This is a genomic window from Streptomyces polygonati (assembly GCF_042650325.1).
Taxonomy (GTDB): domain Bacteria; phylum Actinomycetota; class Actinomycetes; order Streptomycetales; family Streptomycetaceae; genus Actinacidiphila; species Actinacidiphila polygonati.
In genome coordinates, this window is the sequence record NZ_JBHSBB010000005.1 from 1 (window position 1) to 57,671 (window position 57,671).

Consider the following 57,671-nt stretch of genomic DNA (forward strand, 5'->3'; position numbering starts at 1 on the left):
GCCGGTACGTGTCGGAGACCCATTTGCCGACGGCACGTCGGATGATCTGCTGGATCTGCCGGGTCTCCATCACCCCGTCCGAGGCCGAACGGGACAGCCCCTCTTCGATCTTGGGGATCACCGCGGCCAGCGCCTCGTCCTCGATACCCGATCCGCGGGCGTGGATGTTCGGGCCGCCGACCAGCTTGCCGGTGGTGCTGTCGACCACGATGAAGACGGAGACGATGCCTTCCTCGCCGAGAATGCGGCGGTCCTTGAGCGACGACTCGGTGATGTCCCCGACCGAGAGACCGTCCACGTAGACATAGCCGGCCTGGACCTTGCCGGCGATTTTGGCCACGCCGTCCACCAGGTCGACGACCACGCCGTCCTCGGCGATGACGCAGCGGTTCTTGGGGATGCCGGTGAGCTGACCGAGTTCGGCGTTGGCTCGCAGGTGCCGCCATTCGCCGTGGATCGGCATCAGGTTGCGCGGCTTGCAGATGTTGTAGAAGTACAGGAGTTCACCGGCCGAGGCGTGGCCGGAGACGTGCACCTTGGCGTTGCCCTTGTGGACGACGTTGGCACCCCACCGGGTCAGGCCGTTGATGACGCGGTAGACCGCGTTCTCGTTGCCCGGGATGAGCGAGGAGGCGAGGATGACGGTGTCGCCCTCGACGATGCGGATCTGGTGGTCCCTGGCGGCCATCCGGGACAGGGCGGCCATCGGTTCGCCCTGGGAGCCGGTGCAGACCAGCACGACCTTCTCGTCCGGCAGGTCGTCCAGGACCTTGATGTCCACCACCAGATTGCCCGGGACCTTGAGGTAGCCGAGCTCGCGGGCGATGCCCATGTTCCTGACCATGGAGCGGCCCACGAAGGCGACCTTGCGGCCGTGCTGGTGGGCGGCGTCGAGCACCTGCTGGATGCGGTGCACATGGCTGGCGAAGCTGGCGACGATGATCCGCTTGTCGGCCTTCGCGAAGGTGTGCAGCAGGACTTGCGAGATGTCGCGCTCGGGCGGGACGAAGCCGGGGACTTCGGCGTTGGTGGAGTCCGCGAGCAGCAGGTCGATGCCCTCCTCGCCGAGCCGCGCGAAGGCGCGCAGGTCGGTGAGGCGACCGTCGAGCGGCAGTTGGTCCATCTTGAAGTCGCCGGTGACGACGACCATGCCGGCCGGGGTGCGGATGGAGACGGCCAGCGCGTCCGGGATGGAGTGGTTGACCGCGACGAATTCGCAGTCGAAGGGGCCGATGCGCTCCCGCTCGCCTTCCTTGACTTCCAAGGCGTAGGGCCGGATGCGGTGTTCCTGGAGCTTGGCCTCGATCAGCGCGAGGGTCAGCTTGGAGCCGATCAGCGGGATGTCGTCCTTCTCCCGCAGGAGGAAGGGAACCGCGCCGATGTGGTCCTCGTGGCCGTGCGTGAGGATGACGCCGACGATGTCGTCCAGGCGGTCCCGGATGGAGGTGAAGTCCGGCAGGATCAGGTCGACGCCGGGCTGCTCCTCTTCGGGGAAGAGGACACCGCAGTCCACGATCAGCAGTTTCCCGCCGAATTCGAAGACGGTCATGTTGCGGCCGATTTCGCCGAGCCCGCCCAGCGGGGTGATGCGCAGGCCGCCATCGGGCAGATTCCGCGGTGGGCCGAGTTCAGGATGCGGATGGCTCAAAAGTTTCTCCCTACCGCGCACACACCAAGGTGCCCCCATGGGGCCGCGGTGGTGTGCGTGACGATATTGCGTTCGTGTATGTGTTCGGATATATGCGTTCGGTTATTCGGCTGTGTTCAGTTGCATTCGGTCGTATTCAGTTGTGAAGTCTCGTCAGAGCTTGTCAGAGCTGGACCCCGCCCGCGGCGAGATCCTTTCTGAGCTGCTCGGTCTCGGCCTCGCCGAGGGAAACCAGGGGGAGCCGGAGCGGGCCGGCGGGCAGTCCGCGCAGCGCGAGGGCGGTCTTGACGCTGATGACGCCCTGGGCGCGGAAGATTCCGGTGTAGACGGGGAGCAGGCGCTGGTGGATCTCGGTGGCCTTGGCGACGTCGCCGCTGGTGTAGGCGTGCACCAGTGCGCACAGCTCGTCGGCCACCAGGTGGGCGACGACGGAGACGAAGCCGATGGCGCCGATGGACAGCAGCGGCAGGTTGAGCATGTCGTCGCCGGAGTACCAGGCGAGTCCGCTGCGGCTGAGCGCCCAGCTCGCGGCGGCCAGGTCGCCCTTGGCGTCCTTGTTGGCGACGATCCGGGGGTGCTCGGCCAGCCGGACGATGGTCTCGGTCTCGATCGGGACGCCGCTGCGGCCGGGGATGTCGTACAGCATGACCGGCAGGCCGGTGGCGTCGGCGATGGCGGTGAAGTGCTGGTACAGGCCGTCCTGCGGGGGCTTGCTGTAGTACGGGGTGACGGTGAGCAGGCCGTGGGCGCCGCTGGTCTCGGCCTGGCGGGCCAGCGAGACGCTGTGGGCGGTGTCGTAGGTGCCGACGCCGGCGATGACGTGGGCACGGTCGCCGACGGCCTGGACGACGGCCCGGACCAGGTCGTTCTTCTCCGTGTCGCTGGTGGTCGGCGACTCCCCGGTCGTGCCGTTGACGACCAGGCCGTCGTTACCCGCTTCCACGAGGTGGTCGGCGAGCCGCTGGGCGCCGTCGAGGTCGAGGGCGCCGTCGGCGGTGAAGGGCGTGACCATCGCGGTCAGCACCCGGCCGAAGGGGGCCTTGGGGGTGGATGTCGCAACCATGGAACCCACGCTACTCGGTGTGTGTACAGGGGTGCAGCCCTGGGACCTGCGGGGGAGGACTCCGGCGTTGCCTGCTCGGGGGTTCAGGCGACGCCGAAGTCCGTTTCCGCAGCCTAGATGAACTTCACGAATGCCTGCAATCCGAACACTTCGGACATTTTTCAAGGGGCGACTCGGCCGTTCGCGTTGAAAGCGGCATGCGTCAGCGGCATCAGCTCCGCCCAGGCCGCTTCCATCTTCTCGCCGACCATCTCGATCTCCCGCTGCGGGAAGGACGGCACCCTGGCCAGCTCGTGCTGGGTCCGCAGGCCGAGGAAGTGCATCAGCGAGCGTGCATTGCAAGTCGCGTACATCGAGGAGAACAGTCCCACCGGCAGCGTGGCCCGGGCCACCTCACGGGCCACCCCGGCCGCCAGCATCTCCTGGTAGGCCGCGTAGGACTGCGCGTAGGACTCCTCCATCGCGGCGGTCACCGCCTTGTGCTGCTCGGGTGTGCCGTGCACGAACACGTACTTGCCCGGCCGTCCCTGCTGGACCAGTTTGCGGTCCTGTCCGGGGACGTAGAAGACGGGCTGCAACTCGCGGTAGCGACCCGATTCCTCGTTGTACGAGTTGTGGACGACGATTCCGTCGGCCAGGAAGTTGTGCCAGGGGCCGGCCACCGACAGGTCGTACGTCATCTCCTCGCCGTCGTCGGCCACCGCGGCGATCGGGTCGGGCACGGCCGCCGCGGCACCGCTCGCGGTGTCCGCGGCCAGCACCGCGTCACCGGGCGACAGCTCACCGGCCTTGCGCCAGCCGCCCGGGGTGAGCAGGGCGTGGTCGGCCGAGCAGCGCAGGGTCCGGCCACCGGCGGTGGTGATCCGCAGCAGCGGCTTGACCCCGGATTCCATGACGTCGACGATCCGGGTCCGCCGGGCCAGCAGGGTGTCCTCGTCGAAGCAGCGCACCTGATCACCGGGCAGCCGGCCGCTCCGGACCGCCGCCGCCCTACCGCCTGCGGCGCCCTGGTGCCACTCCTGGTGGAGGTCCTCGATCCTGCGGAGGCGCGGGACGCCTTCCTCGCTCTCCAGGGTGACCTGGGTGTCCCCGGCCAGGCACCAGCCCACCCGGTGGCGCATGAACTCGCGGAAGACGAAGATCGGGGCGCTGATGAGGAAGGTCATGGAGTTGTGCTCGAAGGGACTGCCGTGGCGGTCCCGCATCAGGTAATTGAGCAGGCCCTTGGATCGCTCGGGGTCCTTGGTGAGCTCTTCGAGGGACTGCTCGCCCGCGGTGGAGACCCGCGCCGCCCACAGCACATCGGTGTCCGAGGCGCTGTGCTTGACGAGATCGACGGTCACATCGTCACGGAACTGGACGGGAACGTCGGGCTCGGTGGGCAGATCGGTCGACACCGGAGGTCCTTCCTGTTGGCTGGGTCAAGCGTAGGGGGTGGGTCGGACAGCGGACGTCTCGGGACAAGGCAGACCCGGAGGTTGGCCGTTGTGCCCGTGGCGGATAGCCTCACCGGTCAGAGCCAATCCCGTCCGCCCATCCGGAAGCCGGAAGAGGACTGTCCGCGTGTCCCTGCCCCACAGCCCCGCCACCGTGAACGACCAGTACGCCACCGGGCGAGCGCTGCCGCACGCCGCTCAGGACCGCTGGATGCGCCCCTACCGCCCCGGCCCGTGGCGGGTGGCGACCGCCGCGCTGGCCTTGATGCTGGCCGCGTATCTGCTGCTCGCCGCGCTGATCATGGCGCTGGCCGGCGGCGCCTCGGGGGCGGTGGCGGTCCTGCTGGCGGCCCTGGTGGTCATCGCGGCCACCCTGCGGCTGCTGCGCATGGGGGTGTGGCTCAGTGGCAAGGGGGTACGGCAGGTCGGCTACTTCGGGACGATCACGGTGCCGTGGGCGCGGGTCGCCTCGGTGCGGACCGCCCAGCAGCCGGTGAAGGTGCTGGGGCTGCCGCGTACCGTCCAGGGGCAGGCGCTGCTGGTCACCCGGCGTGGCGGGCAGTCGCTGCGCGCCCTGCTCACCGACCACAACGCCGACTTCCTGGGGCGGATCGAGGCGTTCGACATCGCGGCCGACGCCATCGAGAGCTGGGCCACGGAACTGCGCTGACCGCGCCCGCGCCCGCGCCCGCCCGGCGGGGCCGCCCCCGTGTCACCCGGTTGGCCGGTGGCACGAGGGCGTCGGCTACTTGCCGTCGTGCAGGGCGATGGCCCGCTGCATGGCCTTGCGGGCCCGCGGGGTGTCCCGGGCGTCGAAGTAGGCGATGGCCAGCCGGAACCAGTTGCGCCAGTCGTCCGGCGCGGCCTCGGTCTCGGCCCGGCGCTTGACGAACACCGCGTCGGCCGAGTCGCGGACGATCCGGCCGCTCGGGGTGCGTTCCAGCTCGTCGACCGGCAGGCCGCCCTCGGCCTCCAGCTCTCGGCCCAGCCGCCCGGCGTGCCGGGCGAACTGGGTGGTGTGCCAGAGGAACCAGGCACCGATCAGCGGCAGCACCAGCACCGCCACGCCGAAGGCCACGGTGACCGGGCGGCCGTCGGCGATCAGCAGCACGCCCCGGTCGCCGGCCAGCAGGAAGTAGAAGATCAGGGCCACCGCCGAGGCGGCGTAGCTGAGTTTGGCGCGCATCGCTGGTCAGTCCTCGTCCGGCCGGAAGTCCTCGGAAAGGAAGTGTTCCAGGCCGTAGGTCAGCCCCGGCACGCCGGGTACGGTCCGGACGGCGAGCAGGATGCCCGGCATGAAGCTGCTGTGGTGCAGCGAGTCGTGCCGGATGGTGAGGGTCTCGCCGGTGCCGCCGAAGAGCACTTCCTGGTGGGCCAGCAGGCCGCGCAGCCGCACCGAGTGCACCGGGACGCCGTCCACGTCGGCGCCGCGGGCGCCGGGCAGGCCGTGGGTGGTCGGGTCGTGCTGGGGGGCTCGGCCGTGCTCGGCGCGGGCGGCGGCGATCAGCTGGGCGGTGCGGCCGGCCGTGCCGCTGGGCGCGTCGGGCTTGTTGTCGTGGTGCAGCTCGATGACCTCGACCGACTCGAACCAGCGGGCCGCCTGCTGGGCGAACCGCATGGTGAGCACGGCGCCGATGGAGAAGTTCGGCGCCACCAGCGCGCCGATGCCGGGTGCGGCGGCCAGCCTCTCCTCCAGGGCGGCGAGCCGTACCGGGGTCCATCCGGTGGTGCCGACGACGGCGTGGATGCCGTGCCCGATGACGTACTCCAGGTTGTCCATCACGGCGTCAGGGTGCGTGAGGTCCACCGCGACCTGGGTGTCGGCCTCGGTCAGCGTCTCCAGCCGGTCGTCGCGGTCGATGGCGGCGACCAGGTCCAGGTCGTCGGCCGCCTCGACGGCGCGGGCCGCCTCGGCGCCGATCCGGCCCTTGGCGCCGATGACGGCCACACGGAGCTTGCTCATCGTTCTACGGTCCTCCGGTCACAGGGGGTTGCTGGTCGGTGCGGGTCAGGCGAGGGCTTCGTGCAGTCGGGCTGCCTGCTTGTCCTTGACCGGGCCGATGACGGCCAGCGAGGGGCGCTGCCCCAGGACGTCGCGGGCCACCGCGCTGACGTCGTCGAGGGTCACCGCTGCGATCTTGGCCAGCAGGTCGTCGACGGACAGCTGGTCGCCCCAGCACAGCTCGCTCTTGCCGAGCCGGTTCATGAGCGCGCCGGTGTCCTCCAGGCCCAGCACGGTGGAACCGGACAGCTGCCCGATCGCGCGCCCGAGTTCCTCCTCGGTCAGGCCGTGCTCGGCGACCTGGGCCAGCTCGTCGCGGCAGATCTTGAGCACTTCCGGCGCCCGGCGCGGCTGGCAGCCGGCGTACACGCCGAACAGGCCGCAGTCGGCGAAGGACGAGGTGTAGGAGTACACCGAGTAGGCCAGGCCGCGCTTCTCGCGGATCTCCTGGAAGAGCCGGGAGCTCATGCCGCCGCCGAGCGCGGTGTTGAGCACGCCGAGCGCCCAGCGGCGTTCGTCGGTACGGGACATGCCGGGCATGCCCAGCACGATGTGGGCCTGTTCGGTGCGGCGGTCCAGGATCTCCGCCTTGCCCGCGGTGCGGATGGTCCTGGCTCCGCCGCGGGGCTCCCGGGGCGGCGCGTCGGCGTCGCGCAGGGCGCCGGCCCGCTCGAAGGCCTGCCGGACCTGCCGGACGACGGTGGCGTGGTCCACATTGCCCGCGGCGGCGACCACCAGGTGGGTGGGGTCGTAGTGCTTGCGGTAGAAGCGGGCCACCTGGTCGCGGGTCAGGGCGTTGACGGTGTCGACGGTGCCGAGCACCGGGCGGCCGAGCGGGGAGTCGCCGAGCAGGACCGAAGTGAACAGGTCGTGGACCTGGTCGCCGGGGTCGTCCTCGGTCATGGCGATCTCTTCGAGGACGACACCGCGCTCGGCGTCGAGATCCTCCTGCCGGATGACGGAGGAGGTGAGCATGTCGCTGACCACGTCGATGGCCAGCGGCAGATCGGTGTCGAGCACCCGCGCGTAGTAGCAGGTGTACTCCTTGGCGGTGAAGGCGTTCATCTCACCGCCGACCGCGTCGATGGCCGAGGAGATGTCGAGCGCGCTGCGCCGCTCGGTGCCCTTGAAGAGCAGGTGTTCGAGGTAGTGGGTGGCGCCGCCCAGCACCGGGGTCTCGTCGCGGGAGCCGACGCCCGCCCAGATGCCGAAGGTGGCCGAGCGCACCGTCGGCAGGGTCTCGGTGACGACCCGCAGGCCGCCGGGCAGGACGCTGCGGCGCACGGTGCCGATGCCGTCGGCGCCCGGCAGGAGGGTCCGCGTGCGGACGGCCCGCCCCTTGGTGGAGGGGCGGGCCGTCCGGGCGGTGGAGCGGGTCGTCACTGGGCCGACTCGTCCTTCGCCGCGTCCTCGTCGGCGCCTTCGCCGTCGATGACCGGGATCAGCGAGAGCTTGCCGCGGGCGTCGATCTCGGCGATCTCGACCTGCACCTTGGCGCCGACGCCGAGGACGTCCTCGACGTTCTCGACGCGCTTGCCGCCGGCCAGCTTGCGGATCTGCGAGATGTGCAGAAGTCCGTCCTTGCCCGGCATCAGCGACACGAAGGCGCCGAAGGTGGTGGTCTTGACGACCGTGCCCAGGTACCGCTCGCCGACCTCGGGCATGGTCGGGTTGGCGATCTGGTTGATCATGGTGCGCGCGGCCTCGGCCTGGGAGCCCTCGGTCGCGCCGATCAGCACCGTGCCGTCGTCCTCGATGGAGATGTCGGCGCCGGTGTCCTCCTGGATCTGGTTGATCATCTTGCCCTTGGGGCCGATGACCTCGCCGATCTTGTCCACCGGGATCTTGATGCTGATGATCCGCGGCGCGTTGGGGGACATCTCGTCCGGGGAGTCGATGGCCTCCATCATCACGTCGAGGATGTGCAGGCGGGCGTCGCGGGCCTGCTTGAGGGCCGCGGCCAGCACCGACGCCGGGATGCCGTCCAGCTTGGTGTCGAGTTGCAGGGCGGTGACGAAGTTCTTGGTGCCGGCGACCTTGAAGTCCATGTCGCCGAACGCGTCCTCGGCGCCGAGGATGTCGGTCAGCGCCACGTAGTGCGTCTCGCCCTCGATCTCCTGGGAGATCAGGCCCATGGCGATACCGGCGACGGGGGCCTTGAGCGGCACACCGGCGTTCAGCAGCGACATGGTGGAGGCGCAGACCGAGCCCATCGAGGTGGAGCCGTTGGAGCCCAGCGCCTCGGAGACCTGCCGGATCGCGTAGGGGAACTCCTCGCGGCTCGGCAGCACCGGCAGCAGGGCGCGCTCGGCGAGGGCGCCGTGCCCGATCTCGCGGCGCTTGGGGGAGCCGACGCGGCCGGTCTCGCCGACGGAGTACGGCGGGAAGTTGTAGTTGTGCATGTAGCGCTTGCGCGTCTCGGGCGCCAGCGTGTCCAGCTGCTGCTCCATACGGAGCATGTTGAGGGTGGTGACACCCAGGATCTGGGTCTCGCCGCGCTCGAACAGCGCCGAGCCGTGCACCCGCGGGATCGCCTCGACCTCGGCGGCCAGCGTACGGATGTCGGTGACACCGCGGCCGTCGATCCGGACCTTGTCGCGGATGACGCGCTGGCGGACCAGCTTCTTGGTCAGCGAGCGGTAGGCCGCGGAGATCTCCTTCTCACGGCCCTCGAACTGCGGCAGCAGCTTCTCGGCGGCCAGACCCTTCACCCGGTCCAGCTCGGCCTCGCGGGCCTGCTTGCCGGCGATGGTCAGCGCCTGCGCCAGCTCGTCGGTGACCGCGGACTCCAGCGCCTGGAACACGTCCTCCTGGTAGTCCAGGAAGATCGGGAAGTCGGCGGTGGGCTTGGCGGCCTTGACGGCCAGCTCGGACTGGGCCTTGCAGAGCACCTTGATGAACGGCTTGGCGGCCTCCAGGCCGTAGGCCACGACCTCTTCGGTCGGCGCCTCGGCGCCGCCCTCGACCAGCGCGATGGTCTTGGTCGTGGCCTCGGCCTCGACCATCATGATCGCGACATCGCCGTCGTCGAGCACCCGGCCGGCGACGACCATGTCGAAGACCGCGTCCTCCAGCTCGGTGTGGGTCGGGAAGGCGACCCACTGGCCCTTGACCAGGGCGACGCGGACGCCGCCGATGGGGCCGGAGAAGGGCAGGCCGGCCAGCTGCGTGGAGCAGGAGGCGGCGTTGATGGCGACCACGTCGTAGAGGTGGTCGGGGTTGAGCGCCATGATCGTGCAGACGACCTGGATCTCGTTGCGCAGGCCCTTGACGAAGGACGGGCGCAGCGGGCGGTCGATCAGCCGGCAGGTCAGGATGGCGTCCTCGGACGGACGGCCCTCGCGGCGGAAGAAGGAGCCGGGGATCCGGCCGGCCGCGTACATGCGCTCCTCGACGTCCACCGTGAGGGGGAAGAAGTCGAAGTGCTCCTTGGGCTGCTTCGAGGCGCTGGTGGCCGACAGCACCATGGTGTCGTCGTCCAGGTAGGCCACGGCGGAGCCGGCGGCCTGACGGGCCAGGCGGCCCGTCTCGAAACGGATGGTGCGGGTGCCGAAGACGCCGTTGTCGATCACGGCTTCGGCGTAGTGGGTCTCGTTCTCCACTATGGGGATTCTCCTCGTCCTCGCCCGCGGGGCGTGTCCTCGCGGGCCATCGGTGGAGGGGCGTCCTGCCGAGGGCCGGTCTTCGATCGAAGCCTCCGGGGGTGGAACCACCCGGCGGCCACTACCGAGGACCGGCGTGTGCGGCGGATAGGAGGACGCTCCTCCTCATTCGTTGTCAACGGCACCATTGCACCAGACGAGGCCCGGATCGTGCACGTCATGTGCGCGTTCCGTGGCCGGGGGCACACGGGGCCGTTACGTTTCCTGCGGTGGTGCGGTGCCGTACGTCGTACTCGTACGGCGTGCTGTGGGGCGTGCCGTAGGCGTGCTGATACGGCGAAGGGAGCGGCCCCGTCCGACGGGAACCGCTCCCCTCATCGGCGTCTTAGCGAACACCCGCCGCGCCGGCACGGATGCCGAGGCGCTCGCGGAGCTCACGGAAGCGCGTGATGTCCTTCTTGGCCAGGTACTGCAGCAGACGGCGGCGCTGACCGACCAGGATCAGCAGACCACGACGCGAGTGGTGGTCGTGCTTGTGGGTCTTGAGGTGCTCGGTCAGGTCCGAGATCCGGCGCGACAGCAGCGCGACCTGGACCTCGGGGGAGCCGGTGTCGCCCTCCTTGGTGCCGAACTCGGCGATGATCTGCTTCTTCGTCTCGACGTCGAGCGACATACGGACTCCTTGGGTGTCAGTGGCCTCCGAGCGCCCCCGGTCTTCATCGCGGGGTGTCTCAGGTGACTCGCGAGGCGCGGTCGCACGGCGTTAACACACGTGTGACCGTCACCCAGAGTACCAGCCTGGACCGACGTGCTTACCCGCGGGTCATCTGGACCGGACCGGTGGGGATACGGGGATACGTTCGGTGCGCGTGCCGGGTGCGGCGGCCGGTGCGGGGCGACCCTGACACCGAGCGGGTTCTGACGATTAGTCTTGCCCTGGACGGGCAGGGGGAGTCGGCCATGGGGTGCGTGGGCGAAAGCGCCGCGGGACGATTGAGAACCGCAGACCAGGAGGCATTGTGAGCAGCGATCGGGACGAGAACCGCGCGGGCGGGGCCGGCCCTGTCGAGGAGCCGTCGCGGGCCGACAACCCGCTTGACGCCACTGGTGAGTTCAGCCTCGGGCCGAGGCTCCCCGCCTGGTACATGCAGGACGCCGCGGGAAACGGTGCCGCCGCGGGTGGTGCGGGGGCCGGGGCCGCCGGGGAAGAGGACTCCGGTTCCGGGTCGCGGCCGGCCGCCGAATCGGGTCCGGAGGGTGCGGAGCCGGAGAGAGCGGAGCCGGAGGCGGACGCCGTGGAGGCCGGCGTCACAGCCGACCTGAAGGAGCCGGAGGTGCCGGCCGGTACGGATGCGGCGGAAGAGGTCCAGCCGGAGCCGGAGCCGCTTCCCGCGCCGGAGCGGGAAGCCGGGTCCGGGCCCGAGCCCGAACCGGTCGAGCGGGAGCTCGTGTGGACACCGCTGCCCGCGCCGCCCGACACCAAGCCGTGGGGCCCCGGTGCGCCGCAGGGCCCGGTGCCGCCGTTGCCGCCCCAGTTCGAGCGGGCGGAGGCGCCGCACCCGGACCCCGACGCCCCGGACATCGCGACGCCGTACGACCCGCCGCCGGCCGCGCCTCCTTCCGGCGGCCGTCCCTTCCTTCCCCCGCTTCCGCCGCAGGCCCCGCAGCCCCCGCTGCACCCCGGCGGCCCCAACCCGCCCGCGCCGCGGCGGGGCCTCGACTTCCCGCCGCCGACCGGCCGGCCGCTCGTCCCGCTGCACCCCGGCGGCCCCAACCCGCCCGCGCCCGAGCGCGGGGTGGACTTCCCGCCGCCGGTCGGACGGCCGGTGGCGCCCGGGGGTCACGGCTCCCCCGACCGGGCCGGTCCGCCGGCGCGGCCCGCCGGGACCCCGGCCGCGCCCGCTCCCGAGCCCTCCCCCGGCTTCGGCGACCCGCGGCAGGGGCCCGGGCCGGACGCCGACGCTCCCATCGAGGCGGCGCCCGGTCGGCCCCAGCTCGAAGCCGCGCCCGAACCCCCGGCCGTACAACCACCGGCCGTACGACCAGCAGCCGTACAACCACCGGTGCCGATGCCCACACCCGCGCCCGAGACCCCGCGACCGCCGGCCGGATACGAGCCGCCCGTGCCCGTCCCGCCGCCCGCCGCGCAGCCGCCGCCCGAGGCGCCGCCGCTCCCGTACGCACCGCCGTACGGCCAGAGTCCGGCCTTCATCCCCGGCCAGCCGCAAGGACCGCACAGCCAGCACAGCCCGCTGGGACCGGACGCCGGCGGCTACGGATTCCCGCCGCCCGGCCAGGGCGGCACTCCGGGGCACGCGGAGACCGGGCCGCTGCCGCCGCTGCCCGCGCAGGGCGGCTACGGATTCCCCCCGTCGGACCTGCCCGCGGAGCCCGGTCAGTACGGTGATCCGCACGCCGCGGTGCCTCAGGAGGCCCACCCGGCGCAGGCCCCCGCGCCGGTGGACCCGCAGGCGGGCGGCTGGCAGCCGGTCGCGCCGGACCATCGGCGGCCCGCCGCGCAGGGCGGGGCGCCGCTCGGCTACACCGCGGCCGTCGAGCTGTCCTCGGACCGTCTGCTGCGCAACCGGCCGAAGCCGAAGCGGGGAGGCGGCAACAGCCAGCCGTCACGCTTCAAGCTCGGTGGCAAGAAGGAGGAGGCGGAGCGGCAGCGCAAATTGCAGCTGATCCGTACCCCGGTGCTGGCCTGCTACCGGATCGCGGTGATCAGCCTCAAGGGCGGGGTCGGCAAAACGACCACGACCACCGCGCTGGGCGCGACCCTGGCCAGCGAGCGGCAGGACAAGATCCTGGCCATCGACGCCAATCCGGACGCGGGCACGCTGGGCCGCCGGGTGCGCCGGGAGACCGGGGCGACCATCCGGGACCTGGTGCAGGCGATCCCGTATCTGCACAGCTACATGGACATCCGCCGCTTCACCTCGCAGGCGCCGTCCGGTCTGGAGATCATCGCCAACGACGTGGACCCGGCGGTGTCGACCGCGTTCAACGACGAGGACTACCGGCGGGCGATAGAGGTGCTGGGCCGCCAGTACCCGGTGATCCTCACCGACTCGGGTACCGGTCTGCTCTACAGCGCGATGCGCGGGGTGCTGGACCTGGCCGACCAGCTGATCATCGTTTCGACGCCCTCGGTGGACGGCGCCTCCAGCGCCAGCACCACCTTGGACTGGCTGTCCGCGCACGGCTACGCGGAGCTGGTCTCGCGCAGCATCACCGTGATCTCCGGGGTCCGCGAGACCGGCAAGATGATCAAGGTCGAGGACATCGTGTCGCACTTCCGGACGCGGTGCCGCGGGGTGCAGGTGGTGCCGTTCGACGAGCATCTGGCGGCCGGCGCCGAAGTGGACCTCGACATGATGCGGCCGAAGACGCGGGAGGCGTACTTCAACTTGTCCGCGATGGTCGCCGAGGACTTCATCCGGGCCCAGCGGGCCCAGGGCCTGTGGATGGCCGACGGGGTGAACCCGCCGCCGGTGCAGGCCCCGCCGCTGCCGGGCATGACGCCCGCTCAGCCGCCGTACGGGGGCGCGCCCGCCGGCCCTCCCCCGCAGGCTCCTCCCGGGCCGCAGGGCTACCCCGGTCAGCAGGGATACCCCGTCAGGCCGGGTCCGTACGGCCCGCCCGGGCAGCCGGACCAGGCGGGGCAGGTCCCGCCCGGGCAGTACGGCGTGCCCCCGCAGGGTGCGCAGTCGTATCCGCCGCAGACCTTCCAGCCCCAGTCGCCCCAGCCGCAGGCCCCGCAGCCGCAGCAGGGGTGGCCCCAGCAGCCGCCTGCGCCTCCTCAGGAGGAGCAGGGGTACGGCTACCCGCCGCCTCCTCCCCCGCAGCGGTAGGCGGCGGACCTCCCCGGTCGGGCAGAGCCGCGAGTGTACGTCCCCGGTCGTACCCGCCGTACCCCTGCGGGAGCACCGGACCGCCGGGGGAAATCCCCCTGTGGGCGCTGTCCGTGGGGGGCGGCGGAAACGACGATGGTGGCCTGGCGGCTGTCGGCGCGGGGCCGGGTCGAATCGGACCGGGTCGGCGCATCCGGCGCCTGGCGGGGATCGGAAGGCGGGGCGGCATGAGTACGGCTGGGCGCACGGCCGCGCCGCGGCGGCATGATGCGTAGCGCCGGGCTCATGACCGGCGCCGGGGTGGGCAGGGCCGGGCGGTCGGCGCGGCGGGCCTTCCCGCCCTGGGTGGTGGACGCGGGCCTGGCCGCCGGGCTGTTCGCGGTGTTCTGGGCCGCGGCCTGGGCGCCGGTGCGGGCCGAGCCGGGGAAGATGCTGCTGATCCAGGGGGCGCTGGTGCTGCCGCTGGCGGCGCGGCGGCGGCAGCCGGGCGCGGCCTTCGCCGGGGTGGCGGCGGTGGCGTTCGCGCAGTGGCTGGCCGGGGTGCGCACCCCGGCCGACGCGGCGCTGCTGGTGGCGTTGTACACGGTGGCGGCCTACCGCGGCCGGCGGCTGACGGTGGCCGCCTTCCTGGTGCTGGAGGTGGGCATCGCGCTGGCCACCCTGCGATGGTCGTTGCACGAGCGCGGCGCGGCGACCTTCGTCTCGCTGTCCGGGATGGCGGTCGCCGCCGCGGTGATCGGCACCAGCATGCGGGCCCGGCGGGAGCAGATGGCCTTCCTGGAGGACCGGGCGGTGCGTCTTGAGCGGGAGCGGGACCAGCAGGCGCAGCTCGCCGTCGCGGGGGAACGGACCAGGATCGCCCGGGAGATGCACGACATAGTGACGCACAACCTGTCGGTGATGGTCGCCCTCGCGGACGGCGCGGCCTTCGCGCAGGAGCGCAGCCCGGAGCGGGCGACGGTCGCGATGCGGCAGGTGTCGGCCACCGGACGGCAGGCGATCACGGACATGCGGCGCTTCCTGGGGGTGCTCCGGGCGGACGAGCCGGACGCGCTGCGGCATCCGATGCCGGGGATAGCCCAGCTCGAAGGGCTCGCCGAGCAGGTCCGGGCGGCCGGGCTGCCGACCCGGCTGGAGATCGCGGGCGAGCCGGCCACCGCGTCGGCCGCGGCGCAGCTCACCGTCTACCGGCTGGTGCAGGAGGCGCTGACGAACACCCTCAAGCACGCCCCGGCCGGTACCCGGGCGCAGGTCAGCATCGCCTGCGGCGGCGACGCCGTACGGATCACGGTCACCGACGACGGAGCGGGCACCGTGCCGCCGGACCCCGGGTCCGCCACCGGGCACGGGCTGCCCGGCATGCGGGAGCGGGCCGCGGCCTACGCCGGCCGGCTGAGCGCGGGCCCGCTTCCCGGCGGCGGCTGGCAGGTGGCCGCGCTGCTCGACCTCACCACCCCGGAGACCCCGTGACCGCCGTGACCCCTTCGCCGCCCGGCCTCGTCGAACACGCGGTGCGGCCCATCCGTGTCCTGCTGGTGGACGACGAGCCGCTGCTGCGGATGGCGTTCACGATGGTGCTGGACGCGCAGTCCGACATCGAGCCGGTGGGTGAGGCCGGGGACGGCGCCGAGGCGGTGCGGATGGCCCGCGAGCTGCGGCCGGACGTGGTGCTGATGGATGTGCGGATGCCGGGCACCGACGGCATCGAGGCGACCGCCCGGATCATCGGGAGCGTTCCGGAGTCGAGGGTGCTGATCCTGACCACCTTCGATCTGGACGAGTACGCCTTCGCCGGGCTGAAGGCGGGTGCCTCGGGATTCCTGCTGAAGAACGCGCTGCCGGAGGAGCTGCTCGGCGCGATCCGGGCGGTCGCGGCGGGGGACGCGGTGGTGGCGCCGCGGATCACCCGCCGGCTGCTGGAGCACTTCGCGCATCAGCTGCCCTCGCCCGGCGGCGGCGGGCCGCCGGGCGGCGACGCGCGGCTGGCCCGGCTGACGGCCCGTGAGCGGGAGGTGCTGGTGGCGGTGGGCCGGGGGCTGTCCAACGCGGAGATCGCCGCCGGGCTGCACCTGGCCGAGGCGACGGTGAAGACGCACCTGGGCCGCGTCCTGGTCAAGCTCGAACTGCGGGACCGGGTGCAGGCGGTGGTCTTCGCCTACGAGAACCGTCTCGTCCGCCCCGCCTGACCGGACCCGCCCGCACGTCGGACGGCACGCGTCCGATGCGGTCCCGTCACAGCCCCGTCGCCCCGTCGATCCGCTCCCGCAGCAGATCGGCGTGGCCGTTGTGCCGGGCGTACTCCGCGATGAGATCGACCAGCAGATAGCGCAGCGACAACTCCTCGCCGGTGACCAGGGAGCGGCAGGTGGCGTCCAGCGAGGGTGCCTCGGCGACGATGGTCCTGGCCCGGTCGCATTCGGCGCGCCACACCGCGAAGTCCTCCTCGACGTCGCCGTCGAGCCGGTCGAAGTCCTGGTCGGGGTCGTCGTCCGAGTAGTTCAGCATCGGGACGTCCTCGCCGGCGAAGTGGATCCGTATCCACCAGCGCTCGACCCCGGCCAGATGGCGGACCAGGCCGTGCAGGCTCAGGCCCGACGGCGGGATCGCCCGGTCGGAGAGCCGCTCGGCGGCCACGCCCCGGCACTTCAGCTCGAAGGTGTGACGGTGCCAGTCGAGGAAGGCGGTGAGGATCTCCCGCTCGCCACCGGTCCTGGGCAGCACGGCCCGGTCGTCGCCGGCCCACCTCGGCGAGAGCTGGGTGTCCGGCCCCGGCCGGCCGGACGCCTCGGACGGGACATGCGTCGGTGCGTTCATGTCCCGAGTCTCGCAGCCACCACTGACAACGCCCCGGGACGCGGCAGCAGGGCGGCGGCGCCCCGGGGCAGGGCCGGGCGGCGCCGGGTGGGGCCAGCGGGGCCGGGCCTACCGCTGATCCGCCGCGTCCACCAGCTCGCGGGCCCGCTTCACATCGTCGGCCATCCGCACCAGCAGCGCGTCGATGGTGTCGAACTTCTCCATCCCCCGCAGATACGCGAGGAAGTCCACGCCCACGTGCAGCCCGTACAGATCGAGGTCCACCCGGTCGATGGCATAGGCCTCCACCGTGCGCTCGGTGCCGTCGAAGGTCGGATTGCTGCCGACCGAGATCGCCGCAGGCATCGCCTCGCCGGAGACCTGGAGCCAGCCCGCGTACACCCCGTCGGCCGGGATCGCGGTGTGGGGCAGCGTCTCGACGTTGGCCGTCGGGTAACCGAGCTCGCGGCCTCGCTGGGCGCCGCGGACCACCACGCCCTCGACGCGGTGCGGGCGCCCCAGGATCTCGGCGGCGCCCTCGATGTCGCCCTCGGCGACGAGCCGCCGGGTCAGGGTGGACGAGAAGGGTTCGCCGCCGCCGGCCTCGCCGCGGACGAAGAGGTCGACGACCTCCAGGTCGTAGTCGTACTTCGGCCCGAGGGAGGCGAGGAAGTCCACATCGCCCGCGGCCTTGTGGCCGAACCGGAAGTTGGGGCCCTCGACCACCAGCTTGGCGTGCAGCCCGTCCACCAGCACCGTACGGACGAAGTCGCTCGGCGAGAGGGTGGAGAACTCGCGGGTGAAGGGCAGGATGAGCAGCGCGTCGACGCCGAGGTCCTCGATGAGTTCGGCGCGCCGGTGGTGGGCGGCGAGCATCGGCGGATGGGTCCCGGGCCGCACCACCTCGCTGGGGTGCGGATCGAAGGTGACGACGACCGACCGCAGGCCCAGTTCATGGGCCCGCCGCACCGTCCGGCCCATGATCAGCTGATGGCCGCGGTGCACACCGTCGTACGACCCGATGGTGACGACGCTGCGCCCCCAGTCACCGGGAACGTCCTCCAAGCCCCGCCAGCGCTGCACCTTGACGCTCCGCTTCTTCTCTACTGCCGTATCTGCCGAAATCCATGACGCCGTCCTGCAGGGTCAAGCCTGCCATGCCGGGGTGCCCTGCCGCCCATCGGCACGGGATGCGGGCCGCCGGGGCGCGTCCGGCGCACGTCGCGCGGCCCGCGCGGGCGCCGCGGTCCGGGCGACGCGGCAGGCGAGGGGCAGGCGAGGCGGCACGGGTGCCCTGGGCGGCTCAGGCCACGGTGTCGATACGGCGCCGCGCGCACGGGCCGACCACCGCGTCCCAGCTGCCGCCGTCGGTCAGCCACTGGCGCAGCAGCCGGGCGAAGTCGGGCTCGGTGGCGGCGAGTTCCACCACCCGGCGGTCGAAGTGGGCGGCTCCCTCGGGCGTACGGCCCAGCAGCAGGCCGAGGCGGTGCACCAGTTCGCGGGTCTGCTGGGGGCGCCGCTCCCGGCAGCCGTCGGCGGCCGCGGTGAGCAGGGCGTCCAGCACGACCGGGTCGCGTTCGGCGTCGAGGGCATGGTCCAGCAGTTCCTGGCGCAGCGGGCGGGACAGCGGCGTGCCGGCCGCGGCGAACACCGGTACCAGCGCGCTGCGGACCTCGGCGGAGTGGTCGCGCAGCAGCGCGGTGACCAGGGGCAGCAGTACGGCGCGGGCGCCCGGGCCCTGCTCCAGCCGCGCGTCGAGGAAGCGGGCCACCTCGGGAGCGGCGGCCGGGCGGTGCCGCAGGTCTTCCTCCACCAGGGTCGCGGCGCGGCGGGCCAGCGCCGGGCTGGCGACCGCCGACAGTGCGTGCAGGATGCCGGCCGTGATGCCGGCGGCGGCCTCCGGCGGGCTGTGGGCCGCGTCCCGCAGCCGGGTCCCGAAGGCCGTCAGGACGGCTTCGGGGTGGGTGCCGAGCGCGGCCCCGACCACGCTGGGGGTCAGGTGGGCGTCGCCTCCGGTGAACCGCCGCAGCGCGGCGGGCAGATGACCCTCCCGGGCCGACGGGTCCAGCACCAGCATCCCGAGCGCGGCTCCGTGCAGCGCGCTGTCCGCCGGCCGGGCGAGGATCGCCAGTGCCGCGCGGCGCAGCAGCTCCCGGTCGGCCGCGGACCGTACGTGCGGCGCGGCGCGCAGCCCGTAGGTCGCCGCCGCCACCCGGCGGTCGGGGCGCTCGTCGCCCGCCCAGCGGTCCGCGGCCCGGCACACGGCCGGTGCTTCGTCCTCGGCGAGCGCGGCCAGCAGTTCGTCGGCCGCCGGATGCCCGACGGCCACCAGCGCTTCGGTGAGGTCGTCCACGGCCAGCCGCCGGTGGGTGTGCAGCAGCGCCTGCGCCGCGCAGGCGACGGTGAGCGGCGGGGCGGCGGCGGTCAAGGGGGCGGTCGCGGCGCCGGGCCGGGCCGGCTCCTGCTCGGCGGGGCGCCTTCCGGGGGCTTCGGTCGCCGCGCCGGTCCGCAGCGGACGGTCGTCGCCGAACCAGCCGCACAGCGCCGGGACCGCCTCGGCGGGGCGGGCACGCAGCAGACCGGCCGCGGCGATCAGGAAGCGGTCCGCGGCGGGTACGGCGGCCGGTGGGCCGTCCGCGGGAACGAGGAGGCGGAGGAGTTCCAGCCGCTCGGTGACGGGCAGCGGGAGCGAGCACCAGAAGGCCGGCCCGAAGTGTCCGAGGGCTCCCATCGCGGTGGGGGTGAAGCCGCCGCGCTCCACCGCCCGGACGACGATCCGCCCGGCGAGCTCCCTGAGCACGTCCGTGTCGGGGGCGGCGCTGAGGGTCCGCACGACGAGGTGCGTGGCCCACCAGACGGCGTCCGCCCGCCGCTCGGCCAGGCCGGGCGACTCGACCGGCTGCCGCGACTCGACCGCCCCCGCCGACCACCGGCCGCCGCGTCCCCCGCCGCGGGCCGGGTACGCGGTAGGGACCGCATCGGCCCGCCCTTCGGGCAAGCTGGTCGACTCGACCGGCATCCGCGCTTCGGCCACCCTCGCGGTCTCCGTCCGCCCGGCACCGCGCCGCCACATGCGGGCCGGCTGCGGGACGGGAACGACATCCGCCCGTTGCTCGGCCGGACCGGGCGACTCGGCCACCCCCGCCCCGGCCGTCCGCCCGCCGCCGCGCCTCCCGCTACGGGCCGGGTGCGGGATGGGGAGGGTGTCGGCCTCCGGGTCGGTTGCTTCCGGGGAAGGTGTCGGGGGGAGCAGCCGGGTCGGGGGCGGGGTGTGGTGGTCGAGGGTGTGGAGGAGGGCGAGCAGGCGGGCGGTGCGGGCGGCCGGTGGGGCGGCCAGCAAGGCCTGGCGGACCGGGCCCGCCCGGTGGCGGGGGACGGGAAGGCCGCGCGGGTAGGCGGCCGGGGCGATCGGAGGCGCGGCGGGTACGGGGGGCGGCTGTCCGGCGCGGGTGGCGGCGCATGACGGGCGGGTGGCGGCCCGCGAGGGCAGCCGTACCGGCGCTTCCGGCAGCGCGCCCGAGGGCGTGAACCAGCGGTGGACCAGGGCGTGCAGCGCCATGTCCAGGTCGAGGTGCAGCGACTGGAGCCAGTCGGCGAACTCCTCGTGCGCGAAGCGGTAGCCCGCCCCGGCCGGCACCAGCAGCCCTTCGGCGAGCACCGCGGCCGCCCACCCCGTACGCCACGGGAACAGTTCCTCGAAGGCGTCGCGGTCCAGCTGCCCCTGTCCCGGTCCCAGGCATCGCCGGGCCGCTTCGTGCGCCTGCCCGGCCACCCGGGCCGCCAGTCGGCGCAGCCCCGTCCCCCGGATCTGCGGCTGCGACAGCGCCGCCAGCCGCTCGGCGACCCGCAGGCAGATCAGGTCCAGGTGCGCGGCGAAGATCTCCGCCCGCGAGGGTGCCGCTCCCGGGTCCGCGCCGTCCGGCAGCGCCGCCCGCACGTCGGCCAGCAGCCGGAGCGCCAAGGGGTGCGCCGCGTCGGCGGCCGTCAGCGAATCGTCGGGCAGCCCGAAGCGTGCCCGGGCCCGTAACGCCTGCTCGCCGGTCAACTCGCCGATCGGCAGCCGCCGCGCCGCCTCGTCCGGCAGCCGGACCTCGACCTGCTCCCAGAACTCGGGCCGGCAGGCGACGATCAGCCGGGCGCCGCAGGTGCGCAGCCAGTCGGCCGTGGCGGCGGTCCAGTCGCCCAGCCCGTGGGCCAGCACGGGCGGCATCTCCTCGGGCCCGTCGAGGATGACGAGCAGCGGCCGGCCGGCGCTCCGCGTCACCTCGGCCAGGGCGTGCGGGGAGGTGTGCGGCGGCTCGGCGGCCGCGCCGCCGGACGCGGCGCCGGACGCGGCGCGGACGGTGCGGGCCGCGGCGCGCAGTGAGCGGTCCACCGCGTCCTCGATGCCGCCGTCGCCGGGGCGCAGTTCGGCCCCCCGCAGCCATACGGTGGGCGCGGGCCGCTCGCCGCGGGCGCGGCGGGCCGCTAGCCGGGCGAGTTCGGTGCTGCGGCCGGTGCCCGGGTCGCCGACCAGGCCGAGCACGAGCGGCGCCGACTCCCCCGGGGCCGCCGGGAACTCCGCCAGGGCGTGGGCGAGTTCGGGCCGGGCGACGGGTACGTCGCTGGGCCCGGCGGCCGGCCCCGGCGTCGTGTCGGTCAGACGGAGCGCGCCGGCCAGATTGAGGTGCGGGCCGTAGGCGGGCACGGTCGCCGCGTTGCGCGCCAGCAGTGCGGACAGCGGCGCCGAGCCGCCTCCGGCGCGCAGCGGTGCGGCGAAGCCGCTCGCCCGGTGGCCGGCGTGCAGGGCGGTCACCACGACGGCCAGCACCGCTCCGGTGGCGGCGTCGATCAGCGGCGCCCCGGAGGCGTGGGCCGCCGCCCGGTTCAGATCGGCGCCGTCCAGGTCGAGTTCGTACACCTCGTCGAGGAGGTGGAAGCGGTCGGTGGCGACGTAGGTGACAGCCGTGGTGCCGAGCACGGTGCCCTCGGCGCGGTGCGGCAGCCGGAGCCGTATCCGCCGGTCCGGGTGGGCCGGGCCGCCGGTGGCGACGGGCAGGGCCGGCAGGCTGAGCCCTTCGGTGGCGACCAGCGCGAGGCCGTACTCGGGCAGCGGGGTGATCGCGCCGGCCTCGACCAGGCACACCTGGTCGCCGGGGGCGTGCAGGACGAGCCGGGCGAGGCCGTCGACCGCCTCGTGGCTGGTGATCATCGTGCCGTCGGCGTCGGCGAGGAAGCCGGTGCCGCGCGGTCGTCCCGCCAGGTCGCAGACCCTGATCAGGGCGCCGTCCCGTTCACTCGCACGTGCCGGCATCGGGCACCTCCCCACCGCCGCGGCCACCACCGCGGTGGCCCGTTTCGTCCCGCTTCGACGGTAGGTGCCCGGTGATTCTCCGCCAAGATCACCAGGCGAAAGCGCCCCCTTGCGCCCCCTCGCTTCACTCCGAGCGCCTGGCCATTGGGGTGATTTCCGTGTTCCGGCTGGATAGGGACTGCCAGGGGGGTGGAGGGGACCGTGGAGCGGGGTCGTTCAGGGGACAGGCGGCTCCGCTGCACGGGTGCACGGCGGTCCGCCGCCGCGCCGCGCGGCCCGGACGTCCGAGCGGCGGTGGCGGGCTCTCCCACCGGCCCCCCGTCGCCGCGGTGGGGACCGGCGGAGGCGGGGGGCCGGCGGCCGGCCGGGAGTCGGCCGGGAGTCGGCTACTGGGCGAAGCCCGCGACGATCTTCGCCTGCCCCTTGCTTTCCTCCACCAGCGCGAGGAACCGGCCGTCGGGCCCGAAGACCGCGTTCGGCCCGGCCGTGAGCGCGGGTACCTCGATGCGCACGCCGTTGCCCAGCAGCCGGGCCTGGTCGGCGTCCACGTCCCAGCGGGGGAAGGCGGCGGCCGCCGCCTGCTCGATCGGCAGGACGGCGAAGCTCTCCGCCAACTGCTCCAGGGTGCGGGCGCCGGCCAGGCCGTACGGTCCGACCCGGGTGCGGCGCAGCGCGGTCAGATGGCCGCCGACTCCGAGACCGGCGCCGAGATCCCGGGCGAGCGCCCGGATGTAGGTGCCGGAGGAGCACACCACCGTCACGTCCAGGTCGAGTGCGTCCGGGGCGTCCACGGGCACGCGAAGGTCGTGGACGGCGAAGGAGGAGACCGTCACCGGACGCGCGGGCAGTTCGAAGTCCTCGCCCTCCCTGACCCGGGTGTAGGACCTGACGCCGTTCACCTTGATCGCGCTGACCTTGGAGGGGACCTGCTGGATCGGCCCGGTGAGGGCGGCGACCCCGGCGTCGACCGCTTCCCGGGTGATGCCGCCGGCCGGCGCCGATCCGGTGACCTCGCCCTCGGCGTCGTCCGTCACGGTGCTCTGCCCGAGCCGGATGGTGGCGGCGTATTCCTTCTCGGTGAGCGCGAGGTGCCCGAGCAGCCGGGTGGCCTTCTCCACGCCGATGACGAGTACACCGGTCGCCATCGGGTCCAGGGTGCCCGCGTGCCCGACCCGCCGGGTCCCGGCGAGCCGCCGCATCCGTGACACCACCCCGTGCGAGGTGAGTCCCCCGGGCTTGTCCACGATGACCAGACCCGAGGGACCCTCTTGCTGACGTGTCATGTGGGCGACGAACCGTCCTCGTCGTGGCGGGCGGCCCCGGGCTCGGCGCTGTCTTCGGCGTCGTCGGCGTCTTCGTCGTCGGCCGGCTTGCGGTACGGGTCCGCGTCTCCCGCGTACTGGGCGTCGGTGGCGGTCTTGCGGACCTCCTCGTCCGCGGCGCGGGCCCTGGACAGCAGGTCCTCGATGGCGCGGGCGTTGTCCGGGAGGGCGTCGGCGACGAAGGCCAGACTCGGGGTGAAGCGCACCCCGGTCTGCCGGCCGACCTCGGAGCGGAGCACGCCCTTGGCGCTCTCCAGCGCGGCGGCCGAGGCGGCGCGCTCCTCGTCGTCGCCGTAGACCGTGTAGAAGACCGTCGCCTCCCGCAGGTCACCGGTGACCCGGGTGTCGGTGATCGTCACGTACCCCAGCCGCGGGTCCTTGATCCGCCGCTGGAGGGTCTCCGCGACCACGACCCGGATGCGGTCCGCCAGCTTTCGCGCCCGCGCGGTGTCGGTCATCGTCTTCTTCTCTCTGTGTCTGCTCTGGTTCTCTGGCTTCGGGGTCCGGTCCGCCGGACCGTCGGGGTCAGTCGTCCCCGCCGTGGATGCGCTGCCGTACCGACAGCAGCTCCACCTCGGGCCGGGCGGCCATCCAGCGTTCGCACCGGTCGAGCACGTCCTTGATATGACCCAGGTCCCCGGAGACCACCGCGATTCCGATTTCGGCCCTGCGATAGAGGTCCAGCTCCCCCGTCTCCGCCACGCTGACCCCGAATTTTCGGTGCAGCTCGGCGACGATCGGGCGGATGACGGACCTCTTCTCCTTCAGCGACCGTACGTCACCGAGCAGCAGGTCGAAGCACAGAGTGCCTACATACATATAAGGGACGGTACAGGCGAAGGCCGGGGCCGATCGACGGATTTTCTCCCGTCGACCGGCCCCGGACCGGTGTCACCTCAGTGGAGGCGCCGGATCAGCCGCGCGGCTTCTCCCGCATCTCGTAGGTGGCGATGACGTCGTCGATCCTGATGTCGTTGTAGTTGCCGAGGTTGATACCGCCCTCGTAACCCTCACGAATGTCGGTGACGTCGTCCTTGAAGCGGCGCAGACCCTCGATGTTGAGGTTCTCCGCGATGACCTTGCCGTCGCGCAGCAGCCGCGCCTTGGTGTTGCGGCGCACCTCGCCGGAGCGGACCAGCACACCGGCGATGTTGCCGAGCTTGGAGGAGCGGAACACCTCGCGGATCTCGGCGGTGCCGAGCTCCACCTCCTCGTACTCGGGCTTGAGCATGCCCTTGAGCGCGGCTTCGATCTCCTCGATGGCCTGGTAGATCACCGAGTAGTACCGGACGTCGACGCCCTCGCGCTCCGCCATCTGGGCGGCGCGACCGGCCGCACGGACGTTGAAGCCGATGACGATGGCGTCGGAACCCGTCGCCAGGTCGATGTCCGACTCGGTGACCGCACCCACACCGCGGTGCAGCACCCGGATGTCGACCTCTTCGCCGACGTCGAGCTGGAGCAGCGAGGACTCGAGAGCCTCCACCGAACCGGACGCGTCGCCCTTGATGATGAGGTTGAGTTCCTGCACCAGACCGGCCTTGAGCGCCTCGTCCAGGTTCTCCAGGGAGAACCGGACGCCCTTGCGGGCGAAGCGGACGTTGCGCTCTCGCGCGGCACGCTTCTCGGCGATCTGGCGGGCGGTGCGGTCCTCGTCGACGACGATGAAGTTGTCGCCGGCGCCCGGGACGTTGGTCAGACCCAGGACCTGGACCGGAGTGGACGGACCCGCCGCGTCGAGCGTGTTGCCCTGGTCGTCGAGCATGGCCCGGACCCGGCCGTAGGCGTCGCCCACGACCATGGTGTCGCCGACCCGCAGGGTGCCGCGCTGCACCAGGACGGTCGCGGTGGCGCCGCGGCCCTTGTCCAGGTGCGCTTCGATCGCGATGCCCTGTGCGTCCTGCTCCGGGTTGGCCCGCAGGTCGAGCGAGGCGTCGGCGGTCAGGATGACCGCTTCCAGCAGGGAGTCGATGTTGAGACCCTGCTTGGCGGAGATGTCGACGAACATGGTGTCGCCGCCGTACTCCTCGGCCACCAGCCCGAATTCGGTGAGCTGGCCGCGCACCTTGGTCGGGTCGGCGCCCTCGACGTCGATCTTGTTGACCGCGACCACGATCGGCACGTCGGCCGCCTTGGCGTGGTTGAGCGCCTCGATCGTCTGCGGCATCACACCGTCGTTGGCCGCGACCACCAGGATCGCGATGTCGGTGGACTTGGCACCGCGGGCACGCATGGCGGTGAACGCCTCGTGGCCCGGGGTGTCGATGAAGGTGATCGCGCGCTCTTCGCCGTTGACCTCGGTGGCGACCTGGTAGGCACCGATGTGCTGGGTGATGCCGCCGGCCTCGCCCGCGACCACGTTGGTCTTGCGGATCGCGTCGAGCAGCCGGGTCTTTCCGTGGTCGACGTGACCCATGACGGTCACGACCGGCGGACGGGAGACCAGCGACTCCTCGCCGCCCTCGTCCTCACCGAACTCGATGGAGAACGACTCGAGCAGCTCGCGGTCCTCCTCCTCCGGGCTGACGATCTCCAGCACGTAGTTCATCTCGCCGGCGAGCAGCTCCAGGGTGGAGTCGGACACCGACTGGGTGGCGGTGACCATCTCACCGAGGTTGAGCATCACCTGGACGAGCGACGCCGGGTTGGCGTTGATCTTCTCGGCGAAGTCGGTGAGCGAGGCACCGCGGGACAGGCGTACGACCTGGCCGTTGCCGCGGGGCAGCAGCACGCCGCCCACGGACGGGGCCTGCATGGCCTCGTACTCCTGGCGCCGCTGACGCTTGCTCTTACGGCCGCGCGCCGGACGGCCGCCGGGGCCGCGACCGAACGCGCCCTGCGTGCCGCCACGGCCACCCGGACCACCGGGACGCCCGCCGAAACCGCCGGGACGGGGACCGAAGCCGCCGCCACCGCCGGGAGCGCCACCGCCGCCACCGGGACGGGGGCCGCCGAAGCCGCCACCGCCACCGCCGGGACGACCGCCGCCGCCGGGACCGGCCGGACGGCCGGCGAAGCCGCCGCCACCGCCGGGACGGGCACCGGGACCGCCGCCGCCACCGGGACGGCCACCGGGGCCGCCGCCGGGACGCCCGCCGGGACCGCCGCCGCCGGGGCGACCGCCCGTGGACGGAGCGGGCCGCTGCGGCATCATGCCGGGGTTCGGGCGCGGGCCCGAGGACTGCGGACGGGGCATGCCGCCGGGCGACGGACGCTGTCCGCCGGGACCGCCCTGACCGGTGGGAGCGCCCGGACGCGGGGCACCACCGGGGCGCGGAGCGCCGCCGCCGGGACCCGCCGGACGCGGGGCACCGCCCTGACCGCCACCGGGACGACCCGCGCCACCGGGGCGCGGCATACCGGTGGAGCCGGACGTGAAGGGGTTGTTGCCCGGGCGCGGGCCCGCGGGACGCGAACCGCCGGGACGGGGACCGCCCTGGCCCTGGCCCGCGGGCCGGGAGCCGGGACGCTGGGCGCCGCCGTCACGCTGGCCGTCACGGGGACCGCTGTCGCGCTGGGCACCGTCACGCTGGGCGCCGCCGTCACGCTGACCGTCACGGGGACCGCCGTCACGCTGGCCGGGACCGGCCGGACGGGCCGGGCGCGGGCCGGGGGTGGCGCCGGAGCGCGGACCGGCCGCTGCCGGGGGCGCGGACGGCGGCGCCTGGAACTCGGCCGCGGGCACCGGAGCCGCCGGAGCGGGCTTGGCCGGAGCGGGCGCGGGGGCCGGGGCCGGAGCGGGTGCCGGCCGGGGGCCGGGACGCGGACCGGAGGCGGGACCGGAGCCGTTCGCGGGCGGACCCGCGGGCGTCACCGGACCGCCGGGCTTGCCCGGGGCGGCCGGACGGGTCGGCGCACCCGGTGCGGGGGCCGACGCGGAGCCGCCACCCGGACGGGGGGCAGCGGGGGAAGGCGTCGCCTTGCGCGGCGCCGAGGGCTTCGCAGCGGACTTGCCGGCGTTGCCACCGGGTCCCTGGAAAGCGTCGGTCAACTTGCGGACAACTGGCGCCTCGATCGTCGAGGACGCCGAACGGACGAATTCACCGAGTTCTTGGAGCTTGGCCATGACGACCTTGCTCTCGACTCCCATCTCCTTGGCGAGTTCGTATACCCGGACCTTAGCCACTTCGCTCCTTTTAGGTCCGGGGTGATCGTCCGCCGGACCGTCGCTACTTCATGGGCGTACTCATCGCGTACTCATCGAGTGCTCATCGCAATCTCGACCTACTTCCATCTCGCGAGGTACCTGACCGCACGGTGACCCGTGCCGTACTACTTCTTACGGTTCCTACGTTCTTACGGCTCTTGCGCTTCTTACGGTGCTGCCCGCTCGACATACCGGCGCAGCTCCGCGGTATCGGGCGTCACCGGTCCCCGGAAGGACCGGGCGAACGCCCGGCGGCGGACCGCCAGGTCAAGACAGACAAGGGCGGGGTGCAGATACGCACCCCGACCGGGCAGCGTACCGCGAAGATCGGGGACGCATTCACCCCCGCTCACCGCCACACGCAGCAGATCGCTCTTGGCCGCTCGCTCACGACAGCCGATGCAGGTTCGCTCCGGGCATGCGGGATGCAGCGTCCGACCAGACACTCTTTAGTCTACCTCCCCGCGCCGGGCTCACTCCTGCGAGTAAGCCGACGTCCGGTTGTTCGCGTCACATCAGTCCTGTGGCTGCTCGGTGTCGGGGCGGATGTCGATCCGCCAGCCGGTCAGCCGGGCCGCCAGCCGGGCGTTCTGGCCTTCCTTGCCGATCGCGAGCGAGAGCTGGTAGTCCGGCACGGTGACCCGGGCACTGCGGGCGCCGGCGTCCACCACCTCGACCCGGGAGACCCGGGCCGGGGACAGCGCGTTCGCCACCATCTCGGCCGGGTCGTCCGACCAGTCCACGATGTCGATCTTCTCGCCGTTCAGCTCGGCCATCACGGCCCGCACCCGGGCGCCCATCGGCCCGATACAGGCGCCCTTGGGGTTCAGCCCGGAGCGCGCCGAGCGGACCGCGATCTTGCTGCGGTGGCCGGCCTCGCGGGCGATCGCCTCGATCACCACCGAACCGTCGGCGATCTCCGGCACCTCCAGGGCGAACAGCTTGCGCACCAGGTTGGGGTGGGTGCGCGACAGGGTGACGGAGGGGCCGCGCACGCCCTTGGCGACCCGGACGACATAGCTGCGCAGCCGGGTGCCGTGCGCGTAGTCCTCGCCGGGCACCTGCTCCTGCACCGGCAGGATGGCCTCCAGCTTGCCGATGTCGACCAGTACGTTCTTGGGGTCCTTGCCCTGCTGGACGACACCGGTGACGATGTCGCCCTCGCGGCCGGCGTACTCCCCGAAGGTGAGGTCGTCCTCGGCGTCCCGCAGGCGCTGCAGAATCACCTGTTTGGCGGTGGAGGCGGCGATCCGGCCGAAGCCGCTCGGCGTGTCGTCGAACTCGCGCGGTTCGGCGCCCTCGCCCGCCTCCTCCGGCTCCTCGGTGGCCCACACGGTCACATGGCCGCTCTGCCGGTCCAGCCCCACCCGGGCCCGGCGGTGACTGCCCGGCTCCCGGTGGTAGGCGATGAGGAGGGCCGACTCGATGGCCTCGACCAGCAGGTCGAACGAGATCTGCCTCTCCTGCACCAAACCCCGCAGGGCCTTCATGTCGATGTCCACGGCTACGCCTCCTCAGCACTCTCGTCGCTGTCGGCCGCGGCTTCTTCGTCCTCGCCGTCGGCCTTGCGGTTGAATTCGACCTCGACCCGGGCCCTGGCGATCTCCGCGAAGTCCGCCCGGGCGGGCTTGGGCTTGCGGCCCTTGACGCCGGGGACCTCCAGACCAAGACCTGTGTCGTCCACCGTCATGATCCGCGCGATCAGCTCGCCGCGCTCCTTGAGCTGGAGTTTCACCAAGCGCCCCGCGTTACGCCGGAAGTGGCGCGGCTCGGTCAGCGGGCGGTCGGTGCCGGGTGAGGTCACCTCCAGCACGTACTCCGTCTCACCCATCGCGTCCGACGCGTCGAGCGCCTGCGAGACCTCCCGGCTCAGCTCGGCGACCGCGTCGAGCTGCACGCCGTCCTCGGCGTCCACCACGACCATCAGCTGCCGCCGCTTGCCTGCGGCCGTCACCGTGACCTCTTCCAGCTCCAGGCCCGCCTTCTCGGCCAGGGGCTGGAGCAGCGCGCGCAGCCTCTCGCTCTGGGTGGTGCTCATCCGGGTGACTCCTCGGCCGCGTCTGCTGTTGTCATAGAAGGTCGCGTGTAGGTTCCCCAGGTTACCGGAGTCGACGGTCCTCTTTTCCCACGCGGCGGGGTGGCCTTGGGCGGGTGCCGTCGGGTGGGTGCCGTGCAGCGCGAGGGCGCCGTTCGTGGGCGCCGTCCAGCGCCTGGTTACCGCCCTTTCCCCTTTTTTGCCGCCCTCTCGCCTCCGGGCGCTTAGACCCGGTGTCGACGGTCGATCGTGCTCGATCCCTCGTTCCTCGGGACCTCCGCGCGTTCTCCCTTTCGACACCGGCGCGCCCTTCGGCTCGCCGGCTACCGGCGAACCGTACGGCGCCGGGTGGGCCGTAAACTCCCCTCCATGATCGGCGCAGCGGCTCGGGTGAGCCGGCGGGGTGTGGTGGCGGTGGCGGCCGTCGGGGTGGTCGGTGGGTGCTCCGGGGGTGAGGGGGCGGCCCGGCCGGCGGCCGAGGCGCCGGCACCGGGGGTGGTCGAGAAGGCGCGGGCGGCGCGGGACAGCGCGGGACTGCTGGCGCGGTACGACGGCGCGCTGGCCGCGCATCCCGAACTGGCCGGCCGGCTGGCCCCGCTGCGAGCCGAAGTGGCCCGGCATGTGCGGGCGTTCGGCGGCAGGGCGGCGCCGCCAGCGACGGGAACACCGGGGACACCGGGGACACCGGCCGCGAGTCCCCCGCCAAGGATCGGCGCGGCCGCCACGCTGACCGCGCTCGCCACCGCCGAGCGGGAGTTGGCCGACCGGCGGGCCAAGACGCTGCTGACGGTGCCCGGGGAGCTGGCCCGGCTGCTCGCGTCGGTCGCCGCGGCCGGGGCCGGCCATGTCGTACTGCTGGGCCGGCAGGACACCGCGTCGGGCGCGGCGGGGCGGACGACATGACCGACACCACGGGTACGGTCCTGGTCGCGGCGCAGGCCGCGCTCGCCGCCGAGCACGCGGCGGTGTACGGCTACGGCGTGGTGGGCGGCAGGATCGCCGCTTCGCGACAGGCGGAGGCCCAACAGGCGTACGCCGCGCACCGGGCCGGGCGGGACGCGCTCAGCCGTTCCGTCACCGATCTGGGCGGCCGGCCGGTGGCCGCCGCGGCGGGGTACGAACTGCCGTTCGCCGTCGCCGGCTCGGCGGACGCGGTGCGGCTCGCCGCCTTCCTGGAGGACCGGGTGGCGGGTGCGTACGGCGATCTGGTGCGGGCCGCGGCCGGCGCCCTGCGGCAGGACGCGGCGGCCGCCTTGCGTGCGGCGGCGGTGCGCGCGGTGCGCTGGAGTGGCGGGAGCGTAGCCTTCCCCGGGTTGGCGGAACGCGGCTGAGCGCCGCGCCGGTGTGCCGCCGGCGCGCCGCGCGCCCCGTTCCGCCGTGGACAGCTTCCGCCGTGGACGGCGCGAGCACCGAGGCCAGAGGAGAGCGGACGACCATGGGGGCAGCGCCGCACGAGAGCGGGCCGGACGGGGTCTCGTTGCGACCGCCCGAGCGGCTGGCCCGTACCGTCACGGCCTGGGAGGGCGAGGCCGGCCGGGAATGGCTCGCCGAGCTGCCCGCGCTGGTGGCCGGCTGCCTGTCGCGGTGGCGGCTGACCGCGGAGCGGGTGTACGCGGCGGGCGGCCAGATCAGCATGGTCGTGCTGGTCAGGACCGCGGACGGCGACCCGGCGGTGCTCAAGGTCGGCATGGTGACCCGGGAGAGCGCCCAGGAGCACGCGGCGCTGGCGCACTGGGACGGGCGCGGCGCCGTACGGCTGCTGCGGGCCGACCCCGGGCAGGGCGCGATGCTGCTGGAACGGCTCCGGGCCGATGTCTCCCTGCGGTCCCTGGCCGAACCGCAGGCGATGCTGGAGGCGGCGGAGGTGCTGCGCAGGCTGTGGGTGCCGCCGGCCGCCGGTCACCCTTTCAGCACGGTCGCCGGCTACACGGAGCACCTGGTAGGGGTGCTGCGCGAGCGCCGCGAGCAGCCCTGGGCGGCCGATGTGCTGCCACTCGTCGACGAGGCGCTGGAGTTGCGGGACGCGCTGCTGGCGGACGGCTCGCAGCAGGTGCTCCTGCACGGCGACTACCACCACGGCAACGTCCTGGCGGGCCGGCGGCTCCCCTGGCTGGCGATCGATCCCAAGCCGCTGGTCGGTGAGCGCGCCTTCGACCTCGCCTGGCTGGCGCGCGACCGGCTCGACACCCTCGCCGCTCAGCCCGGCTCCCGCGCCGCCGCCCGCCGCCGCCTGGCCGAGCTCTCCTCGGCCCTGGAGGTCGACCCCGCGCGGCTGCGCGGCTGGTCCCTGTTCCGGGCGGTCGAGGCGGGCGTCTGGTCGCTGGCGAAGGGCGAGCGGGATCAGGGCGAGCTCCTGCTGGAGTTCGCCGGCTGGTTGTAGGACGGGCGGTGCTCGTCAAGACGAGGCCCCGCGGCCGTCGGCCGGGCGGCGCAGTGGCAAGGGGGCGCCCATGACCGCGTACGGGCGGCCGGCGCTGGGGAAGTGGACCGGGCGGGCCAGGTCCTGGTAGCCGAGGGAACGGTAGAGGTGGCGGGCCGGGCTGTCGCCGTCGATCGCGGACAGGATGCTGCGGGGTTCGGTGGCGGTGTCGGTGATGGCGGTGATCAGGCGGCGGCCGATGCCCCGGTTCTGGAAGCCGGGCAGCACATGGAGTTCGGTGATGACGAAGGAGTCGTCCAGCCAGCCGTCGTTGCCCTGTTCGCGCAGATAGGGCTGGACGACGCTGGACCACCAGTGCGCGCGGTCGTTGGGCAGGCCGTAGACGAAGCCGACCAGCCGCCCGTCCCGGCCGAACGCGCCGAGCGCCCTCGCTCCCCGGCATCCCAGGTGCCGCAGGACGATGGGCCGCCGGATGCTCACCTCGTCCGGTCCCAGCCCGAAGGCCACCGCCTGTACGGCCAGCGCCTCGTCCACCCGCGCGGCCAGGTCGCAGGGGCCGACCACCACGTTCTCCATGAGCCGCGACCCTATCGGTCCGTCAGAACAACACACTCATGAAGGCGCCCACTTCGGTGAAGCCCACCCGGCGGTAGGCGGCCCGCGCCGGGGCGTTGAAGTCGTTGACGTAGAGGCTGGCGACGGGGGCGACGTCCCGCAGGGCGTAGTGCAGGACGGCGGCCATGCCGATCTCGGACAGGCCCCGGCCGCGCCGGCCGGGGGCCACCCAGACGCCCTGGATCTGGCAGGTGTGCCGGGTGACGGCGCCGATCTCCGCCTTGAAGACCACCTCGCCGTTCTCTATCCGGGCGAACGCCCGCCCGGTGGAGACGAGTTCGGCGACCCGGGCCTGGTAGAGCAGCCCGCCGTCGCCGGCCAGCGGGGAGACGCCGACCTCCTCGGTGAACATCGCCACGCAGGCCGGCAGCAGCAGGTCCATCTCGTCGCGGCGCACCCGGCGCACCAGCGGGTCGGGGGCCACCGTCGCGGGCAGCGCGCGGGTGGTCATCAGCGGCTGGTGGGTGCGGACTTCGCGGGCCGGTCCCCAGTGGGGTTCGAGCCGCGCCCACAGGTCGGCGGTGGGCGCGGCCGGGCCGACGATGGACGAGCAGCGGCGGCCGGACCGCCGGGCGCGCTCGCCGAAGGCGGCGATCGCCTCCGGGGTGGCGCAGATGGGGACGAGATTGGCGCCCGCGTAGCACATCGAGGTGAGTTTCCCGCCGCTGTACCAGCCCCACATCTCGCCGCCGAGCCGCCACGGATCGAGCCCGGCCACATTGACGCGCGAGGTGACGAACGCGTTGGCCACCGGGTCGCGGGCGAGCACGGCCAGGGCCGCGTCGAGGTCGCCGGGGTCGAGTACTCGGGCAGACGGGTGGGTCAACATGGCAGCGCCTCACCGTACGGGCCGCGCACGACAGCGTGGAAGGACTCCGGCACTTTACCTCGCGGCCGCCCGCCGTGTGCCGCCCCCGGTCGCCGGGGGGCGGCACACGGCCGAAACCGGGCGGTCAGGAGACGCTCACCTGCGGTTCACCGGAGAGGGCACCGGCCGCTTCCATCTGCTCGGCGAGCTTCATCGCCTCGTCGATCAGCGTCTCGACGATCATCGACTCGGGAACGGTCTTGATGACCTCGCCCTTGACGAAGATCTGGCCCTTGCCGTTGCCGGAGGCCACGCCGAGGTCGGCCTCGCGGGCCTCGCCGGGGCCGTTGACGACGCAGCCCATGACGGCGACGCGCAGCGGCACCTCCATGCCCTCCAGGCCGGCGGACACCTGGTCGGCGAGCTTGTAGACGTCCACCTGGGCGCGGCCGCAGGACGGGCAGGAGACGATCTCCAGCCGGCGCTGGCGCAGGTTCAGCGACTCCAGGATCTGGATGCCGACCTTGACCTCCTCCACCGGAGGCGCGGACAGCGAGACGCGGATGGTGTCGCCGATGCCCTCGGCGAGCAGCGCGCCGAAGGCGACCGCGGACTTGATGGTGCCCTGGAAGGCGGGGCCGGCCTCGGTGACGCCGAGGTGCAGCGGGTAGTCGCACTGCTGGGCCAGCAGCCGGTAGGCGTTGACCATGATCACCGGGTCGTTGTGCTTCACCGAGATCTTGATGTCCCGGAAGTCGTGCTCCTCGAAGAGCGACGCCTCCCACAGCGCGGACTCGGCCAGCGCCTCGGGGGTGGCCTTGCCGTACTTCTCCATCAGGCGGCGGTCCAGCGAGCCCGCGTTGACACCGATGCGGATGGGGACACCGGCCGCGGAGGCCGCCTTGGCGATCTCCTTGACCTTGTCGTCGAACTGCTTGATGTTGCCCGGGTTGACCCGGACCGCGGCGCAGCCGGCGTCGATCGCGGCGAAGACGTACTTCGGCTGGAAATGGATGTCGGCGATCACCGGGATCTGCGACTTCCGGGCGATCGTGGCGAGCGCGTCCGCGTCGTCCTGGGTCGGGCAGGCGACCCGGACGATCTGGCAGCCGGAAGCGGTCAGCTCCGCGATCTGCTGGAGGGTCGCACCGATGTCGGAGGTCCGCGTGGTGGTCATCGACTGGACGGAGACCGGTGCGTCGCCGCCCACAGCGACACTTCCGACCTGGATCTGGCGGGTTTTGCGGCGGTCGGCGAGCTTGATCGGAACATCCGGCATACCGAGCGAAATCGCGGTCATCTGCGTGGCATCCCCAAGGTTTGGAACGAGGTCCCGTCGTGGGCGGGTACGTGCTTCGAGGTTACGGCACCACGCCCACGACTCTCACCCGACCCAAAGCATTACGTGCTCAATTTGACCGGGTTCACCACATCGGCGATCAGGACCAGCAGCGTGAACGACACAAAGATTCCGGCCACGACATAAGCGACCGGCATCAGCTTGGCCACGTCGAAGGGTCCGGGGTCCGGTTTGCGGAAGACCCGGGCGGTGTGCCTGCGGACCGCTTCCCACAGGGCGCCGGCGATGTGACCGCCGTCCAGCGGCAGCAGCGGCAGCATGTTGAACAGGAACAACGACAAGTTGAAGCCCGCCACCAGCATCACCATGGTGGCGATCCGGTCGATCGCGGGCTCCTTCAGCGAGAACACCTCGCCGCCGACGCGCGCCGCGCCGACCACGCCCATCGGGGAGTCGGCCTTGCGGGGGGCTCCGTTGAAAGCGGCGTTCCACAGGTCGGGGATCCGCTGGGGCAGCCTTATCAGCGACGAGACGCCCTGCCGGGCCATGTCGCCCATGTGCCCGACGGAGTCGTCGAAGGCGAGCGGCTCGATGTGGCTGGCCGGGCTGAAGCCGAGGAAGCCGGCCGTCACGGTGCCGGCCACCGGGTTGCCCTCGCTGTCGGTCTTGGCCACGACATTGGTGGTGATCGTGGGGTGCAGGGTGACGCGCTTGCCGTCGCGCTCCACGACGATGACGGCGGCGCCGGCGCTCTTGCGGATGTCCTTGGACAGTGCGGACCAGTTCTTCACCGGCTGCCCGTTGAACTCCAGGAACTTGTCGCCGGCCTTGAAGCCGGCCGTCTTGGCGGGCGAGACCACGTCGGTGGGCAGGCAGGGGTTGGCGGCGTCCCGCTTGGCGGTGTCGGCCTGCGAGATCACGCAGTCGCTGACCTGGCCGACCACCGTGGTCTGGGTGCTGATCCCGATGCCCATGAAGACGGTGAGGGCCAGCGCGAAGGCCAGGATCAGGTTCATGAACGGACCGGCGAACATCACGATGACGCGCTTCCAGGGCTTGCGCGTGTAGAACAGCCGGTTCTCGTCGCCGGGCTGGAGTTCCTCGAAGGCGGCCGAGCGGGCGTCCTCGATCATGCCGCGCCACGGCGAGGTGGAGCGGGCGGTGATCCGGCCGTCCTCGCCGGGCGGGAACATCCCGATCATCCGGATGTAGCCGCCGAGCGGGACGGCCTTGAAGCCGTACTCGGTCTCTCCCTTGCGCCGGGACCAGATGGTGGGGCCGAAGCCGACCATGTACTGCGGCACGCGGATCTTGAAGAGCTTGGCGGTGGAGAGGTGGCCCAGCTCGTGCCAGGCGATGGAGACCATCAGGCCGACGGCGAAGACGACTACGCCGAGGATCGTCATAAGACCCGTCATACTCCCGCTGCCTCCGATGCCTGTGCCAGTTCCGCCGCCCGGGCCCGGGCCCAGACCTCCGCTTCGAGGACGTCCGCGACGGTCAGTCGAGTTCCCGGCGCGGGTGTGTCGTGCTCCTCGACCACCCGGGCCACCGTGTCCACGATCCCGGTGAACGACAGCCGGCCGGTGCGGAAGGCTTCGACGCATTCCTCGTTGGCGGCGTTGAACACCGCGGGCGCGGTGCCTCCGAGGCTACCCACATGACGGGCCAGTGCGACGGACGGGAACGCGTCATCGTCCAGCGGGAAGAACTCCCATGTGGAGGCCTTCGACCAGTCGAAGGCGGGGGCGGCGTCCGGCACCCGCTCCGGCCAGCCCAGGCCCAGCGCGATCGGCATCCGCATGTCCGGCGGGCTGGCCTGGGCCAGCGTGGACCCGTCGGCGAACTCCACCATCGAGTGCACATAGGACTGCGGGTGGACCACGACCTCGATGCGGTCGAAGGGGATGTCGTAGAGCAGGTGGGCCTCGATGACCTCCAGGCCCTTGTTGACCAGGTTCGCCGAGTTGATGGTGATGACCGGGCCCATGTCCCAGGTGGGGTGGGCCAGCGCCTGCTCCAGGGTGACGCCGGCCAGTTCGGCGCGGGTCCGGCCGCGGAAGGGGCCGCCCGAGGCGGTGACGATCAGCTTGCGGACCTCGCCGCGGCTGCCGCCGAGCATCGCCTGGAAGAGGGCGGAGTGCTCGGAGTCGACGGGGACGATCTGGCCGGGCTTGGCCAGGGCCTTCACCAGCGGGCCGCCGACGATCAGCGACTCCTTGTTGGCGAGGATCAGCACCCGGTCGGCCTCCAGGGCGGCCAGCGTGGGCCGCAGGCCGATGGAGCCGGTGATCCCGTTGAGCACCGAGTGGCACTCCAGGGTCGCGGCCTGGGTGGCGGCGTCGGGTCCGGCCAGGATCCGCGGCGGCCGGTCGGCGCCGTAGCGCCGGCCGAGCGCGTCCCGCAGGGGGGCCACGGCGGCGGGGTCGGCGACCGCGACGGTGTGCACGCCCAGGGTGCGGGCCTGCTCGGCGAGCAGCTCGACCCGCCCGCCGGCCGCGGAGATCGCGACCACCCGGAAGCGGTCGGGATTGCGGAGCACCACGTCGATCGCCTGGGTGCCGATCGAGCCGGTCGAGCCGAGGATCACGATGTCCCGGGGCCCGCCGCCGGCCTCCGGCGTGACGTACGGGCGGTAGTGGGGGTCTGCGAGAGCGTCCGTCATGGGGTCATTGTGTCGTGCCGGTGCGCTGTCCGGCGCACCGGTCCGGAGCACGGCACCGGCGCGTGGGGGGCACGTATTGCTCTCACGTGCGAGTCCCGCGCGCCGGTCGCGTCCGCGGACGGCCGGAACCCGCGGCGGGGCGGCCGGTCCGCCACCCGCCGCCCGACCCGGTCCCGGCGCCGCATCGCCCGCCGCCGCGTCCGCTGTACCCGCCGCCGTACCCGCCGCCGTCTCAGCGCACCGGCCGGTGCACGTTCTCCCGGCGGGACGGCCCGGGGGTGGCGTCGGCGATCCACGGCCCGTCCGGCGCGGTGTCCACGATGCCGGCCTCCATCCAGGTCAGGGAGCCGGCCATCACGGCCTTGGTGAGCCGGTGGTCCGAGCCGTCGGTGTTGGTCCACAGCCGGGCGAAGAGCTCGTCGGTACGGACCCGGGACTGCCGGCAGAAGGCGTCGGCGAGCTGCCGCGCCTCCTGGCCGTGGTCCCCGGTCGCCGCCAGGTGCTCGGCCCGTACGCAGGCGGCGCTCATCGCGAACAGCTCGGCGCCGATGTCCACGATCCTGGCCAGAAAGTTCTGCTTGGTCTCCATCCGGCCCTGCCAGCGGGACATGGCGTAGAAGGTGCTGCGGGCCAGTTTGCGGGCGCCGCGCTCCACGTACCGCAGGTGCCCGGCCAGCGGGCCGAACTCGGCGTAGGAACGCGGCAGCTGTCCCGGCCCGGCGACCAGCTTGGGCAGCCAGCGGGCGTAGAAGCCGCCGGCCCGGGCGCCCGCCCTGGCCTTGTCGCCGAGCGTGGTGTCCGGGTCGATCAGGTCGCCGGCCACCGACAGATGGGCGTCGACGGCCTCCCGGGCGATCAGCAGGTGCATGATCTCGGTGGACCCCTCGAAGATCCGGTTGATCCGCATGTCCCGCAGCAGCTGCTCGGCCGGCACCGCCCGCTCGCCGCGGGCGGCCAGCGACTCGGCGGTCTCGAAGCCCCGGCCGCCGCGGATCTGGACCAGCTCGTCGGCCATCAGCCAGGAGGCCTCGGAACCGAAGAGTTTGGCCAGCGCGGCCTCGATCCGGATGTCGTTGCGGTCCTCGTCGGCCATCTGCGAGGACAGGTCCACCACGGCTTCCAGCGCGAAGGTGGTGGCGGCGATGAAGGCGATCTTCGAGCCGACGGCCTCGTGCTCGGCCACCGGCCGGCCCCACTGCTCGCGGGCCGCGGACCACTGCCTGGCGACCTTCAGGCACCACTTGCCGGCGCCGACACAGGCCGCGGGCAGCGACAGCCGGCCGGTGTTGAGCGTGGTCAGCGCGATCTTCAGACCGGCGCCCTCGGCGCCGATCCGGTTCCCGGCGGGGACCCGCACCTGGTGGAAGCGGGTGACGCCGTTCTCCAGGCCGCGCAGGCCCATGAAGGCGTTGCGGTTCTCCACCGTGATGCCCTCGGACGCGGCCTCCACCACGAAGGCGGTGATGCCGCCCTGGTGGCCCTCGGACTTCGGCACCCGGGCCATCACCACCAGCAGGTCGGCGATCACCCCGTTGGTGGTCCACAGCTTGACGCCGTCCAGGACGTAGTCCTCGCCGTCGGGCACCGCGCTGGTGGCCAGCCGGGCCGGGTCGGAGCCGACATCCGGTTCGGTGAGCAGGAAGGCGCTGATGTCGGTACGGGCGCAGCGCGGCAGGAAGGCCTTCTTCTGCTCCTCGGTGCCGAACATCTTCAGCGGCTGCGGAACGCCGATCGACTGGTGGGCCGACAGCAGCGCCCCGACCGCGGCGCTGGCGGTGCCGACCAGGGCCAGCGCCCGGTTGTAGTACACCTGGGTGAGGCCGAGGCCGCCGTACTCCTCGTCGATCTTCATGCCGAAGGCGCCGATTTCCTTCAGCCCGCGGATGGTCTCGTCCGGGATTCGGGCCTCGCGCTCGATCCCGGGCCCGTCGATCCGGGTCGCGCAGAAGTCGCGGAGCCGGGCCAGGAAGGCCTCGCCCTTCGCGACGGCTTCGGGCTCGGGCTGCGGATACGGGTGGATGAGGTCGAGGCGGAAGCGGCCCAGGAAGAGCTCCTTGGCGAAACTGGGCTTCTGCCAGCCCTGTTCCCTGGCGGCCTCCGCCACCTGCCGGGCTTCACGCTCCGAAACGTTGCGTACTGCGGCGGGTGCGGACACGGTTGCGTCACCTCCGGGTAGCCGGTTACCGACCGGTGCTACTACTCCGTACTACCCGAATTCCGGCGACGCAGCCACGGCCGCGGCGACGGCAGACGGCGGCTGACCGGTCGTCAGCCGCCGTCATCGGCGTTCCGCCCGGTCGTGCCTAGAGGTCGAGTCCGGTGAGCACCAGTACCCGCTCATAGGTGTAGTCCTCCATCGCGTACTTCACACCCTCACGCCCGGTGCCGGAGTCCTTCACCCCGCCGTACGGCATCTGGTCGGCGCGGTAGGAGGGCGCGTCGCCGATGATCACTCCACCGACCTCCAGCTCCCGGTGCGCCCGGAAAGCGAGCTGGATGTCGTGGGTGAAGACGCCGGTCTGCAGTCCGTAGCGGGAGTCGTTGACGGCCGCGAAAGCCTCGTCGGCGCCGTTGACCCGATGCAGTGACAGCACCGGGCCGAAGGCCTCGGCGCGGGCCAGGATCGCGTCGTCCGGCAGGTCGGCCAGCACGGTCGGCGCGTAGCCGGCGCCGTCCCGCTCCCCGCCGGTCAGCAGCTTGGCGCCCTTGGCCACCGCGTCGTCCACCCAGTGCGCGACACGCTCGGCGGCGGCCTCGTTCACCAGCGGGCCCACGTCGGTGGCGTCGTCGGCCGGGTCGCCGGTGACCTGCGCGCGCACTTTCGCCACCACCTTCTCCACCAGCGCGTCGTACACCGAGGCGTCGGCGATCACCCGCTGCACCGAGATGCAGGACTGGCCGCCCTGGTAGTTGGCGAAGGTGGCGATCCGGGTCGACGCCCACTCCAGGTCCCGCTCCGACGACCAGTCGGCGAGCACCACGGCCGCCGCGTTGCCGCCCAGTTCCAGGGTGACGTGCTTGCGGGGCACCGAGTCCCTGATCGCGTGGCCGACGGTGTCGGAGCCGGTGAAGGAGATCACCGGCAGCCGCGGGTCCTGGACCAGCGCGGGCATCTCGTCGTTCGGCACCGGCAGCACGCTCCAGGCGCCGGCCGGCAGCCCGCCGGCCTCGGCCAGGATCTCGCCCAGCACCAGCGCGGACAGCGGGGTGGCCGGGGCCGGCTTCAGGATGATCGGCGCGCCGACCGCGATCGCCGGGGCGACCTTGTGCGCCACCAGATTGAGCGGGAAGTTGAACGGCGCGATCCCCAGCACCGGGCCGCGGCCGAACCGCCGGGTCAGCGCGAGCCGCCCCACGCCGCCCGGGTCGGTGTCCAGCCGCTGCGCCTGCCCGCCGTTGAACCGGCGGGCCTCCTCGGCGGCCCAGCGGAAGACCGACACCGCGCGGCCGACCTCGGCGCGCGACCACTTCACCGGCTTGCCGTTCTCCGCGGTGATCAGCCGGGCTATCTCCTCGGCCCGCTCCGCCAGCCGCTTCGCGACATGGTCGAGCGCCGACGCCCTGACATGGGCGGGTGTCGCCGCGAACTCCCGCTGGACCGCCGCCGCGGCGGCCACCGCCTCCTCGACCTGCGCCCGCGAGGGCACACCGACCCGGGCGACGAGCGAGCCGTCCCAGGGATTGGTCACCTCGAAGCTCTCGGCGCCGGCGGCCGGGCGGCCGGCCAGCCAGAACGTGTACGGGGCTGCGGCTGTGGTGGTCACGGAGTTCCGCCCTTTCCTGCACCTGATTCCTGCACCTGATGGATTCGCTGCTGCCACCGTAGGGGCGCCTTCCGGCCGCGGCCGTTGTCCACGGCGTAGCACCGGCTCACGCGGGCGCTACGGATTGGCCAGACCCGCCGCACGGACCGGTCTGCCCCGCATATCCTGCAGTCGCCGCTGAAGGCCGGGGGAGGCGAACGCGGATGACGGAAATCGTGACGATCGCGCTGGGCGACGGTTCGTCGGTGCGGGCCGAGGTCATCGGCGAGGTGCCCTTCACCCGCCCGGACGACTCCGGTGGCTACGGCGACGTGGGCGCCGGCGCCCGGGCCGCCGCGCTGGGCTCCGCGGTGGCCCTCACCCTGGACGAGGTCCGCGAGACCGTACGCGGCATCGGCCGCTGGGCCGCGCAGACCGTCACGGAGGGCGGCGCCGCTGGGGCACCCGATTCCTTCGAGGTCGAGTTCGGCCTCAAACTGGCGGTGAAGTCCGGCCAGTTGCTGGGCATCATCGCCGAGGCCGGCGCGGAGGCGGGCCTGACGGTGAAGCTGTCGTGGGACCTGGCGGCGCGCCGGGCGGCAGCGGCGCCCGCGCCGGGCGCCGACGGGCCGGCCGAGACATGAGCCGGGGGCCGTCCGGGGGCGCTCCGCCGCCCGCCGTGTGGACCGCCGACCGACCGCATCCCGCCGTGCTCGCGGTGCACGCCGCAGTGCCGGGCACCCGGACCTGCGGGAAGTTCCTCGGCAGCGGGTTCCTGGTCGGCCCGGGAGTCGCGGTGACCTGCGCCCATGTGGCGGCCCGGGCCGGCCGGGAGCCGGTCGTCGTCACCGCGGCGGGCGAGCAGCCGTCCGTGACGGTGGTCCGGATGGTGCCCGAGTCGCCGGACGGCGGCCGCTTCCATCCCTATCCGGACCTGGCGGTGCTGGCTGTCGACGGCTTGCCGGGGCACGCGGTGGCGGCGCTCGCCGCGTCGGACCCCGCGCCGGGGACGGAGGTCGCCGCCTTCGGCTACTCGACGGTCACCCCGACGCTCGGCGTCCGGTGGGACAGCCTGATGCTGCGGGTCGCCGGCCCGTCCGACCGCTACCTGCGCGTCCTCGGCGACCGCGTACGGGAGGGCCACAGCGGCTCCATGCTGCTGGACCCGGCCGGTCTGGTGGTGGGCATCCTCAAGGGCAGCTCCTCCTACAGCGAGAGCCAGGGCGGCTGGTTCACGCCGGTGTCGGCGCTGCGCGAGGTGCTCGGCCGCCCGGCCGCCCCTCCCCCGTCGCCCGCGGCATCCGTGCCGCACCCGGCACCGTCCGACGCGGAACTCGTGGGCATCCTGCTGGCCTTCCCCTCGCTGATCCGCGCGGACGGCCGCCATGACCTGCTCACCCGGATGGGCGCCCATCTGGCCCTCCCGCACGCCTTCGAGGCCGACGAACGCTCGGCGCCCCGCGAGCACCTCTTCCGCATCGTGGCGAGCTGCCGCCGCTTCGACGCCGGCCACGACATATACGGCGGCGCGGCGGTCAACGGGCTGGCCGCGATGGACGCGTTGGTCGCGGCGCTGGAGGACCTCGCGCCGTACGAGACGGCGTTGGGGCGGCTGCGGGAGCTGGTAGGCCGCGCAGCGCCGGAGCCGCCGGACTCCCGGCCGGCTCCGGACAGCGACCGCCCCGACCCGGATGGCGTTCGCCCCGAGCCCCGGGCCGCCCGCGAGAGGCGTCTCGACGAGTCCCTGGCCGACCTGATCACCCGCTTCCACGAACTCGTCGGCGCCACCACACGGGCGGCGGCACCGAAACCCGGATCCGCGTGGCCGCAGGGCGCGGACGAGCTGCTGGCCGCACTGCTCGGCGGCCTGGGCCGGTCGCGGAGCGGCGCCGCTCCCCTCGCCGAGCGACTGGTGCGGGAGGTCCGGGAGCATCCCGGCGGCCCCGACGCCGGACTGTTCACGCTGCGGACGGCGGCGCGGACGGCACTGCGGGGAGCCGGTCCGGCCGTAGGGACCCTGGCCTGGCTCGAACTGACCGTGCTCGGCCTGACCGGAGACGCCCCGCTGCCCGCGGCCATCTGCGTGGAGCTGGTCGCCGCACTGCACATGCTGTCCGATCCGCCCACGCCCGCCGAGATCGCCCGGCACATCCCGGATGTGGCCGGCGCCGCCCTGCGCACCGGCCGGGAGACGCTGCCCGAGATCATGCTGTGGCTCTCGGACCTGCGCGGCGCCTCCGGCCCCGGACCGCTGATCGGCTTTCTCACCGCTCTGGCGGCCGACCGGCCGCCGGCCGCCTACGACCGGTTCTCCGCTCTGCGGCAGCTGCTGGGGCGGATACCGGTCGCCCCCGACCCGGAGCCGACCGTGCCCTCGCAGGGACGACTGATCATCCAGATCCGGGTGGAGGCCCTTGATCCGGAGCATGTGCCAGACGGCCGTTACGAGTTGCGCGGCGCATACTACGTACAGCCGCAGAACGGTGACCCGTTGGTGCCGCTGAACCGGTCGCTCACCGCGTCAAAGCCGTTCCGCCGCAGCGAGTTGATGCGCCCGGGCAGCAAGCGGCTGCCCGACTGGGCCGAGTTGGCCCGGGAGGTGGGCAGGGCGCGCGGCGGTGTGCGGGTCGAATTCCTGCTGCCGCTCGACCTGCTCGGCCACGATGCCGAGCTGTGGTCCGCGGGCAGCACCGGTACCGCGCTCGGCCTCCACCACCCGGTCGTCGTACGGTCGTTGGAGCGCTACACGGACACCTGGGTGCACGGACCCTGGCAGCGGCGCTGGCGGCACCTGCGCCGGGACACGTCCTACCCGAAGGTGCTCGACCGGATCGAGTGGCCGCCCCTGGGGGCCGAGCCGCGAGAGCCGGCGGCGGCCGGGCCCGCGGCGGGCCTCGCCGCCTGGCTCGGCGAGCACCAGGAGTCGGCCTGTCTGGGTCTGTCCATGCCGTACGACCGGCTCGCCGCCGGGACGCGGGCGGCGGTGCGCGACGCGCTGTTCAACGAGGGCGTGCCGGTCATGGTGTGGCGCCGCGACCCGGGCGATCATCGCGAACTCGTCAGCGCGCTGAGCGACATGGAGCCGCTGCGGCTGAGTGATCTGCCCGAGGCGGTGCACCGCTGCCGCCGGGAGCGCAGGAACGCGGGCGACCAGGACGTCGGCCATCACATCACGCTGTTCTGGGACGACGCCGACTGCGTGGACTTCGACCAGGACCGCCGGTTCAGCGGCATGGCCTGAGACACGACCTGCGACAGGAGCGGAAGCACGCATGACGACGACATCGGCGGCATCGGGCACGGCGACGCCAGGAGAGGCACAGCGGTGACGGCGGACGGCGAGCACTGGTGGGTCTACCGCGGCACGGGCACCCCGCACGACGGCATCCGCCGCCTGCCGGAGGCCCCGCCCTGGCGTGCCTTCGGCGGCGACGGGCACCCCATGCCGCCGCCGTGCCACGCCACGACCGCGGGTGCCACCGCCCGCCGCCTGGGCCGGGACCGCCAAGCCGCCGCCTATCAGGCCGACGAGAACGAGATCCAGCTGGTCAACCTCGCTCTGCACCTGCGCCGCCCACTGCTGGTCACCGGCAGACCCGGCGTCGGCAAGTCCACGCTCGCCTACGCGGTCGCCCACGAACTGGGGCTCGGCCCGGTGCTGCGCTGGCCGATCACCAGCCGCTCCACCCTGCGCGACGGCCTCTACGCGTACGACGCGATCGGCCGGCTGCACGACACGGGTATCGCGGGCGGCGGCAGACGCGGGGGAAGCCCCCGGACATCGGCCGCTATCTGCGGCTCGGGCCGGTCGGTACGGCGCTGCTGCCGTGGCGGCAGCCCCGGGTACTGCTCATCGACGAGATCGACAAGAGCGACCTCGATCTGCCGAGCGACCTGCTGAACATCTTCGAAGAAGGCGAGTTCTCCATTCCCGAGCTGGTCCGGCTCGGCGACGGCCAGCAGCGGGTCATGACCGCGGACGGCCGGGGCACGGCGCTCGTCGACGGCGGGACGGTGCGCTGCGCCGAATTCCCCTTCACCGTCCTGACCAGCAACGCCGAGCGCGAGTTCCCGGCAGCGTTCCTGCGGCGCTGCGTGCGCCTGGAGATCCGGCCGCCGGACGAGCACCGGCTGGCCGCGATGGTCGCCGCCCACCTCGGCGGCGATCCCGCCGCCACGCCCGAGGGCGAGGCCCTGATCGCTCGGTTCCTCGACCGCCAGCGCGAGGACGGCGCCGAACTCGCCAACGACCAGCTGCTGAACGCGCTGTTGATGGCCGGTCGCGGCCTGTGGGAGAAGGCCGGTGACCGCCGGGTCATCGAGCAGTCGCTGCTGCGCCCGCTCAACGAGGGCTGACCGGTGGCGCATCCGGACGGCGTCCCGGGCCGCGAGTCGGACGGAGCCCTGCGGAAGGCCCTGGCCGGGCTACTGGGCGCCGCAGGGGACGGGGAGTGGTCCGCCGACGGTATCGCCGACGTGCTCTGGCTCGTGCGGGTGACAGGGCTCGCGGCCCCGCCGACCGGCCGTACGGAGCCGGATCCGGTCGCCCAGCGGTCCGATGCCGAGCCGGGGCCGAAGTCCTCCGCGTCGGCATCGAGGACGGGAGGCGCCCAGGGGTCGCGTGCCGAGGCAGGGAAGGCCCGACGCGATCGCAGTTCCAGCGACTCCAGGGTCCGGCTGTTTCCGCCGGGCGAGGAGCCAGCGGCCAGCGGGACAGGCGGACATGTCGTACGCGTCGCCCAACCGGCCGCTCTCGCGGATGCGCTGAGACTGTCCCGGGCGCTGCGCCCACTGCGGCAGACCGTGCCGGTGGCCGGCGATGCCGTGCTGGACGAGGAGGCGACCGCCCACGCCACCGGCGACGCGGGCGGGCGCTTGGTGCCCGTGTGGCGCCCCGCCACCGGACGCCGCTTCAGCGTGGACCTGGTGGTGGACTCCGGCGCCACCATGGGCGTGTGGCACCGCCTGGCCACCGAGCTGTGCACCGTGCTCGAACGGCACGGTGCCTTCTCCGCCGTACGGTGCTGGTCCCTGGACACCGACCACACCGTCCCCCGGCTCACTCCCTTCCGCCACCGGCCGGCCGGCCTGGCCCCCGGCGGCACCCCGCGCTGGTCGAGGCCGCTGGAGGACGCGACCGGGCGGGCCGTCCTGCTCGTACTGACCGACGGGGTCGGACCGGCCTGGTATGGCGACGAGTTGCCCGACTTCCTCGCCGGGGTGGCCGGCGAGCGCCCCGCCGCCGCTCTCCAGGTACTGCCGCGCCGGCTGTGGCACCGCACCGCGCTGCGGAGCGTCCCGGTCGAGCTGCGGGTGCCCGATCCGGCCCGGCCGGTGGCGGAGGTGCGCACCGACGCGATGCGGCAGCTCGGGCTGCCCGGCGGCCAACCGCCGCACGACATGCGGTGGCTGCCCGTCATGGAGGTGGACGGCAGCTGGCTGGCGCCGTGGGCCGGCCTGGTCGCGGGGCGGGTGCCCGGCTGGTCGGCGATGCTGGCGGCACCCTTGCGCGGGCTGCCCCGGCCGGTCGGGCCCGACGAGGGTGAGGCGCCGCCGACCGACCCCGCGGTCCTCGTCGCCCGCTTCCGGTCCGGCTGCTCACCGGCCGCCTTCCGCCTCGCCTGCCATCTCGCGGCGGCCCCGCTGAGCCTGCCGGTGATGCTGCTGGTCCAGCGGGCGACCATGCCGGAATCCCGCCAGACCGACCTGGCGGAGCTCTTCGTCTCCGGCCTCCTCCGGCGCCTGTCCGACCCGGGCACCGCTTCCGACCCTGACGATGTTATCTACGACTTCGCGCCCGGCGTACGCGGCGAACTGCTCGCGGAGCTGACCCGCACCGAGTCTCTGTACGTCCTGGAGGACGTGCTCGCCAAGGTCTCGGGCCGGGTCGCCAGGACCTTCGGCGGCACCCTGGACTTCCGGGCGCTCGCCGTGCTGGTCGAGGGCTCCGCGCCGGGCCTCGGCGGCTTCCCCGGCCGGCGGCTGCCCGCGGCCAGCCTGCACTTCGCCGAAGTCGCCGCCGCCGTGCTGGGCGGGGCGGGCGGGCGGCACCGGACGCTCGCCCGACTGCTGGCCGAGGCGGCGGCTCCCGCGCCGGCCCCGGCCACGGCGCCGCTCCCCCGGCTCGTCCGGCGGCCCGAGTCGGCCGCCGGACGAGCCGGGGAAGTCGTGCGCGCCCCGGCCCGCGACACGATGTCGCTGCGCCGCGCCCGCGACCGGATCCTCGCCGCCGCGCGGAGCCGGGACGGCGTCCGCTTCGATGTGGTGGCGGATTCCGGCTGTGGCAAGACGCTGCTGCTGGACGAGGTGGCCTCGGAGCTGCGGGAGGAGGGCTGGCTGGTGCTGTTCATCACCGCGAGCGCCCCGCGGTACGGCCGGGGTCACGACATGGCCGGCGAGGAGCGGGCGATGGCTGATCACGCGGCCTGCCGGTATCTGATCGACGCACTGGCCGCCGATGTGCACCGGGCCTGGGACCCGGGCGACGGCGAACCGCCCCTGGTGAGCGAGGAGGTGGGCAGGGACTGGGAGTCGGCCGTGCTGACCGCCCGCGACGCGGGCACCCCGGACATCACCCTCACCATCACGGTGCCGAATCCCAGTGACGGCGTACATCTCGACGACGTCGGGAACGTTAGGGGAGGAGCCGGGGGACTCGCCGCCGGCCTGCGGCTGGGGGAGATGCAGCGGCAGTTGGCCGGTGTGCTGGATGCCATCGCGCGCAGCCGTCCGCTGGCGATCCTGGTGGACGACACCCACCAGGTCCTCGGTACCCCGGTCGGTGGCTGGCTGATGAGGGTGCTCCGTGGTCTGCCGACCGCCGCCGTCGTCCACGCCCGGAGGCCCGAGCCCGATCCCGGCGACTTGCCGGCGGGTACCCGGCGGGTCGTTCTGGGTCTGCTCCCCCGGGGCGAGACGGTTGATTACGTCACCCGCAGGCTGGTGGACGGCGGTTGGAGCGAGGGCCCGGCGCGTGCCTGCGCGGAGGAGATCGCCTCCGTCACCAAGGGGCACCCGATCGGCATGGTGACCTGCTGCGAGATCCTGCTCGGCTCGGTGCCGGCCGACACCCCGGTCGGCGTGGCCCGTGAGCGGCTGCTGGGCGGAGACGCCGGCTGGGGCAGCCGGGGCGGCTTCGAGGCGGTCCGCACCTTCGTCCAGGACCACGCCGAGCGGGTGCTGGGCCGGCCCGTCCCGCTCTTCGACCTGCTCACCGTCCTGCGCCGCTGCACCCCCACCATCCTGGAGGCACTGCTGGCCGAACACGGCGTCAGCGCCGAGGAGTCGACCCGCCTGTACGACTGGCTCCACCGCAGCGACCTCACCACCCCCTTCGACGACGACGTCAACGAAGGCTGGCGACTCCACGACTACCTGCGCGAAAACCTCGCCCGCGCCTTCCGCGACGAACGCCCGGAGGAGTACGCCGAGCAGCACGCCGCCGTCGAACGCCACTACCGCGTTCACATGAATTTCGAGAACGAACCCGACGAGCTCTCGCCGCACGCGGCCGGCGCCCGGTTCGAGGATCCGGACTGGCAGCGCGACTCATACGAATGGCTGCACCACGCGTCCCACATGCCCCGCAGGGAATTCGACACCTCTAAGCGCGCGATGATCCGGCTGTTCTTCGAGGCCTTCTTCTGGTGGGACACCGAGGTGCCGTCCAGCTACTGCGGCCGGCTGGTCGCGAATTACCGCTCGCTCCCCGCCGACCTGGACCTGCGCTGGGTCGAGTGGCTCGACGCGTTCCGCCTGAACTATGTGGCCGGGCGCGTCAACCAGCGGCCCGGAGCGGACGGCGAGCGCTGGGACCGGGCAGCCTCGGCCCTGGAGGCCGTCACCGGTTATCTGGGTATCCGCCGGGGCCGCGTACCCGAAGATCCCGACCTGCGCCGCCTCTACATCCTGCTCAACATCTTCCGGGGCGACGCCTCCTGGTGCGCCGGCGGCGGCACGGAGACCGACCGCGGCCGGGCGGCGGCCCTGTACCGCGCCGCCGCCGACGCCTGTACCCGGGACGAGGAACGATGGATCGGCAACTGGGCCAGCTGGCTCGAGGCCGACCTCTACGCCTCCACCGAGCCGCACGTGGCGCGCGGCCTGCTGACCGGCATCGAGGAGCGGATGACCGAGGAGGAGGACAACGAGTTGCCGATCCGGGTGGCCCGGACCTTCGGCGACATCGCCTGGGCGGAAGGCGACCTCCGTGCGGCCTTCGACTGCTACGCCCGGAGCGTGCTGCGCGGATACGTCTACCACACCCGGCAGGAGGTCTACGGGCAGTATCCCTCCCGCTACACGGTCTCGCTCTACGACACCGCCCGCAGGTGGATTCCGCACCGCGCCGAGGAGGCCTCCCGAGCGGGCCGCGGCAACGAGACGGCCGCCGCCCAGGGCCGAGTCCGTGCGCTGTTCGCGCCTTACTGGGCTCACTGCGGAATCGAGCCGGACAACGCCTTCGGGCTCCCGGACGGCCCGGCGGAGAGCGATCTCGGCCGGGACCGGACGGAGTTCGCCGCCACGGTGGACTGGGTGATGCTCCACCTGCGCGACGAACTGGAAGCCCCGCTCACCCAGCCCCTGCCCGACCCGGGCGAATAACCCCGACGGTCCCCCGGCGCGGCTCCCGCCGGGCAGGCCGGAGTCCTACGCTCCCACCTTCAGTGCCAGCCACAGCTCCATCCGTACGTCCGGCTCGTCCAGGGAGCGGCCGAGGATCTCCTCGACGCGCCGCATCCGGTAGCGCAGCGTGTGGCGGTGGACGCCGAGGTCGGCGGCCGCCGCGTCCCACTGGCCGTGGTGGGAGAGCCAGGCGGCCAGCGAGGCGACCAGGTCGCCGCGGGAGGTGGAGTCGTGCTCGCGCAGGGGCCGCAGCAGGCCTTCGGCGAAGGCGCGGACCGCGTCGTCGGCGAGCAGCGGCATCACGGAGCCGGCGCCGACCTCGCCGTGTTCGACGAGGGCGAGGCCCCGGCGGTGGGCGACGGCCAGGGCGCTTTCGGCCTGGCGGTGGGCCTCGGGGATCTCGGCGGCGGGGACGGCGGCGGACAGGCCGGCGGACAGGCCGGTCGCCGCCTCGGCGAGGTCGATGGCGGTGGCCAGCGCGGTCGCGTCCTCGGCGGCCAGGACGAGCAGCCGGGCGCCGTCGCGGACCGCGATCAGCGGTTCGCCGCAGCGGGCGGCGGCGGCCTCGGTCCGTTCGCCGAGCAGCACCAGCGGGTCGGCGAAGTCCGGCACGGGGACGGGGACTCCGCGCGGCTCGGCGGCCGAGGCGGCCCCCGGCGCGGGCCCCGGCGTCGCGGATTCCGCGATGAACAGCCGCAGCGAGCGGTCCAGGAGGGTGCCGTAGAGGCGCCCGGCGACGCTGCGGGCGTGCTCGGGCTCACCGGCCAGCAGCATCCGCAGCAGCGCGGCGGCCAGCCGGTCCTGGGCGTCCTGGAGGGTGCGGGACTGCTCCAGGGACAAGGTGAGCAGGGCGACCGCGGCGTTGACGACGTAGCGGGCGTTGGTGTCCAGGCGCTCCTCGGTGCCGACGGCGAGGAAGCCGCGGGGCCGGCGGCCGGTGCCCAGGGACTGGAGTTCCACCCGGTCCTCGGTGCCGGCCGGTCCGGCCACGGCGGCGCTGGCCGGGGCGGGGGTGTCGCGGAGCCGGTCGATCTCGCCGGCCAGCCGGGCCGCGCGGCGGCCGGCCCAGTCGGGGGCGGCGGCCAGCACCGCGCCGGAGGCGTCGTAGAGCGCGGCCCAGCCGTCGAGGTGCGCGGCCAGCCGGGACAGCAGCGCGCCGGTGCCGTCGGGGGCCAGCGCCGCCCGGGTCAGCTCGCGCTGGGCCTCGAAGCCCGCGGTGACCGCCTGGTACTGGTCGGCGGCGACGGACGCCGACACCGCCTTGCTGATGGCGATGAAGGGGGTGGCGCGGGGCACCTCCAGCAGCGGCAGCCGGGCCTCGGCCGCGGCCTCCACCAGGGCGGGCGGCACCTTGTCGTGCCCGACGCCGATCCCGAAGCCGAGACCGACCACGCCGGCCGCGGCGAGCCGCCGTACGTAGGCCCGCAGGAAGCCGCTGTCCTCGACGTCCAGTTTGAGGCCGGTGGTGAGCAGCAGTTCGCCGCCCTCCAGATACGGTGCCGGGTCGTCCAGTTCGCTGGTGTGCACCCAGCGGACCTCGGCGTCGAGCCGGTCGTCACCGGCGAGGACGGTGAGTTTGAGCGCCGAGTGGTGGGCGAGGGACGCGAGGGTGAGGGGCATACGGTCCTGGTGGGCGCTGGATGGTGGCCGGCCGGTGCCGGCCGGGCTCTTCGATTGTGCCGCACCCCGGGGCACCCCCTCACGCCCGCAGGTCGAGCAGGACGGGCGGGGCGTGCTCGCCCGCGACGGTGGTCAGCGACAGCACGGCGTGCCCGGCGGGGAGGCTGTGCGCCAGGTCCGAGGCCGACCACCGCTCCCTTTCCACCTTGCGTACGGTGATCGACTCGGTGGTGACGGCCACCCCGGTGAACAGCAGCCGCACCGCCCGGAAGGTCCGGCGCAGCATCCCGCCGGACTGGTCGGGGGTGCGGGTGACGTCCTTGGTCTCGACCCAGGTGGTGCCCCAGGCCTCCGCGAAGCGCTTGCCGTCCCAGGTGGTGACGCCGGACAGCGCCATCCGGCAGCCGATCGAGCCGAGCAGCGCGGTGCGCAGCGCCTCGGGCACGTCGTCGAGGGTGCGCAGCGTGAGCAGTATCCCGGCGTTGACCGAGCGCAGCCGGGCCATACCGCGCACGGCGTCGGCGGTGACGGTGTGCGCGGCGTCATCCAGCACCAGGCAGGCGAACAGCGAGCGGTCGCGGCGCGCGGTGACGGCGGCGGTGAACTGGGCGAGCACCAGCCGGGCCAGGATGCGGGAGGCCTCGGCGTGGCCGCGCTCGGGCAGGTCGATCCGCACCCGCAGCGGGTGTTCCAGCGCGTACATGGAGAACGGCCGGGAGCGTCCGGTCACGTCGAAGAAGCCGGCGAAGGCGGGCCGCTCCAGCAGCGCCAGCCGTTCGGCGAGCCGGGGGCCGATGTCGCCGGGGCGGTCGACCTGGCGCTGGCGGGCGTCGAGTTCCCTGACCATGCCGGGGGCGCCGGCCGTGCCGAGGGCGTCGCGCAGGGTCGCGTAGGCGAGCGGGGCGCCGTCGAGGAGTTCGCGCAGTTCGGTGACGGACGGGAAGCGGCGGTGGGCGGCGGTGAAGGGGCCCAGGAGCTGGCCCAGCGCGGTGCCGGCCCGGCGCAGTTCGCCGTCGTCGGTGGCGCGGTCGTCGAGCAGCGCCTCGGCGAGGGTGCCGGCGGCGGCGTCCGGGTCGGTGCTGCCGCCGTAGAGGTCGAGGTCGTAGCGGGAGCCGGGGTCGGCGAGCGAGATCACCACGTCGAAGGCCGCGGCCGGACCGAGGTCGGCGCCGGCCGGGCCCACCGCGACGACGGCGGCCTGTCCGGCCAGCGCCTGCAGGCACAGCGACTCGATGACCGGGCGGACCACCTGCCGCGTCTTGCCGGAGCCGGGCGGCCCGACCGCGAGCAGGCCGGTGCCGAGCAGTGTCGGGTCGAGCGCGATGCCGGAGCCGCGGTGCTGGTAAGGATTGCGGTCGTCGTCGGCGCCCAGGCCGATCCGCACCTGCCGGCCGAGCAGGTCGTGCGGTGCGCCGCGGTGCGGCAGGTCGCGGGCCCCGGAGGGGTGGCCGCAGGCCGCCGCGCCCTGGCTGAGCACCGCGTCCGTGAAGGGGCCCAGCCGGGCCGGGTCGGCCCGCACCCCGGCCCAGGCGCGGCGGATCCTGGTGTGGTCCACGTCGTTCATCCGCCCGGAGCGGACTTCGGCGGCCAGGCGGTCGGCGAGCGCGTACTGCCCGGCCTCCCGCAGTTCCGGCCACTGCACGAGGTCGGGCCGGCCGTCCTCGGGGGCGGCGCCGGGCTCGGGCTTGTCCCACAGGGATTGCAGCGGCGGCCGCAGATAGCGGCGCCACACCTCGCGCCACTGGCCCTTGCGGCCGAGCAGCAGCGCCAGCAGGAAGAGCACCACGACGTATCCGGAGTAGCCGAACACGGTGTAGAAGAAGGCGCTGTGCGTCCAGGAGTAGGGCAGGAAGACCCTGATGATCGCGGCCACCAGCCGGAAGGCCAGGTCGCCCCCGTTGAGGAACAGCGACCACAGGAAGACGGCGGCCAGCGCGGTGAGCACCGCGAGCCCCAGGAGGTGGCGGGCCGGCAGCCGGTCGGGGTCGGGCTCGGGGCGGGGGGTGTGCCCGTAGCCGTAGATGCCGGGCGCGTCCACCGCGCGCGGGGTGCGCAGCCAGATCTCCAGCGCGGAGGCGGGGGGCGCGTGGGCGGGCATCGGCGGCGGGGCGGCCGGGCGCGGTACGGGAGCGCCGCCGGGCTTGCGCGGCATCCGGCCGGGCTCCCGGCCGTCGTACGGACCCGCCGGGTGGTGCGTGCCCTCGTAATCCATGGCGTCCATGGCGTGCTGCCCCTCGCCCCTCGTCTCGTCGTCTGACGATGCGCTCAATGTAGTCGAGCCGCTACGCCGGTAAAAGGATCTTGCCGGGACCGGACGGCGGCGCGCGCACTGTCCGATCCGGCGAAACCGGACCGGGCAGTGTTACCTATCGGCGTATGCGGGCCCGCCGTAGCGCGGCCTAGCCTGCGGGAGGACGTGCCGCCGTACGGAGTATGAGGAGAGTGCCCGCCATGAGCGAACTGCCCCAGGAGCGCCGGCTCGTCAGCGCCGTGCCGGGACCGAAGTCCGAGGAGCTGCTGGCCCGTATGCGGGCGACGGTGGCCGGCGGCATCAGCGTGACCCTGCCGGTGTTCGTGACCCGGGCCGGCGGGGGTGTGGTGGAGGACGTGGACGGCAACCGGTTGATCGACTTCGGTTCGGGCATCGCGGTCACCTCGGTCGGCAACAGCGCGCCGGCCGTGGTGCGCCGGGCGACCGAGCAGCTGGCCGACTTCACCCACACCTGCGTGATGATCACACCCTACGAGGAGTACGTGGAGGTGGCCGAGCGGCTGGCCGAGCTGACCCCGGGCGATCACCCGAAGAAGTCCGCTCTCTTCAACTCCGGCGCCGAGGCGGTGGAGAACGCGGTGAAGATCGCCCGCGCCTACACCAAGCGTCCCGCGGTCGTGGTCTTCGAGCACGGCTACCACGGGCGCACCAACCTCACGATGGCGCTGACCGCGAAGAACATGCCGTACAAGGACGGCTTCGGCCCGTTCGCGCCCGAGGTGTACCGGGTGCCGCTGGCGTACGGCTACCGCTGGCTGACCGGCCCGGAGCACGCCGCCGAGGAGGCCGCGGCGGCGGCGATCGATGTGATCACCAAGCAGATCGGCGCCGATCACGTGGCGGCGATTGTGATCGAGCCGATCGCGGGCGAGGGCGGCTTCATCGAGCCGGCCAAGGGCTTCCTGCCGCGGATCGCGCGGTTCGCCCGGGACAACGGGATCGTGTTCGTGGCGGACGAGATCCAGACCGGTTTCTGCCGGACCGGGCAGTGGTTCGCGTGCGAGGACGAGGGGATCGTGCCGGACCTGATCACCACCGCCAAGGGCATCGCGGGCGGTCTGCCGCTGGCCGCGGTGACCGGCCGCGCGGAGATCATGGACGCGGCGCACGCGGGCGGCCTCGGCGGCACCTACGGCGGCAACCCGGTGGCGTGCGCGGCGGCGCTCGGCGCCATCGAGACGATGAAGGAGCTGGACCTGCCGGCGAAGGCGCGGCGGATCGGCGAGATCATGACGCCGCGGCTGCGGGCGATGCAGGAGAAGTTCCCGGTGATCGGCGAGGTGCGCGGGCGCGGGGCGATGATCGCGGTGGAACTGGTCGAGCCGGGTACCAAGGAGCCGAACCCGGCGGTCACCTCGGCCGTCGCCAAGGCGTGCCACGCGGCGGGGCTGATCGTGCTCACCTGCGGCACCTACGGAAACGTGTTGCGCTTCCTGCCGCCGCTCGTCATCGGCGAGGATCTGCTGAACGAGGGTCTCGACATCGTCGAGGAGGCCTTCGCCGGGCTGTGAGCCGCGGTTCGAGCCGGGTGTGCGCCGGAGCGCGGACCCGGCCGGGCGGCCGGGTGTGGCAGGGTGGTAGCGGACGGTCTGCGTCCGTTTGCGGCCCGCCCGCCTGCGGAAAGTGACCGGACGTAACGGGTTGATGACCGATGGCAGGGGGGCGGGCGAGGTCGTGAAGAAGGTGTGGGGGCCTGATGGCGGAGGGGTGATCGCCAGCCCTGGGGGGACTTCTGTGACGTACGGTTTCCAAGGAACAACCCGCTCGTGGCGGACTCCCCAGAAGTCCACGGGCGACAACGCGCCGGTGAATCCCCATCACCGGCACAGCAGTGCCCTCGCGCACGACACCGCCGGGTCCTCTGGTCCCGGCAGTCCTCGCCGATCGGTCGGCCGTCCGTCCCACACCCCCCGGGACGGACGGTACGGCGGTCGCCCTGGCCGCCCCGGAACTCTCCCCCCTGTTCCGGGGCGGCTCATTTGGCTGTTCGGCACCGGTGTGCTGCTGTTCGCGGCCCTCACCTGGCAGGTCTCCTCGGACGGACCGCTGGTGGCCCGCGACTGGACGGTGCTGCGCTGGTTCGACCGCACGGCCGCGGCGAACTCCTGGTTCACCACCACCGCGCACTACTTCTGCAAGCTGGGCAACATCGGGGTGGCGGTGCCGGTCCTGCTGGCCGCGGTCTGCCTGACCGGCTGGCTGGGCCGCCGGGCGGCGCTGCCGCGCTGGTGGCTGCCGCCGGCCGCCGCTCTGGCGGTCATCGCGGTGCTGCCGGTCGTGGTGACGGTGGTCAAGGACGCGGTGGCGCGGCCAGCGCCGGGACGGACACTGCCCGATCCCTCCGGCTACGGCTACTTCCCGTCCGGGCACACCGCGACCTCGGCGGTGGCCTACGGCGCCGCCGCGCTGCTGCTGCTTCCCTGGGTACGCGGCCGGGCGGCGCGGCTGGTGCTGCTGGCCGGCACCCCGCTGCTGCTGTTCGCGGTGGGCTTCTGCCTGGTGTGGTGCGACTACCACTGGCCGCTGGACGTACTGGCCAGCTGGTGCGTGACGCTGAGCCTGCTGACGGTGGTCGCCGCCGCCCGGGCGTCGGTGGACCGGGCCCTGGCGGCACGCGCCGCCGCGGACCCGGCCGCCGGGGAGGTCACTGATTGGTCGGGAAACCCAGGTTGATGCCGCCGTGCGAGGGGTCGAGCCAGCGCTGGGTGACCGCCTTGCCCCGGGTGAAGAACTTCACGCCGTCCTCGCCGTAGGCGTGCGAGTCGCCGAACAGCGAGGACTTCCAGCCGCCGAAGGAGTAGTAGGCGACCGGGACCGGGATGGGCACATTGATGCCGACCATGCCGACCTCGACCTCGTGCTGGAAGCGGCGGGCGGCGCCGCCGTCGTTGGTGAACAGCGCGGTGCCGTTGCCGTACGGATTGGCGTTGATCAGCGCCAGTCCCTCGTCGTAGGAGGACACCCGGACCACCGACAGCACCGGGCCGAAGATCTCGTCGTCGTAGACGGACATGCCGGGGCGGACATGGTCGAAGAGGGTCGGGCCGAGCCAGAAGCCCCCCGCCTCGCCCTCGATGGGGTGCGCGCGGCCGTCGACCGACAGGGCGGCGCCGTCGGTGACGCCGGAGTCCAGGTACGAGGTGACCTTGTCGCGGTGGGCGCCGGTGACCAGCGGGCCCATCTCGGAGCCGGAGGCGGTGCCGGGACCGACCGTCAGACCGGCGATGCGCTTCTTGATCCGCTCCACCAGCTCGTCGCCGACCGGGTCGACGGCGACCAGTACGGACACCGCCATGCAGCGTTCGCCGGCCGCGCCGAAGCCGGCGTTGACGGCGGCGTCGGCGGCCAGGTCCAGGTCGGCGTCGGGCAGCACCAGCATGTGGTTCTTGGCGCCGCCCAGTGCCTGGACGCGCTTGCCGTGGCGGGTGCCGGTCTCGTAGACGTGCCGGGCGACAGGGGTGGAGCCGACGAAGGACACCGCCTTGATGTCGGGGTGCTCCAGCAGCCGGTCCACGGCCGGCTTGTCCCCGTGCACGACGTTGAACACCCCGTCGGGCAGCCCGGCCTCGCTCCACAGCGCGGCCAGGAAGTTCGCGGCGGACGGGTCCTTCTCGGACGGCTTGACGACCACGGTGTTGCCGGCCGCGATGGCCAGCGGGAAGAACCACATCGGCACCATGGCCGGGAAGTTGAACGGGGAGACGACGGCGACCGGGCCGAGCGGCTGCCGGATGGAGTAGACGTCGACGCCGGTGGAGGCCTGTTCGGTGAAGCCGCCCTTGATCAGCTGCGGGATGCCGCAGGCGTACTCGACCACTTCCAGGCCGCGGGCGATCTCGCCGAGCGCGTCGGAGCGCACCTTGCCGTGCTCGGAGACGATGACCTCGGCCAGCTGCTCGCGGCGGGCGTTGAGCAGCTCGCGGAAGGCGAACAGCGCCGTGGTGCGGCGTGCCACCGAGGCGTGCCGCCACTGCTGGAAGGCGTCGAGGGCGGCGCCGACCGCCTCGTCCACCACGGCGGCGTCGGCGAGGTCCACCTGGCCGGTGACCCGCCCGGTGGCGGGGTCGTACACGTCACCGCGGCGCTGCGCGGCCCCGCGCCAGGGTTGTCCGGCGATCCAATGGGTGATGTGCGTGGTCGTCACGGGCTGACCCTTCCGTCGCGATGCGGTTCCGACGTGGTGCGGTTCCGAGTGTCGCCACGCGGACGCCCGGTAACAAGCACCCCGGGGACGCGGGATCGTCCGGGGGCCCGCGCCGCGGCGCCGGCCCCCGCGGGAGTTCAGCCCCCGGCCAGCTGCGCCGCCGCCTCGTGCATCGCCAGTTCCAGCAGCACCGGGTCGGTGAGGTACCCGGTGCCGTCGGGCGGGATCAGCCACCGTACGGCGCCGCTCGGCCGGCCCGGGTACGGCACCACGATCCAGGTGCCGCGCCCCACCGCCCGCACCC

Annotated in this window: 42 protein-coding genes and 3 pseudogenes (1 of these 45 running past the window's edge); 14 read left to right on the forward strand and 31 right to left on the reverse strand. The window is 73.3% G+C overall.

The window, feature by feature from the left end; translation table 11 throughout:
• The 5 genes and pseudogenes from ACFO3J_RS03585 to ACFO3J_RS35955 form a co-directional block, all read right to left on the reverse strand.
• On the reverse strand, positions 1–1,648 hold a 1,648-nt coding region (locus ACFO3J_RS03585; RefSeq protein WP_386426061.1), incomplete at its 3' end, for a ribonuclease J.
• A gap of 163 nt (positions 1,649–1,811) precedes the next feature.
• Positions 1,812–2,711, reverse strand: a complete 900-nt coding sequence (gene dapA / locus ACFO3J_RS03590; RefSeq protein ID WP_386426063.1) for a 4-hydroxy-tetrahydrodipicolinate synthase — start codon at positions 2,709–2,711, stop codon at positions 1,812–1,814.
• Between the two features lie 161 nt (positions 2,712–2,872).
• A pseudogene (gene thyX / locus ACFO3J_RS03595) lies at positions 2,873–3,322 on the reverse strand (FAD-dependent thymidylate synthase); the annotation flags it as partial.
• Between the two features lie 3 nt (positions 3,323–3,325).
• Positions 3,326–3,832: pseudogene (locus tag ACFO3J_RS35950) on the reverse strand (hypothetical protein); the annotation flags it as partial.
• A pseudogene (locus ACFO3J_RS35955) lies at positions 3,812–4,108 on the reverse strand (FAD-dependent thymidylate synthase); the annotation flags it as partial. The pseudogenes ACFO3J_RS35950 and ACFO3J_RS35955, both read right to left, overlap by 21 nt.
• Before the next feature lie 166 nt (positions 4,109–4,274).
• Here ACFO3J_RS35955 and ACFO3J_RS03605 point away from each other — a divergent pair.
• The gene (locus ACFO3J_RS03605) at positions 4,275–4,817 is read left to right on the forward strand and encodes a hypothetical protein (RefSeq protein WP_386426065.1); all 543 of its coding nucleotides are present in this window, start codon (positions 4,275–4,277) and stop codon (positions 4,815–4,817) included.
• Positions 4,818–4,892: 75 nt separating this feature from the next.
• Here ACFO3J_RS03605 and ACFO3J_RS03610 read toward each other — a convergent pair whose 3' ends face one another.
• The 5 genes from ACFO3J_RS03610 to rpsO all read right to left on the reverse strand — a co-directional run bounded on the left by ACFO3J_RS03610 (position 4,893) and on the right by rpsO (position 10,424).
• Positions 4,893–5,333: a hypothetical protein gene (locus tag ACFO3J_RS03610; protein WP_386426067.1), complete on the reverse strand. Its 441-nt coding sequence runs from the start codon at positions 5,331–5,333 to the stop codon at positions 4,893–4,895.
• 6 nt (positions 5,334–5,339) lie between these two features.
• Positions 5,340–6,110: a 4-hydroxy-tetrahydrodipicolinate reductase gene (dapB, locus tag ACFO3J_RS03615; protein ID WP_386426068.1), complete on the reverse strand. Its 771-nt coding sequence runs from the start codon at positions 6,108–6,110 to the stop codon at positions 5,340–5,342.
• Between the two features lie 45 nt (positions 6,111–6,155).
• Entirely contained in the window at positions 6,156–7,532 is a 1,377-nt protein-coding gene (locus ACFO3J_RS03620; RefSeq protein WP_386426070.1) for a M16 family metallopeptidase, read from the reverse strand.
• Positions 7,529–9,751 (reverse strand): polyribonucleotide nucleotidyltransferase, encoded by a 2,223-nt coding sequence (locus tag ACFO3J_RS03625; RefSeq protein ID WP_386426072.1) that lies wholly within the window; start codon positions 9,749–9,751, stop codon positions 7,529–7,531. The genes ACFO3J_RS03620 and ACFO3J_RS03625 overlap by 4 nt, the downstream gene beginning before the upstream one ends.
• A 385-nt stretch (positions 9,752–10,136) precedes the next feature.
• A complete protein-coding gene (gene rpsO / locus ACFO3J_RS03630) occupies positions 10,137–10,424 on the reverse strand; it encodes a 30S ribosomal protein S15 (protein ID WP_033173003.1) in 288 nt (95 codons plus the stop codon).
• A gap of 346 nt (positions 10,425–10,770) precedes the next feature.
• Between rpsO and ACFO3J_RS03635 the strand changes: the two genes are divergently transcribed.
• The 3 genes from ACFO3J_RS03635 to ACFO3J_RS03645 all read left to right on the forward strand — a co-directional run bounded on the left by ACFO3J_RS03635 (position 10,771) and on the right by ACFO3J_RS03645 (position 15,791).
• Positions 10,771–13,605, forward strand: coding sequence for an SCO5717 family growth-regulating ATPase (locus ACFO3J_RS03635; protein ID WP_386426074.1), 2,835 nt, complete (start codon positions 10,771–10,773; stop codon positions 13,603–13,605).
• Between the two features lie 285 nt (positions 13,606–13,890).
• Positions 13,891–15,075 carry a sensor histidine kinase gene (locus tag ACFO3J_RS03640; RefSeq protein WP_386426076.1) on the forward strand — a complete coding sequence of 395 codons (1,185 nt, stop codon included), beginning with the start codon at positions 13,891–13,893 and terminating at the stop codon, positions 15,073–15,075.
• On the forward strand, positions 15,072–15,791 hold the full coding sequence (locus tag ACFO3J_RS03645) for a response regulator (RefSeq protein WP_386426078.1): 720 nt from the start codon (positions 15,072–15,074) through the stop codon (positions 15,789–15,791). The genes ACFO3J_RS03640 and ACFO3J_RS03645 overlap by 4 nt, the downstream gene beginning before the upstream one ends.
• A 46-nt stretch (positions 15,792–15,837) precedes the next feature.
• On the opposite strand, the gene ACFO3J_RS03650 is transcribed toward ACFO3J_RS03645, so the two are convergent.
• From ACFO3J_RS03650 to rimP, 10 genes are all read right to left on the reverse strand, one after another.
• Positions 15,838–16,419: a DinB family protein gene (locus ACFO3J_RS03650; RefSeq protein WP_386426080.1), complete on the reverse strand. Its 582-nt coding sequence runs from the start codon at positions 16,417–16,419 to the stop codon at positions 15,838–15,840.
• A gap of 108 nt (positions 16,420–16,527) precedes the next feature.
• Complete coding sequence (locus ACFO3J_RS03655; protein WP_386426082.1) at positions 16,528–17,481, reverse strand: bifunctional riboflavin kinase/FAD synthetase; 954 nt, start codon at positions 17,479–17,481, stop codon at positions 16,528–16,530.
• Positions 17,482–17,701: 220 nt separating this feature from the next.
• A complete protein-coding gene (locus tag ACFO3J_RS03660; RefSeq protein WP_386426084.1) occupies positions 17,702–21,691 on the reverse strand; it encodes a serine protease in 3,990 nt (1,329 codons plus the stop codon).
• Positions 21,692–22,077: 386 nt separating this feature from the next.
• Positions 22,078–22,974 carry a tRNA pseudouridine(55) synthase TruB gene (gene truB, locus ACFO3J_RS03665; RefSeq protein ID WP_386426086.1) on the reverse strand — a complete coding sequence of 299 codons (897 nt, stop codon included), beginning with the start codon at positions 22,972–22,974 and terminating at the stop codon, positions 22,078–22,080.
• Positions 22,971–23,471 carry a 30S ribosome-binding factor RbfA gene (rbfA, locus tag ACFO3J_RS03670; RefSeq protein ID WP_386426088.1) on the reverse strand — a complete coding sequence of 167 codons (501 nt, stop codon included), beginning with the start codon at positions 23,469–23,471 and terminating at the stop codon, positions 22,971–22,973. Before rbfA ends, truB begins: the two co-directional genes overlap by 4 nt.
• Before the next feature lie 67 nt (positions 23,472–23,538).
• On the reverse strand, positions 23,539–23,832 hold the full coding sequence (locus ACFO3J_RS03675; protein WP_386426089.1) for a DUF503 domain-containing protein: 294 nt from the start codon (positions 23,830–23,832) through the stop codon (positions 23,539–23,541).
• 94 nt (positions 23,833–23,926) lie between these two features.
• Positions 23,927–27,139: a translation initiation factor IF-2 gene (gene infB, locus ACFO3J_RS03680; RefSeq protein WP_386426091.1), complete on the reverse strand. Its 3,213-nt coding sequence runs from the start codon at positions 27,137–27,139 to the stop codon at positions 23,927–23,929.
• A 188-nt stretch (positions 27,140–27,327) separates the two neighbouring features.
• A complete protein-coding gene (locus ACFO3J_RS03685) occupies positions 27,328–27,606 on the reverse strand; it encodes a YlxR family protein (RefSeq protein ID WP_386426092.1) in 279 nt (92 codons plus the stop codon).
• 69 nt (positions 27,607–27,675) lie between these two features.
• A complete protein-coding gene (nusA, locus tag ACFO3J_RS03690; RefSeq protein WP_386426094.1) occupies positions 27,676–28,662 on the reverse strand; it encodes a transcription termination factor NusA in 987 nt (328 codons plus the stop codon).
• Positions 28,663–28,664: 2 nt separating this feature from the next.
• Positions 28,665–29,198, reverse strand: coding sequence for a ribosome maturation factor RimP (gene rimP, locus ACFO3J_RS03695; protein WP_386426096.1), 534 nt, complete (start codon positions 29,196–29,198; stop codon positions 28,665–28,667).
• A 366-nt stretch (positions 29,199–29,564) separates the two neighbouring features.
• Here rimP and ACFO3J_RS03700 point away from each other — a divergent pair, with 366 nt between their 5' ends.
• The 3 genes from ACFO3J_RS03700 to ACFO3J_RS03710 all read left to right on the forward strand — a co-directional run bounded on the left by ACFO3J_RS03700 (position 29,565) and on the right by ACFO3J_RS03710 (position 31,575).
• On the forward strand, positions 29,565–30,098 hold the full coding sequence (locus ACFO3J_RS03700) for a hypothetical protein (protein ID WP_386426098.1): 534 nt from the start codon (positions 29,565–29,567) through the stop codon (positions 30,096–30,098).
• A complete protein-coding gene (locus ACFO3J_RS03705; protein WP_386426099.1) occupies positions 30,095–30,526 on the forward strand; it encodes a ferritin-like domain-containing protein in 432 nt (143 codons plus the stop codon). The genes ACFO3J_RS03700 and ACFO3J_RS03705 overlap by 4 nt, the downstream gene beginning before the upstream one ends.
• A 104-nt stretch (positions 30,527–30,630) precedes the next feature.
• Positions 30,631–31,575: an aminoglycoside phosphotransferase family protein gene (locus ACFO3J_RS03710; protein WP_386426100.1), complete on the forward strand. Its 945-nt coding sequence runs from the start codon at positions 30,631–30,633 to the stop codon at positions 31,573–31,575.
• A 15-nt stretch (positions 31,576–31,590) separates the two neighbouring features.
• On the opposite strand, the gene ACFO3J_RS03715 is transcribed toward ACFO3J_RS03710, so the two are convergent.
• The 7 genes from ACFO3J_RS03715 to ACFO3J_RS03745 all read right to left on the reverse strand — a co-directional run bounded on the left by ACFO3J_RS03715 (position 31,591) and on the right by ACFO3J_RS03745 (position 40,727).
• Positions 31,591–32,151 (reverse strand): GNAT family N-acetyltransferase, encoded by a 561-nt coding sequence (locus ACFO3J_RS03715; RefSeq protein ID WP_386426102.1) that lies wholly within the window; start codon positions 32,149–32,151, stop codon positions 31,591–31,593.
• Between the two features lie 22 nt (positions 32,152–32,173).
• Positions 32,174–33,019 (reverse strand): GNAT family N-acetyltransferase, encoded by an 846-nt coding sequence (locus tag ACFO3J_RS03720; protein ID WP_386426104.1) that lies wholly within the window; start codon positions 33,017–33,019, stop codon positions 32,174–32,176.
• Positions 33,020–33,143: 124 nt separating this feature from the next.
• Positions 33,144–34,298 (reverse strand): flavodoxin-dependent (E)-4-hydroxy-3-methylbut-2-enyl-diphosphate synthase, encoded by a 1,155-nt coding sequence (gene ispG / locus ACFO3J_RS03725; protein ID WP_386426106.1) that lies wholly within the window; start codon positions 34,296–34,298, stop codon positions 33,144–33,146.
• 101 nt (positions 34,299–34,399) lie between these two features.
• Entirely contained in the window at positions 34,400–35,716 is a 1,317-nt protein-coding gene (locus ACFO3J_RS03730; protein WP_386426108.1) for a M50 family metallopeptidase, read from the reverse strand.
• Positions 35,713–36,963 carry a 1-deoxy-D-xylulose-5-phosphate reductoisomerase gene (gene dxr / locus ACFO3J_RS03735; RefSeq protein WP_386426110.1) on the reverse strand — a complete coding sequence of 417 codons (1,251 nt, stop codon included), beginning with the start codon at positions 36,961–36,963 and terminating at the stop codon, positions 35,713–35,715. Before dxr ends, ACFO3J_RS03730 begins: the two co-directional genes overlap by 4 nt.
• A 232-nt stretch (positions 36,964–37,195) precedes the next feature.
• Positions 37,196–39,118 (reverse strand): acyl-CoA dehydrogenase family protein, encoded by a 1,923-nt coding sequence (locus tag ACFO3J_RS03740; protein WP_386426111.1) that lies wholly within the window; start codon positions 39,116–39,118, stop codon positions 37,196–37,198.
• Between the two features lie 148 nt (positions 39,119–39,266).
• Positions 39,267–40,727 (reverse strand): aldehyde dehydrogenase family protein, encoded by a 1,461-nt coding sequence (locus tag ACFO3J_RS03745; protein WP_386426113.1) that lies wholly within the window; start codon positions 40,725–40,727, stop codon positions 39,267–39,269.
• A 203-nt stretch (positions 40,728–40,930) separates the two neighbouring features.
• Between ACFO3J_RS03745 and ACFO3J_RS03750 the strand changes: the two genes are divergently transcribed.
• The 5 genes from ACFO3J_RS03750 (at position 40,931) to ACFO3J_RS03770 (ending at position 49,310) form a co-directional block, all read left to right on the forward strand.
• Positions 40,931–41,350 carry a CU044_2847 family protein gene (locus ACFO3J_RS03750; RefSeq protein ID WP_386426114.1) on the forward strand — a complete coding sequence of 140 codons (420 nt, stop codon included), beginning with the start codon at positions 40,931–40,933 and terminating at the stop codon, positions 41,348–41,350.
• A gap of 74 nt (positions 41,351–41,424) precedes the next feature.
• Positions 41,425–43,947 (forward strand): VMAP-C domain-containing protein, encoded by a 2,523-nt coding sequence (locus ACFO3J_RS03755; RefSeq protein WP_386426115.1) that lies wholly within the window; start codon positions 41,425–41,427, stop codon positions 43,945–43,947.
• An 84-nt stretch (positions 43,948–44,031) separates the two neighbouring features.
• Complete coding sequence (locus ACFO3J_RS03760) at positions 44,032–44,607, forward strand: AAA family ATPase (protein ID WP_386426117.1); 576 nt, start codon at positions 44,032–44,034, stop codon at positions 44,605–44,607.
• A 68-nt stretch (positions 44,608–44,675) separates the two neighbouring features.
• Complete coding sequence (locus tag ACFO3J_RS03765; RefSeq protein ID WP_386426119.1) at positions 44,676–45,062, forward strand: hypothetical protein; 387 nt, start codon at positions 44,676–44,678, stop codon at positions 45,060–45,062.
• A gap of 3 nt (positions 45,063–45,065) precedes the next feature.
• A complete protein-coding gene (locus ACFO3J_RS03770) occupies positions 45,066–49,310 on the forward strand; it encodes an SAV_2336 N-terminal domain-related protein (RefSeq protein WP_386426120.1) in 4,245 nt (1,414 codons plus the stop codon).
• Positions 49,311–49,355: 45 nt separating this feature from the next.
• On the opposite strand, the gene ACFO3J_RS03775 is transcribed toward ACFO3J_RS03770, so the two are convergent.
• Positions 49,356–50,951, reverse strand: a complete 1,596-nt coding sequence (locus tag ACFO3J_RS03775) for a PucR family transcriptional regulator (RefSeq protein WP_386426121.1) — start codon at positions 50,949–50,951, stop codon at positions 49,356–49,358.
• Positions 50,952–51,030: 79 nt separating this feature from the next.
• On the reverse strand, positions 51,031–53,163 hold the full coding sequence (locus ACFO3J_RS03780; RefSeq protein ID WP_386426586.1) for an ATP-binding protein: 2,133 nt from the start codon (positions 53,161–53,163) through the stop codon (positions 51,031–51,033).
• Positions 53,164–53,402: 239 nt separating this feature from the next.
• On the opposite strand from ACFO3J_RS03780, the gene gabT reads away from it, so the two are divergent.
• Both gabT and ACFO3J_RS03790 read left to right on the forward strand, forming a co-directional pair.
• Positions 53,403–54,734 carry a 4-aminobutyrate--2-oxoglutarate transaminase gene (gene gabT, locus ACFO3J_RS03785; protein ID WP_386426123.1) on the forward strand — a complete coding sequence of 444 codons (1,332 nt, stop codon included), beginning with the start codon at positions 53,403–53,405 and terminating at the stop codon, positions 54,732–54,734.
• A gap of 487 nt (positions 54,735–55,221) precedes the next feature.
• Complete coding sequence (locus tag ACFO3J_RS03790; RefSeq protein WP_386426124.1) at positions 55,222–55,896, forward strand: phosphatase PAP2 family protein; 675 nt, start codon at positions 55,222–55,224, stop codon at positions 55,894–55,896.
• On the opposite strand, the gene ACFO3J_RS03795 is transcribed toward ACFO3J_RS03790, so the two are convergent.
• Together ACFO3J_RS03795 and ACFO3J_RS03800 are read right to left on the reverse strand one after the other, a co-directional pair.
• Positions 55,868–57,367: a CoA-acylating methylmalonate-semialdehyde dehydrogenase gene (locus tag ACFO3J_RS03795; protein ID WP_386426126.1), complete on the reverse strand. Its 1,500-nt coding sequence runs from the start codon at positions 57,365–57,367 to the stop codon at positions 55,868–55,870. The two genes, ACFO3J_RS03790 and ACFO3J_RS03795, sit on opposite strands and share 29 nt — an antisense overlap.
• A gap of 137 nt (positions 57,368–57,504) precedes the next feature.
• Positions 57,505–57,671 carry the end of a hypothetical protein gene (locus ACFO3J_RS03800; protein WP_386426128.1) on the reverse strand. It continues 283 nt past the right edge of the window, so only the last 167 of its 450 coding nucleotides appear in the window; its start codon lies beyond the right edge, outside the window; it ends in the stop codon at positions 57,505–57,507.

What these genes read in the sequence shown, in the direction of transcription:
- ACFO3J_RS03700 (WP_386426098.1), top strand. Translation starts at nt 29,565, where the DNA reads ATGATCGGCGCAGCGGCTCGGGTGAGCCGGCGGGGTGTGGTGGCGGTG.
- dapA (WP_386426063.1), bottom strand. Translation starts at nt 2,711, where the DNA reads ATGGTTGCGACATCCACCCCCAAGGCCCCCTTCGGCCGGGTGCTGACC.
- ACFO3J_RS03640 (WP_386426076.1), top strand. Translation starts at nt 13,891, where the DNA reads ATGACCGGCGCCGGGGTGGGCAGGGCCGGGCGGTCGGCGCGGCGGGCC.
- ACFO3J_RS03675 (WP_386426089.1), bottom strand. Translation starts at nt 23,832, where the DNA reads ATGTATGTAGGCACTCTGTGCTTCGACCTGCTGCTCGGTGACGTACGG.
- ACFO3J_RS03705 (WP_386426099.1), top strand. Translation starts at nt 30,095, where the DNA reads ATGACCGACACCACGGGTACGGTCCTGGTCGCGGCGCAGGCCGCGCTC.
- ACFO3J_RS03650 (WP_386426080.1), bottom strand. Translation starts at nt 16,419, where the DNA reads ATGAACGCACCGACGCATGTCCCGTCCGAGGCGTCCGGCCGGCCGGGG.
- truB (WP_386426086.1), bottom strand. Translation starts at nt 22,974, where the DNA reads ATGACACGTCAGCAAGAGGGTCCCTCGGGTCTGGTCATCGTGGACAAG.
- ACFO3J_RS03750 (WP_386426114.1), top strand. Translation starts at nt 40,931, where the DNA reads ATGACGGAAATCGTGACGATCGCGCTGGGCGACGGTTCGTCGGTGCGG.
- ACFO3J_RS03715 (WP_386426102.1), bottom strand. Translation starts at nt 32,151, where the DNA reads ATGGAGAACGTGGTGGTCGGCCCCTGCGACCTGGCCGCGCGGGTGGAC.
- rimP (WP_386426096.1), bottom strand. Translation starts at nt 29,198, where the DNA reads ATGAGCACCACCCAGAGCGAGAGGCTGCGCGCGCTGCTCCAGCCCCTG.
- dxr (WP_386426110.1), bottom strand. Translation starts at nt 36,963, where the DNA reads ATGACGGACGCTCTCGCAGACCCCCACTACCGCCCGTACGTCACGCCG.
- ACFO3J_RS03775 (WP_386426121.1), bottom strand. Translation starts at nt 50,951, where the DNA reads ATGCCCCTCACCCTCGCGTCCCTCGCCCACCACTCGGCGCTCAAACTC.
- ACFO3J_RS03720 (WP_386426104.1), bottom strand. Translation starts at nt 33,019, where the DNA reads ATGTTGACCCACCCGTCTGCCCGAGTACTCGACCCCGGCGACCTCGAC.
- ACFO3J_RS03610 (WP_386426067.1), bottom strand. Translation starts at nt 5,333, where the DNA reads ATGCGCGCCAAACTCAGCTACGCCGCCTCGGCGGTGGCCCTGATCTTC.
- ACFO3J_RS03710 (WP_386426100.1), top strand. Translation starts at nt 30,631, where the DNA reads ATGGGGGCAGCGCCGCACGAGAGCGGGCCGGACGGGGTCTCGTTGCGA.
- dapB (WP_386426068.1), bottom strand. Translation starts at nt 6,110, where the DNA reads ATGAGCAAGCTCCGTGTGGCCGTCATCGGCGCCAAGGGCCGGATCGGC.
- rbfA (WP_386426088.1), bottom strand. Translation starts at nt 23,471, where the DNA reads ATGACCGACACCGCGCGGGCGCGAAAGCTGGCGGACCGCATCCGGGTC.
- ACFO3J_RS03660 (WP_386426084.1), bottom strand. Translation starts at nt 21,691, where the DNA reads ATGCCGGCACGTGCGAGTGAACGGGACGGCGCCCTGATCAGGGTCTGC.
- rpsO (WP_033173003.1), bottom strand. Translation starts at nt 10,424, where the DNA reads ATGTCGCTCGACGTCGAGACGAAGAAGCAGATCATCGCCGAGTTCGGC.
- ACFO3J_RS03765 (WP_386426119.1), top strand. Translation starts at nt 44,676, where the DNA reads ATGACCGCGGACGGCCGGGGCACGGCGCTCGTCGACGGCGGGACGGTG.
- ACFO3J_RS03780 (WP_386426586.1), bottom strand. Translation starts at nt 53,163, where the DNA reads ATGGATTACGAGGGCACGCACCACCCGGCGGGTCCGTACGACGGCCGG.
- gabT (WP_386426123.1), top strand. Translation starts at nt 53,403, where the DNA reads ATGAGCGAACTGCCCCAGGAGCGCCGGCTCGTCAGCGCCGTGCCGGGA.
- ACFO3J_RS03730 (WP_386426108.1), bottom strand. Translation starts at nt 35,716, where the DNA reads ATGACGGGTCTTATGACGATCCTCGGCGTAGTCGTCTTCGCCGTCGGC.
- ispG (WP_386426106.1), bottom strand. Translation starts at nt 34,298, where the DNA reads ATGACCGCGATTTCGCTCGGTATGCCGGATGTTCCGATCAAGCTCGCC.